The organism is Rhizobium mongolense subsp. loessense (genome assembly GCF_900099775.1).
Taxonomy (GTDB): domain Bacteria; phylum Pseudomonadota; class Alphaproteobacteria; order Rhizobiales; family Rhizobiaceae; genus Rhizobium; species Rhizobium loessense.
The window spans coordinates 1-57,671 of the sequence record NZ_FMTM01000011.1; the positions used below are offsets into that span (position 1 = coordinate 1).

Sequence of the window (57,671 nt, forward strand, 5' to 3'; positions counted from 1 at the left end):
GCGCTTTCCGCACGAGTTCTCCGGTGGTCAGCGTCAGCGCATCTGCATTGCCCGGGCGCTGGCGCTCGATCCGAAGGTGATCGTCGCCGATGAAAGCGTCTCGGCGCTCGACGTCTCGATCAAGGCGCAGGTCATCAATCTGATGCTGGACCTGCAGCAGAGCCTCAACCTCGCCTTCCTGTTCATCTCGCATGACATGGCCGTCGTCGAACGCGTCAGCCACCGTGTTGCGGTCATGTATCTCGGTGAGATCGTCGAGATCGGCCCGCGTGCTGCCATCTTCGCCAACCCGCAGCACCCTTATACGAAGACGCTGATGGCGGCCGTTCCCGTCCCCGATCCGGATCGCCGGCGCGTGAGACGCGGACTGTCGACGGAGGAGCTGAAAAGCCCGGTCCGACCGCTAGATTATGTTGGATCAAAGCCCAGTTACCGCGAGATCGGCGCTGGCCATCTCGTCCGGCTGGAACCTGCTGCATCACCGTGATGCGACGTTATTGAAATGTCGACCGTCACGACAATCAATCGTAGAGCTCGCCATGGCCGATCTGCTCTTTTGCAGCGCCACTTATCGAGGAATTGCCAGCCGCGTCAGGGTCCTTGCGATGGGCATCCTTGAGGAAATTTGCCGCCTCCGCAATAGCGACGGTGATTTCTTCAGTGCCCCATCCTGCTTCGTTGGCGCTTGCAATCAGCTGTTCCAGGGCCTGGCGGGCGGCATCGCTCGCTTCTTTGAAGCGTTGGGAAGGAACTTCGGTCATCGGTGATGGGAAGGTCATTGATACATCCTTCAGTCGATCATGGATCTCGTACATCAACGCGGCCGCATCGAAATGGATGCAGCAGTGAGTATCTTTTCTTAGCCATTGCCATTGTGCGGCTCGATGCAACATCGCGGACCTTTCGAAAAGGCCTTCTTCAGTATGATAACCACCGCCATCGAAGAATTGGCAGCATATCCGGCCCAACTGGGAACTACCGTCTTGTGAGGCAATCCGATTCGGCAGGCGCAGCGCATGGTCAACACCGGCGCTTAGCGAACCTAGTCCGGATATTGGAAGTCTTAAGGATGTTTATCAACAGCAGATTACAACCAATTAAAACATTTGATCTTTTTGACCGTCGAGTGACAGGCTTGTTTATCTCTTATGACGTCGGACTCGTCATGGTCAACCTCGACAAGCCGGTCGTGTTTAGCCCACTCACGCCCCTCAGGAATCTTTCAACACGGATTGACGAGCATCCCATCGCTGGCAGACCTGCATGACTTCCACCAACGACTTTATCGCCGAAATCATCCGCGCCGCCAACAGGGTCGAAAGGCTGGGCGATACCGAAAAGCGCCGACTCCTGCAGCGGGCAGTGGTGACAATCAGCAAGCTACGCGAGCGTAGCGGGATACCGAGCAGCAATACCAACCACGATGCGGTTTTCGCCTTGCAAGCGATCGAAGTGACCGTCGAGCGACGCGAGGCCGGTGAAATCAAGCAAGCCCTTCTTATGGCCGCCGACGTGATCCGGACGCTGCACATCGTGCTGGATTCGGGAACACAGATTACGACAAAGGTGCCACAGGTGCCACAGTAAGCCGCCGTGAATCGCATCGCCAGGCGCGGCTGTGGAGGCAGAACAGCACACCACACCGCATCAGATCGAGAGCGAAAATCAGATTGCTTTATCAAACGCGACGACGGTCGGCCCCAGGCCGCATTCCCCGCGCGACAGGTCCAGCGATCCCATCAGTGCGCGCGATCTCATCGCGTCAGGCCGCAGCAACAGTCAGGCTTAAAGGCGACCCGCAGAGGCCAACGACGCATGGATGGGTTGGCCGATAAAGGCTCGCGCCGTACATGGATTGGTACAGCAGCGCGAGGACTTTGCAGCAAGCCGCAAATAGTCCCTTCGAGGGTGGCGCCGCCGAGAGTGACCCACGAGATTTGCAGCATGGCGGATGGCTGAGCCGCCTGGGCGTTCGCAATTTGGCGGTCGTTGTTCGGTCCGACGAAACGGGGAATATCCTCAATTTCAGTCAGCATCACTGCCGCGTTGACGAAACGTTGGAAATTCTGACACTGCGCTCGAAGAAATCTTCCGCAAGCAGTCTCCCGGCACGCCCTCTGCAATGTCTCATAGGAAATGTGGCGCTTGTGTTGTGTTCCAATCATTCATCAACAATATCAAAAGCTTCATCGCTTTTCATAATCTCTTAGATGAAATGCTTGCGCTGAACGCAAAATAGCAAGATCAAACTGAAATGCCGTTTTTGCCTCCTTGTCTTCGGCGTGTTGACACCAAAATTCAGGAGGCGATTTTGACGCGTTCAAGACCGCCAGTAAGGCTGCGGCGAACAATATAAAACTCGAGGTGCCTGCCATACCTCAGTGGCTCCAGGTCTCCAGGTCATGCGCAGGCCATCGCGCCGGCAGGCGCAAAAGCTGCGAAGATCGTCGAACGAGGCCATATCGCCACCTTTGGTCAATCTGCAGAAGAGACGTTCGCAATTGTCGCAAGTCCGCGCTCGTATTTTAACGTGTCGCCTCCGGTTTGCCGCGCTTGATCAAGATTGTCCTCGAGATCCGCCTGCTTGACGGGCCGTGCCAGCCGGTTGGCGATCGCCCGCCGCACAAAGACCTCGTCTTCTTCGCCTTGTCTTTTCGTCAACGCATCGACCGCGGCAAGGACAGCTTGGGAAAAGCCCTCTTCCTTCAGCCGATCGAGCGTCCATCCCCAGGCCTTTTCAGGCACATCGTGAAGGTAGGCGACCACTTTCTCTTCGTCGCCAGATACTGCGTCCGCGACCCTTCGGCAGTGGTCAAAGTAGGGGTTTCCAAGCTTGTCCTGCTGACCGTCGTGGGCTTCGGTTGCGATTTGAATGGCATGTTGGAGATGCTGTTCAGATTGCATCTAATTTCTCCTATCGGCGCGATTTCGCCTCGAGGCGAGCGACGATTAAGGGGATCGCGACTGTCGCGATCGCACTCACAGGAATGTGTCTCAGCACCCGCGCGCCGACAGCGGTCGCGGCCATGGCGCCGACAAGCTTCGCCCATGGGTATGTGCCGAGCTGGTCATGAGCGCTGGCGTCGGCCCATTCGAGGTTGGATCTGGCAACGATCACCGCTTGCTGCTTGACGAGCGACAGCCTTGAGCGGAGGTTTTCGATCTCGTCCCGCACATGATCAAGGTCATCTCTAACTCGCTGGAAAGGACGTGTTTCCGGCGGTCCGCTGTCGGACGCTGAATAGGTTTCGGCTTCAAGCGCGGCGAGATGAGCCTGCAGCTGGACGTCGGTGTCAAGGCCTTCCGAGAGGGTTGTGTCGCGCTTAGGCATGATGTTCCTCCAATAGATTTGCGGTCACAGCACAGCGCGCCTTGGCGCTGCGAACACACGTCGGGCGTCCCTTGGGGTGCCTCGCCCCTTTGATCGGATTGCCCTGTGATCGCTCGTGCGCTCAACTCCTGCCGGAAAGGAATGTTCCTGAGCTGATTGTCGTTTTGGCATCGACGAGCCTCGACACTCTTGACCGCCGAAGCGGCCGGTGGATGCAGTGCGATCGTCGGCCCTTTAGAGTCCTCTCAAACTCGGCGGATCGAGTTCTGTTTTCCGCTCAGGCCCGATCTTTCGCGGCCGCGATCCCATTTGCCAAGGCCACCCTTCAGGTCCTCACTTTCGGCCGTTGGCGGCTGCTTGTGCAGACAGGCGTTAAGGAACGACATCAACGCGCGGACGTTCCCATGGACTTGCTGTTGTGGGAGGCTTTTTATGTCTGATGAAATCCCATCCAGTTTGGACGCCCTCGAACCCCGCAACGGTAGTCCCAGTCCTCGTCTCGATGAGAGGGAATTCAAGAAGCGGTTCCTGAACCAATTCAGGGACAAGGCCTACGCAAGTCTGGCATCTGAAATAGATAAAGTGGCATCTGCAGCCTGGGACGCCTATCTGCATTCCCGCAAGAGTCCAGTGACGAGGAAAGCTGGACCGAATTTCTTCGATCCGCACTATAAGCTTTCTGCGGACTGGCTCAAGGCTCGGCGCGCGGTCCAGGAGGCGCAATCGCGCCACGAGGATGCAAGTGGCCCGCCGCGCGTGCTTTTGATCAATGCATCGTCGCGTAGCGAACACACCTGTCCCGGCGAACTATCGAAGAGTTACAGGATGGTCCAGCTGGCGAAGCAGATTTTCCAGGAAAGATCCGATTTCAAAATCGAAGTTCTCGACCTCAGTCGTATTGCATCCGAATATGGCCGGCAGATCCATCCCTGCAAGTCGTGCTTCTCCACAGCGGCGCCCCTGTGCCACTGGCCCTGCTATCCGAACTACTCTCTCGGACAAATCCACGACTGGATGAACGACATCTATCCGCTGTGGGTCGAGGCGCACGGCATTATGATCGTGACCCCAGTCAACTGGTACGCGACCTCCTCTCCACTGAAACTCATGATGGACCGACTTGTTTGCGCAGACGGCGGCAATCCGGATCCAACCAGCACTCACGGCAAGCATGCCCGGGAAGCAAAGGCAATTGAGATGAAGGGCTGGAACTACCCCAGGCATCTCAAGGGTCGCCTCTTCTCGGTCGTCGTCCACGGGGACACGGAAGGCGCAGAGAATGTCAGGAGAAGCGTTTCGGACTGGTTGCGCTCAATGGATCTGATCTCCGCCGGAACGCTCGCTGAAATCGATCGCTACATCGGCTATTGGGAGGCATATGCCACCAGCCACGTCGCCTTCGAAAAGGATCTCGATATGCAAAACGAGGTCCGAAACGCTGCAAGGACACTGCGCGAGGCTGTCGTTGCAAAGCGTCGCGGGGATATGATCGAAACTGGAAGTGACCTGGAGCATCCTCGCCAAAAATAGGGTCGTCGCAGATGCTACGGCGCGCCATGCCACCGCCATCGGTTCGAAGGTTCACACCCAGGCCGATCAGATTTTGGGCGCGTGTGGCTTTCTGGTGATTGCTCATTGACCGGCGGCCGCTATCGTCATCCAAAAATGGGGTGATCATGGCAAAGACGGACTGGCCGAAGGAGCCGCTGACAAGCGAAACCATGAAGATGCTCGATCGCATTCTTCGCGAATGGTGCGCCGAGCAAGATTGCGAGCCATCGAGTGAGGCCGCCATCGTGCAGGCCAAAGCCCTCATTGACTGGTTTGAATTCGGCGTGCGGGATGAGGCGGAGCTTTCGAGACTGCTTCGCGACGAGCTCACGACAAAGCAATCGTAGGAACTCTGAGCGTCTTTGGAAGTTGTGTTGAGACACAGCCAAGGAGACATGAAACGCATTCCTGTCGCCTGCATCGCCACGGCACCCATTTGGCGCTACAAAACGGCAGGACAATCGTGACCCGAACGCTGGCCGCACGCCTGTCCAGCTTTCGAGCATCATCTCCAAATGGCCCAAGGACCTTAACACGCAAACCGTGGGAGATCGCCATGCCAAACTATCCAGTCCCGCCCTTCGACACCCCCAAGCAGCCAATGCCCGGATCGACGAACGCCATGTCGCCGTTGCCTGACCATGGCGAACATACTTATCGTGGCTCCGGTCGCCTCAAGGACAAGAAAGCCATCATCACCGGCGGCGACAGCGGTATCGGCCGTGCGGTTGCCATAGCTTACGCCCGAGAAGGTGCCGATGTTCTCATCGCCTATCTGGACGAGGATGAGGACGCCAATGAGACGAAAAAATGGGTCGAAAAAGCCGGTCGCAAGGCCATCCTCTTGCGCGGCGACATCCAAAACCCCGAGCATTGCCGCCACATCATCGACACGGCCAGGGCAGAACTCGGCGGCATCGATATTCTCGTCAACAATGCCGCTCATCAGGCAAGCTTTAGCGACATTGGAGACATAAGTGACCAGGAATGGGAGCTGACATTCAAGGTCAATATCCACGCGATGTTCTACCTTTCCAAGGCGGCGGTTGCGCATATGAAACCAGGCAGCGCGATTATCAACACTGCCTCGATCAACGCTGACAGTCCAAGCCCGCACCTGCTTGCCTATGCCACAACAAAAGGCGCCATCCAGAACTTCACCGCTGGTCTTGCCCAAATGCTTGCGGACAAAGGTATCCGGGCAAATGCGGTGGCGCCCGGGCCGATCTGGACGCCACTGATCCCATCAACCCTGCCGGAGGACGCAGTCAGGAACTTCGGAAAACAGGTTCCAATGCACCGTCCTGGGCAGCCGGCCGAACTGGCGACGACCTATGTAATGCTCGCCGATCCCCTGTCGAGCTATGTCTCAGGCGCAACAATTGCCGTTACAGGTGGCAAACCGATCATCTGATCGCAAGCGCCGCCAGCGAGCGTTTTGCCAGCCGCTTCTGGCGACGTTCAAGTCCCCATTGCTCCGACTTTGGAACCTTGGACTTGATCAAGGGTTAGACCGTCAGGAACGATCTACAGCGATGGCAGCCGGCAAGCCTGCCTCAACCCCCGCAATGACAAACGGAGAACTAAAATGGGCATGAATTCACCGAAGAATGGCCCACCGGGAACCACCGATCAGTCGCCACGTTGGGAAGGCCCCAAGGGCAATACTCCGAGAGGCTATCTTCCGCCGAAAGACGATCCGGACAACGATCGCGACGCGCTTGGTGAAAACAACCGTGATCCAAAGAGAAAGAATCTTTCCGATGCCTTGAAGACAAGAGGAGGAAGCTGACATGGGTGGAAGCCCCAAGAAAGATGCGGCCGGGCAATTCGCGAAGTCTCAAGCAGACAGAAAGGCTTCCGGCGTTCACAGCGCCAAGCCCACCGTCATAACGGGTTCGGAGGATGCCACGGTTCATAAAAACCCTCCAGGCAAGCAAAAGCCAGAAAAAGACTGGGATCTGAACTACGATCCGACTGAGATGAACGAGGGTCAATCTCACTGAGTGTTGTCATCGGCGGCGCAGAAGAGGCCATTGCCTCGTTATTGCGATATCCGCTGGCCCCAGTTCGGTTTCCAGATGCCTATATCGGCATTCTATCGCGGAGATGCTGCGAAGTTCGCTGGAAAATGGCGAAGGCATAGGCGATTTCGTCGGCCTGACGGAAAAGCTGCGCAACTTGTAACTGGTGCAGCCTTTCTACGCCATTAATCCGAAGCTCGGAATAGATTGCGCCGTATGGCTATCGTCGAGATCATGAAGGCGCTTTGGGCAAGACAGACGGTCAGTCGGCTGAAGCCGATCAAGGTTGACGAGGAAAGACTTTACACGCTCCCGACCGAACCACCGATGATCGTTTAGAGTGAATGTGCCAAATGACCCGTTTCATGGCACCTGCGGCAGCAAAAAGGTCTGCTTCACCCGCGCCTCCCGTCACCCTACGCTTCCTGCGGCACTGGTGGTAGAGCGTTTTCCCGCGTATGCATCTGCCTGGACGTCAGGGGTCAAAGTGAAGCTGTCGTACGATCGAGAGCTGCAGGACGTTTTCAACTGGGTTCTGTTCCGGCGAGTGCGGCGGCAGCGACGACAAGATGATCTTGTGCGACATCTTCAGTGTCAGCGTTTATCGGACGACATTATTCTTTCCAAACGATTAAGTCTTAAGAGTTGACATTACGCAATGGCGGAAGGTAGCATATAGCATGACGGAATAAATGATATCGTTTTGTCGATACTGATAAGTATCGAAATCGAGGTAGCCTACACCTTTAAGACACTGTTCCTGCCTGAATCCCTTGCATCGCGCAAAACTCGGTCGACATTCTTTTAACATAGCCCGCTTCAGCGACATTTATATTTGCACGAGGCGCGCGCTGTGTTGTTTTTTAACTTTGAAATTCATCGTTAATGTAACACTAAATTCTGGAGCAGCGTGAAGAGCATATGATTAAAATCGATCTTTGCGGGCCTTTGAAAGGTGCTCAGAGCGTCATTGCTCTACGGTCAGGGGCTGCATCGCAACTGAGCGCTAAACAGAGGGATACGAGGCTAGCAGCATGAAGTTTCACGGAACACCTTTGGATGGTGCATACGTAATCGAGCCGGAACCGCGCGGGGACGAACGTGGATGGTTTCAGCGCGTCTTCTGCGAGCGAGAAATGGTCGACGCCGGCTTGGAAGGCCGCTTCGTACAAGTCAATAACTCGTTCAACGCCGAAGCGGGCACCCTGCGTGGGTTGCACTACCAACTCCCGCCGTCGCCAGAAGTCAAGATCGTCCGGTGCCTCTCCGGAGCACTGTGGGACTGTATCGTCGACCTGCGACCCGATAGCGCGACGTACCTTGGTTGGCACGCCGTTGAGTTAACGGGTGAGAACCGGCTGGCATTTTATGTGCCCCGCGGCTTTGCGCACGGGTTTGTGACCCTAAGACCCAACACCGAGACGTTGTACCTTGCCAGCGAATTCTATGATCCAAACTCGGAGCGCGGTGTGCGTTGGAATGATCCAAAGTTCGGCATCGCCTGGCCGGTTGAAGGCCTGGTGATTTCCGAGAAAGACGCGAAATGGCCCGACTTCGATGAGGATTTTCATGGCGTGGAAAGCCTACGCGGCATCTAGCAGGAGGTTCTGATGGTGATTGACACGCTCCTGAAGAAACGGGAACAGGATGGCCGTCCCATTAGGGTCGGGATGTATGGCGCGGGCTTTATGGCGAAAGGCATCGTCAACCAGATCTCCAACTCCGTACCGGGAATGATCCTTTGCGTGATCTGCAACCGAAACGTGGAGAAGGCTGTATTAGCCTACCGCGCTGCTGGCCTCGAGGCATCCTACGCCTGCGATGGCGACAAGCTCTCCGGCTTGATTGCCGAAGGCACGCCGGCTGTGACTGATAATCCAGCATTGTTGTATGAGTCGGATGATCTGGATTGCTTGATTGATGCGACGGGAGCGATTGAATATGGCGCCAACGTCAGCTTGGGCGCAATCGCACACGGTCGCGATATGGTGACCATGAATGCCGAACTGGACGGTACGGTTGGGCCGCTTCTCAAGAAAAAAGCCGATGCGGCAGGGGTTATCTTCACGGCCTGCGATGGAGACCAGCCCGGAGTACAGATGAACTTGTGGCGCTTCGTCAATTCCATCGGCCTTACGCCGCTGGTGTGCGGCAATATCAAGGGCCTACAGGACCCCTATCGCACACCGACAACGCAGGCCGAATTCGCGGCAAAATGGGGGCAGGACCCGCATATGGTCACCAGCTTCGCCGATGGCACAAAGATCAGCTTTGAGCAGGCTATTGTCGCTAACGGCACTGGCATGTCCATTTTGAAGCGCGGCATGACAGGTGTCGAGCATCGTGGCCATGTCGATGAACTCGTCAACGCGTATGACATTGAAGCACTGAAAGCCGTGGGTGGAGCCGTCGACTATGTTGTGGGCGCAATACCAGGTCCGGGTGTCTTTGTTCTCGCCACCCACGACGACCCGAAGCAGCAGCATTACCTGAACCTTTACAAGCTCGGAACCGGCCCGCTTTATAGCTTTTACACACCCTACCATCTTTGCCATTTCGAGGTTCCCCTCTCAGTGGCTCGGGTTGTACTTTTACGCGATCCGGTGCTTCAACCGCTGGAGGGGCCGAGGGTGGAGGTCGTGGCGACTGCAAAGCGCGACCTCAATGCTGGCGAAACGATCGACGGTTTGGGCGGCTATATGAGCTATGGCCAATGCGAGCGCGTCGATGTCGCCGCCGCTCAGGATTTGCTGCCCATGGGGGTTGCAGAGGGATGCGTCTTGAAACAGTCCGTGGCGAAGGATCAAGTCCTTACCTATGCCGATGTGGTGCTGCCTCCGGGCCGCACCATCGATCTGCTGCGCCGCGAACAGGCGGCGATGTTTGCTGTGTAGTTCTTAGGCGACAACTGGCTCTCTCCAACCGTATCGCTTCCCCGCTTGAAAGCGGGGGATTTGCGAGGGCGCGAAGCTCCTGCGATAGTTATCGCTTCAACCGAGAGCCACTGCCCTTCCTCCACGATCATAGCCGCCGTGTTCCTCCGCAGGATGTTGATTGCACCATTGTGGTCGGCATGGGCGCGCAAGCCGCATTGGCGACAGCGGAAAGACGCTTGGCTTTCGCGGCTTTCCCTGTCCACGGCTCCGCAGGCCGAACAGGTCTGCGAGGTGTGGCGGGGATCGACCTTGCACAGGTATCCGCCCCGTTCTTCGAGCTTGTAGGCCAACACGGTTTCAAAGCCGTGCCAGCCTTGTTCGAGGATCGCCCGGTTCAGGCCCCGCCTTCTGGCAGACGCTGGTTGCGGGCGCGTCGACGGTTCCCCTGGCGCTGCGCGTCAGGTTGCGCGTGGCGAGGTCTTCCAGCACGCACCTCCGTTGCGAAGCGACGGGCGATATCAAGACTGGCCTTGTGCCGCCAATCCTGCCGGATGCGGGCAGCGCGAGCCTGCAAGGCTGCAACGCTGCTTTCGAGTGGAATTTTCGACTCCCCTTCCGCAGACAGCTTCTCTCTTCGGCGCTGCTTAAGCGGCCCGGCATGGATTTTGCATTGGCAATAGCTACCGGGCTAAACAGAGAGCAAGGTGTCATGAAAGAAAACAGTCTGGCCTTTCGGCCCGTCGGTCAACCGAGTTGCTAATTCTGTCAGGCGCGCCCCGAAACGCTTCGACAGCGATGGCAGATCGATGACGGCGAGGACCTTTCCGAGGCACTCATGGTGTGCCTGGAGGGCTTGCATAACCGCGTGCCTCTCGAAAATGTTCGCGCAGCATTCATCAAAGCCGCCCATGAAGCGATTGATGCGGCGCGGCAGAAAGAAGGGATCTTTGCCCGCGCCAGGATCCATCACCGGAGCCGCAAAATTAGCGGCATTCAGGTGGTCAAAAGCCGATATTCATCTTGAAACCAAACGTCTGAATAGCATTTACCTGTGATTTTTACTGCATTGACCCGTGGTCTTTACAATGAATACTCTGATTTGCATTCTGCGTTTTCTTGCATATGTGAGGCGTACCGTGCAGCAGATCTATACTATTCAATATCTGCGAGGGATCGCAGCAGTCGCAGTTCTCTTATTCCATGTCAGCGAACGACATGATCTCGGCTTTTCAGTCGGAGCTGCGGGTGTCGACCTGTTTTTCGTCATCAGCGGCGTTATCATGTGGATCACGACTGACGGAACAGCCATGACGCCGGCCCACTTTATTCAAAAACGCGTCAAAAGAGTTGTGCCACTTTATTGGGTTGTGACGTTTGCGACATTTGCTGCCTTGCTCGTCAAACCGGCCTTTTTCTTCAATCACGATGGATCGTTGCAAAATCTCATTGGCTCGTTGTTTTTTCTTCCGCACATGAAGGACAGCCTCCATCCGGTCGTCGTCCAAGGGTGGACACTCACCTACGAAATGGTTTTCTATCTCATCTTTTCCCTCACACTATTCTTCAGGGAGCACACTACCAGACTAACCTTGGCAATCGGCTCGCTGTGCATCATGTGCCTTGCGCCGCTCCTGTTGGATTGGCCTTACCTGCGGGCTTTGACAAGCCCCGTCATCTTGGAATTCGCCGCCGGTCTGTTGATTGGCCGTGCATTCGTCCGTGGACCGGATTGTCCGACTTGGCTGTGTATAGGACTTGCGGCCGTCGCTCTGATCTGCTTGGCAGCGGCCTCGGCCTTGGATGCAGACCTGCCGCGCGCCATAAAATGGGGTGTTCCTTCGGCGTTTCTCGTCCTTGCCGCGGTGATGTGGGAGCGGCGAAGGAATGTCGAGCCATCCAGCATACTGCTCTTCCTTGGTAACGCGTCGTACTCGATCTATCTTTGGCATGTGTTATTCGGCGTGGCGATCGTCGCGCTTCTCCTGCGAAGCGGGATCCCGCATTGGGCCTTCCCTCCGATCGAAATCGCGGCCGCCCTCGGCCTGTCGCTGATTGCCTATGTTTCCATCGAAAAACCGCTGGGCAGCTGGATCAATCGGCGATTTCAGTCCAAAGGTCGCGCCTTGGCGGCATCAATCACCTGACGAAAAGAGGCCCGGGCCTGGCCGGGAAGGCCGCAGCCGCGCATCTGGAAAGAGCGGAGCGGGCAAGGCCCGTGCGGGGCGCGGCCGCAAATCGACCGGCGCAGACTTCAATTGACGCGGGATACCAGCGGGAAATAGCGTTCAACAACGCGAGCGCTGCCGAAATTCGACAGGTGGCCGGAATCGAAATAAAGCATCCTGCCATCATCAATGTAAGGGCACTCGCCGGCTGCGCAATCCATCGCAATCGGATCAACGAAATCGGCGCCGCCCGCAGCAGTACGCAGCCGCTGGTTAAAATCGTGATCGATCACGGTTGACCAAGAGGCCGCTTTTTGGCCGGCGCCTGCCTTCTTGAAAGCAATGACGTCGACATTCGTTACAAACATTGGCGATTGCCCAATCACTATAACCCGCAAGCCCTCCGCCTGAAGCTGCCTGACAGTGTCTTCGAGCATATCCAGGCCGCGGCGTTGCAAATCAACCCATCGGCCCGAGAGCACGACCGTCTTAACGTCAAGCGACCGGATGATGTCTAGAGCCTTCTGATTGAATGCCTGGCAGTTCGGTCTGGCGTAGGAGTAGTAGGCAAGAACCGGAGGGCATCCGGCAAATGTATACTCATAGACGCGGCCATGAATGTGCGCAGCGTTCGCCACGATCCCGGGGGCGTAGTGGGCGGCATAGGAATCCCCCCACAAAAGCGCAACATCGCCGGTGTTTGTCGTTAAAGCGCAATCTTCGGGGCGCCATTTTTTAAAGCCGTCGTCGTCTTCGAAAAAGCAGGTGCCGTTCCGCCACGTCTGGCCGGCCTGCACTGTCGTATCGGCGCTCGCTACAACTGCAGAAACGTCGAGCATGCGCGCTTCTGCCTTGGTTGCATAGCCAGGAAACCGCTGAGGGAAGCCATGAGCGGCGATGCCCGCGTATCCGAACAGCGAGACGATCGACATGCTGGCAAGCGCCGAGCCGATGAGGGCGCGCCGAGGCCAACTCACGGTCTGCAGACGGAACGGCGTTTCGACAAAGCGCCAGGAGAAAATGGCAAGCAGAAGGCTGGCGGCGATAATACCCATGGCATGGAGCCCGTTGGGCTCCTCAAGGGTCACGTATCGGACGAAGACGGTAATTGGCCAGTGCGCCAGATAGAGCGAATAGGAAATCTTGCCGATGAACACGAACGGCGCGCTCGCAAGGATCTTGCCGACCACAGAACGGGTCGGGCCGCCTGTATAGATGATGAGAGCCGCGCCCGCGCATGGCAAAACGGCGGCGAGCCCCGGAAATGGGGTCGCATCAGTATAGGCAAATACCGAATAGAGGATCAAGATCGCAGCGCCGATCGCAACGGCGCTGTTTGTCCGGTAGGACAGCGTGCTTTGTCCTCCCCAAAGCGCCAGCAAGCTTCCAATCAAGAGCTCCCAGCTTCGTGTCGGCAAGAGGAAGAAGTTTGCCGTCGGAGCGACGTCGATCGCATAGATGCTCAGTGCCAGGGACAGTGCTAGGGCGAGTGCGAATGCACACAACCGCACGCGGAAGTTCACTTTGTAGAGCACCCACATGGCGATCGGCATGAAGATGTAGAACTGCTCTTCGACCGCCAGCGACCAGGTATGCAGCAGCGGGCGTAAAAGCGCGCTGTTCTCGAAATAACCTGAGAACTTCCAAAAATAGATATTTGAGGTGAATGTCCCGACGGCCACCAGGCTTCGGGCGAAGTCTTCGAAGAATGATGGCAGGAAAAGCATGTAGGCGGCGATCGCCGTCAGTAAAACATAGAAAACCAGTGCCGGAATGATCCTACGAAAACGCCGTTCGTAGAATGTCAGTATGGAAAATCGACCATTCTTGAGATCATCATCCAGAATTCTCGTTATGAGGAAGCCGGAAATAACGAAAAAAATGTCGACGCCGACGAAGCCGCCAGAAAATCCGGCGACGCCGGCGTGGAAAAACAGCACCGGCAATACTGCTATCGTCCGTAATCCGTCAATCTCCGGCCGATACTTCATGAATATCCTAGTTTGTGAAAGGATTTTCAGGTTTATTAATCATGGGTAATCAGCTTAGAAGCCGAAGTCAATAGAACAGTTAAACTGGAGAAACTTCCTCATCTGTCCTGTGTAACATGGTTTCTTTTTTGTTCATCGGTTTCCTGGATAGCTGTTTGTGATTTACGTCGATGGCTTACTTCACCAGTCGAAGCGGCCGGCGCCCACCTAGAGAGTTGAGTTTGATTTACTCAGAGCCATACTTGCAGCCTCGAGTTGGTTTCGGCATTCGCTTGAACAGCAGGCGCAAGGGTAGTCGGCGATGACTGGCCAGAATTTTTAGCGATCCGCGCGGCAGCTTTTCTGAACGGGATGAAGAGTGAAGAATGATTGTCGGCCATCCGTCGTGAACCGCAGACGATGGGTGTGTTGCATGCACTGGTCAAGGTGGCGTCGCTATGCCATTGACTCTGCGGGAAATACGCCGACGGCGCCTAACGTCGACTGCGCAAATCGGGACGGCACGGCGGCGGCCAGCGCCACCCAAAGAGCCGGGCCTTGTCAGATGAAATTAAAGCTTGCCTCGGCGATCTTCAGCACCGTCAGGTGGCCAGTGGCCGTTGCCGCCGTGTCGATGGCAACCCGCTGCGGTCCGAATGTCGGCTGCAGGACAGGTGTATGTCCGTGGATGACGAAGAGCGGCCGACGCGGGCCTTCGCTTAAGAATGGCTCTCGGATCCACATGAGGTCCATATCCGTTTGTTTTGACATATCGACGCCAGGCTTTATGCCGGCGTGCACGAAGAGTAATTTGCCCATCTGCAGCGAGACCGGCATCATTTCGATCATGGCGATGTGCTCTTCTGGGACGAGTTCGGCGACGAGAACTTGAAGACCGCGAACCCCTTTCGTCTTGATGACATGCGCAACGTCGATACCGTAGGACGCAAGCGTCTCCGTCCCGGCGAAGTCGAGCCAATCAGCAATGATGGAAGGTTTGCGAAACATGCGGGCGAATTCGTCGTCGTGATTGCCTGAAAGCGCGACCTGCATGAAGCCAACAGGCGGCTTTGCTGCAAGCATGTCGAGAACCTTGCTGCTGGCGGGACCGCGATCGACATAGTCGCCGAGAAAAACGAGCAGCTTTGGGCCAAGATGGGCCCGAGCGTCATCGACTATGCGTCGTTGTGCGTCTGCCAGTTCATCAGCGCAACCGTGTACATCGCTGACAGCATAGATCGCATCGAAGGCGTTATCGGGCCACAAGAGCCTCTGCCTGCCGATCGACTGCGGGTTCAAATTGCGGCGCCAACGCATCGGGAAGTGAAACATTGATCCACCGAAAATGACAACGACTCAAATCTCCCTACAGGAAATGTCTTAACTGAAGCTCAAAGAGGAAGGCTCCTGAATCCCGTTATGGTTCATCTCGATGGGATATGATTACAATTTCACCCTCGTCCAACGCACAGCACCCTTCTTTTCAAGTAGCAACTGCACAAACTTACATCACATTGAATCTGGTTTTAACACATCATTAATTACCATTTACATGTTGTTTCTTTACTGATAACTTTTTCCCAGTAGCAGTGGAGTATAGTGTACTTGCGTGTATCTAATGCGTATCTGACAAACTTGAAATCCAGCAGTCGCTGCACGATTTCGATTTGGCGCCCGTTGCAATATATGCGGCTGGCTCAACAGTTTTTCAGAAAGGACTTCGGCCACTTTGTCCTCTCAAGGTATGGCCCTTTCGCGCTTGGGATATCCCACGGTCACCCCTCCCCGCTCAGCCACTTCAAAATGCCGTTAAACACGTCCGTCGACGGCCCTTGCAACGGCTTACGACGTGTTTTCGGAGGGAGAGACAACGGTGAACAGCCTCATTAGCAACTTTGAGAACTCGAATGAGTTGCGCCAGCGAGCCCGAAGGTTGATTCCGGGAGGAGCGCATACTTATGCAAAGGGCGACGATCAATATCCGGTCTTATCACCGGGCTTCATCGCGCGGGGGCGCGGCGCCTATGTCTTTGATGTCGACGGCAACAAATATATCGAGTTTGGCATGGGAAACCGCGCAGTCTCCCTTGGCCATGCCTATCCGAAGGTCTTGCGTGCTGTCGAGCGGGAGTTGAAAAATGGTGCGAACTTCACGCGGCCGGCAGTCATCGAGTTAGATTGCGCATCGATCTTTCTTGAGACAATCCAAGCCGCCGAAATGGTCAAATTCTGCAAGGATGGCTCACATGCAACCTCTGGCGCCATCCGGTTGGCAAGAGCCGCCACCGGCCGTGACCTTGTTGCTCGATGCGCCGATCATCCGTTCTTTTCGACCGACGATTGGTTCATCGGTACAACGCCCATGAATGCCGGCATCCCGAAAGCCGTACGGGATATGACGCTATCGTTTCACTATAATGAGATTGACAGTGCCAAAGCACTGTTTGAGCAACATCCCGGTAAGATCGCAGCTGTCATCCTTGAGCCATCGAAAGGCGAAGCGCCGAAGGATAATTTCCTGCATCGTCTTCGTGATCTTTGCCATGCCAATGGAGCACTTTTCATCCTTGACGAGATGATAACCGGTTTCCGCTGGCACCTGAACGGAGCGCAGGCTCTTTATGATATCCAGCCAGATCTATCTTGCTTCGGCAAAGCGATGGGCAACGGCTTTGCGATCTCCGCACTTGCGGGAAAGCGCGAATTCATGGAGCTTGGCGGTATCGATCAGCGCGAGAAGCCACGTGTTTTCCTGCTCTCGACCACCCATGGCGCTGAAACGCACGCTATGGCGGCGGCAATTGCAACGATGACGATTTATCGTGAAGAGCCAGTGATCCAGCATCTTTATGAAAAAGGCGAGGCGCTTCGAAAAGGTATTTCGCAGATCGCGGCCAGCCATGGGATTAGCAATCATTTCAGCGTCTTCGGGCTGGCAAGTAACCTCGTTTACGCAACGCTTGATGAGGACGGTCGTCCCTCCCAAGCGTTCCGCACGCTGTTCCTGCAGGAATTGATCAAACGCGGCGTACTCGCTCCCTCCTTCGTTGTCAGCTACACGCACGGCGACCGCGAGATTGCAAAGACGCTCGATGCTGTTGACGGGGCGCTTTGCGTCTATCGCAAGGCCCTTGAGCACGGTGTGTCCAATTATCTGGTCGGCCGATCATCTGACGTGGTGTTCCGCGCCACGAATCGCATGACAACCCAGCCTGACGCGGTTCCCGCTCTGGTGCCCGAATTAAGTCCTCGCGCCAAACGGCGCGAGCCGAGCCTTGCCACTGCCGGCCGATAGAAAGGTCTAACGATGCTTCACCACGTATCATATTCGAGGAGCCTAAAGCTCACAGTCATGTTTTGCCGCTAGTTGCTCCGCCGCGAACAGATCAGCAAAGATAAACGTCCAGTAAAAGCTGCCATATGTTTCAGACCACGTACTCTTCACCGTATCGTTTCGTCTAGGGGGACGAAGATCATGGCTACATTCAACTGCCGGTTCTGCAACACCACACTCACTCAGACGGTCGTCGATCTTGGCGCGTCACCGCTTGCAAACTCCTATATCGCCGTCGACAAAACGCAGGATGCCGAACCGTTCTTTTCACTACACGCTTTCGTCTGCGACGAGTGCTTCTTGGTCCAGGTTCCTCCCATGGCGCCGCGGGAAGACATTTTCGACAGCGAATATGCCTATTTCTCCTCCTATTCGGCCTCGGTACTGAAGCATGCCCGCGAATATGTTGACCATATGGTCGAGCGGTTCCAATTCGACACTCGCCATCAGGTGATCGAAATTGCCAGCAACGACGGCTACCTTTTAAAAAACTTCAAGGAACGCGGTGTTCCAGTGCTCGGCATAGAGCCATGTCCCAATGTCGCCGCTGTTGCGGTAGAGGCCGGCATCCCGAGCAGGGTGCAGTTTTTCGGTGTCGAAACCGCGCGGGAGTTGGTTGGCGATGGCCTCACGGCTGACCTGCTGATTGGCAACAACGTGCTGGCGCATGTCCCCAACATCAACGATTTCGTCGCCGGCATCAAAATCGTGTTGTCGGCAACCGGCATCGTAACGATCGAATTTCCGCATCTCATGAAGATGCTGGAGCTCAATTACTACGACACGATCTATCATGAGCATTATTCGTACCTGTCGCTCTATAGTGTCGAGAAAATCTTTGCCCATCACGGCTTGACGATCTTCGATGTCGATGAGATCCCTCCACAAGGGGGATCGTTGCGCATTTATGCTCGCCACGCCGAAGATCAAAGCCAGCCAGTCTCGGTGCGTGTCGGCGAACTGCGTGCCCGCGAAATTGAAGGCGGCGTCAATTCTGTCCAACGCTACAGCAAATTTTCCGAGCAGGTTCACCGCACCAAGCGCGATCTGCTGCGCTTTCTGATCGATGCAAAAGAGAGCAAGAAGACCGTTGTCGCCTACGGCGCTCCGGCAAAGGGCAACACGCTTTTGAATTTCTGCGGCGTTGGTACGGATCTCATCGAATATACCGTCGATGTCAGCCCTCATAAGCAGAACCACTTGCTTCCGGGGACCCGCATCCCGATCCACGCACCACAAAAGATTGCAGAGACCAAGCCCGATTATGTCCTGATCCTTCCCTGGAACATCAAGGATGAGATCATCAGCCAAATGTCGGAGATCAAAGGCTTGGGCAGCCAGTTTGTTGTACCGCTTCCCAATGTCGAGGTCGTTGCTTGAGCGCCGTCAGCGCGCCCGACAAGGAGCCTGCCGGCGCACGGATGTATGCCCTCATCGAGCGACTTTATCCGATCTGTCGCAGCATCACCGGTCCGGGCGTCGTGGAGACACTGGAGATCATCGGGCAGGAAATTCCTGTTAAGATTCATCGCATAGCAAGCGGCACAGAGATCTTTGACTGGACGGTCCCGCAGGAATGGAGCATCCGCGATGCCTATGTGAAGGACGAGAAGGGTAATCGCGTCGTCGACTTTAAGGCAAGCAATCTGCACGTCGTCAACTATTCGCGACCGATCCGCGCGACATTGCCGCTTGAGGCGCTGAAGCCTCGTCTGCACACCGACCCCGCCCATCCCGCTTGGATACCCTACCGGACGAGTTACTACAAGGAGGACTGGGGATTCTGCCTCTCCCACAACGCCCTTGAGGCGATGAGCGAAGGATCCTACGAGGTCCTGATAGACTCAACACTTTCAGACGGCGAACTCCTGTGGGGCGAGTGTTTCATCCCCGGCACCACACCCGACGAAATCATTATCTCGACGCATATCTGCCACCCGTCGCTTGCCAATGACAACCTGTCCGGCATCGCCGTCTGTGTCGAGCTTGCTAAGCTTTTGATGGCATCACAGCGGCGCTATTCCGTGCGGATGCTCTTCATTCCGGGCACCATCGGTTCGATCGCCTGGCTTTCGATGAACCGCGAGCGGCTGTCGCGTATCAGACATGGTCTCGTCGCCGTCAACCTCGGTGACCCTGGCATGCTGCATTATAAGCAAAGTCGTCACGAAACGGCCGAGATCGATCGGGTGGTGGAGCATGTGCTGAAGGCAGCGGGGCAAGCTCATTCGATTATGCCGTTTTCTCCCTATGGCTATGACGAAAGGCAGTTCAGCTCGCCCGGCATCAACCTTCCCTTCGGCTGTCTGTCACGCACACCCTATGGGCGGTTTGCCGAGTACCATACTTCGGCCGACAATCTTGATTTCGTAAAGCCGGGAGCGCTTGCCCACTCACTCGAAACCTACGCCTGCGTGCTTGAAACACTGGACCGCAATCGAGCTTTCGAGAACCTTTCGCCGATGTGCGAGCCGCAACTTGGAAAGCGGGGCCTCTACGATGCCGTCGGCGGCAAATCCGACACGAAGACGCGTCAGTTGGCCCTGCTGTGGGTTCTAAACTACTCGGACGGCAAACATGATCTCCTCGATATCGCCGAAAAATCGGGTCTTGCATTTGGCTTGATTGCCGATGCCGCCGATCTTCTGCTTGGCCATGATCTACTTGCACCGGCGCAAAGGGACTAAGGATCATGGAAAAATCTCTCAAGGGGCGCGTGGCAGTGGTGACCGGGGCAGCGGGCGGTATCGGTCAGGCGATCGTTTCAGCCCTTGGCGTAGCCGGCGTGACAGTTCATGCTCTTACCCGCGGCGGCGTCCCGCCGTCGTCGCTTAGCAACGGAGCGTCGATCAGCTGGCATCACGTCGATCTTGCCGATGACCGGGCGATCGCCGAATTCGTCGCCCGTTTGCGGGTGATCGATTGCGGCATCGATTACCTCGTGCACAGTGCTGGCGTCTTTCGTTCAGGTGCGGTTGCGCAAAGCCCGGTGGAAGAACTCGATAACGTCTGGCGCGTCAATCTGCGCGCGCCCTATGTTCTGACACAGCTTCTCCTCCCGGCACTGGCCAGACAAAAGGGTTCTATCGCGTTCATCAACTCAAGCGTGTGGTTGAATCCGAGAATGGAGCTCGCGGGCTACACGATGAGTAAATATGCCCTGAAGGCCTTTGCGGACGTGCTGAGAGCCGAGATCAACAATCAGGACGTGCGTGTCCTCAGCATCTTTCCCGGGAAGACCGCAACACCGATGCAGGAAACCATCCATGATGCAAAAGCGCTTTCCTATCAGGCAGACGAGCTACTGCAGCCGGAATCGGTGGCAGCGAACCTGATCACAGCCTTGTCGATGCCGTCCACCTGTGAAGTCACGGAGATTTTCATGCGGCCAGCACGACCGACGCCGCCGACCTTCAACGACTAGGCATTCTTGGTGCCGCCATCCGCACCGCCAGCGTGATTGAGCACACAGACGTCCCTGCCCTCTCCAGCATTCGGAATACCCACCTGTACCATTATGAAACGCCAGAAGCTGAACTTTGTTCAAAAACAAATCTAGGGCGTAAAATCAAGCTTTTAGCTGCAGGATTTGTTAATTTTTTGTTGCTTCTTTCAATTTTCTGAAATAACGTTGTCGCAAATACTGCTACGCCGTTCTAGGGATGCCGGTATAGACGATCGCAACTATTTGAAAGCGGTCGAATATTGGCAAAATCGGCGCTGCATTTCAGGCCGGATAACTATGCGATGATTCTAACGCGCGTTTATTCTGCCTGTAATTAAAGGATCATAAAGTATAGCCTGGAATTTTTAGTGCCGACGTCCCCGCGCCATTTGTTTCTCGTACTCGCCTCGGGTTGCTACTATGAATTTCGATCAACCTTCACATGCTGACCGTGCGGTTATAGGTCAGGAATTCAGTTGCATTTTCCCGCAGATCTTTTCACTGATCTTGCTAACCTGTGGGCTTGCCCCTAACGTCCAAGCCGCGGACGGGCGCCCTGCAGCGTCCTTCTTCGAGAGCTTTGACCGGCTCGATCCCAACTTCTGGTATATTTCAGACGGCTGGACGAACGGCGATCATCAGAACTGCATCTGGTCGGCAAAAATGATCAAGATTGCCGACGGCTTTGCGTCGCTGATGCTCGCAAAGGACACTGTCGATCAGAAGGCCATGCTGTGCGCAGAAATCCAGACGAAGCAACGCTACGGCTTTGGCACCTATGAGGCACGGATAAAGGCGGCAGCCGGGTCGGGCCTTAACTCGGCGTTTTTCTCCTATATTGGCCCCGCCGACCAGGAGGAGCACGACGAGATCGATTTCGAGGTTCTGGGGAAGAACAGTGCGGCTGTCCAGGTCAACCAATATGTGAAAGCCAAGGGCGGCAACGAAAAGCTCGTTTCGCTCGCTGGTCCGGCAGACGAGGGTTTCAACCATTTCGCCTTTACCTGGGAGCCCTCCAGACTGCGGTTCTTCGTCAACGGCTTCCTCGTCAACGAGGTTACCGATACGCTTCGCATTCCGACGGCAAGGCAGAAAATCTTCTTTAGCCTGTGGGGAACCGATACGCTGACAGGGTGGATGGGGCCCTTTGCCTACAAAGGACCGGCGATCATGCAGGTCGACTGGGTGAGCTTTACCGCTACAGGCGAAAGATGTCTGTTTGCAGGCTCTCTGACTTGCGACGGGGCAATCCCCGTCAGCGCCCCTGCAAAGCCGCAGGAGAACCCTTGATGGCGCACGTGCTTTACCTAGTCCATGATCTGTCCGATCCGGCAGTTCGCCGGCGTCTGATCATGCTGACACGCGGCGGCGCGACGGTTGACCTTGCAGGCTTTTCGCGAGCAAAGACCCCAGGCGATATCGAAGGCATCAAACCGGTCAACCTCGGCAAGACGGCCGATGGTCGCTTTTTTCAGCGCACCTGGGCCGTTCTCAAGGCAATGGCAAGGCTGCGTTCTGTCCTTGCAGGCCTCACCAAGCCGGACGTGATCGTCGCCCGCAATCTCGAAACGCTGGCATTGGCAAACAGCGCCAACGGTTATTTCGGCGGGTCGGTGCCAATCGTCTACGAGTGTCTCGATATCCACAGGCTGCTTATCGGCATGGGTCCCGTCGCGCGCTCGATGCGATTTGCCGAACGTTGGTTTGGCCGAAACGTCAGTGCGATCGTCACCAGTTCGCCAGCCTTCAAGACCAACTATTTCGATGTGCTGTCTTTTCTGAAGGTCCCGGTCATGCTCGTCGAGAACAAAGTTTTCGCGGCCATGGATGACGGCCTTCTTCCCGCTTCGCAAAAACGCGAAGACCGACCATGGCGCATCGGCTGGTTTGGCGCGCTGCGCTGCAGGAAATCATTGAAGCTGCTTGCGCAATTCTCAAGGATGGCAAATGGCAGGTTCGAGATCATTCTGCGCGGCCGGCCGGCTTATTCGGAATTTGACGATTTCGACGCCTTCGTGGCGAACGAACCCTTCATGCATTTTTGTGGTCCCTACCGAAACCCGGAAGATCTAGGTCCAATTTACGGCGAGGTCGACTTTGCCTGGACGGCCGATTGTTTCGAAGAGGGCTACAATTCCAAGTGGCTGTTACCGAACCGGCTTTACGAAGGTTGCCTGCACGGGGCGGTACCGATTGCCGTTCAAGGCACCGAGACGGCTGAGGCACTTCGGCGACACAATATCGGCCTGATCTTGGCGGATGCCACGTCCCATGCGCTAAGCATGGCGATGGAGGGGCTGGACGTTCGGCGCTTTAAGTCCCTGAAGTCCGCCGTTGCCGCGTGCGATCGGCGCAACTGGGCGATCGATGAGGCTGACTGCAAGAGCTTGGTCGCCTGGCTCGCCGGCTTGGCGCCTGCCAAGCCTCGCAAAACTCCAGATCACTTTCCGATCAGTTCATCATTTGCCATATAGGATTGAACGCGATGAATAAGCACGTAAGTCCAGAAGATTGCTGCTTGATCGTCATTCCATGCCTTAACGAGCGAAACTACATTGGTGCGCTTCTGAACGGTCTGAGCATGGAACTTCAAGCTCCGGGCTGGCGCATTGTGGTGGCCGATGGCGGCAGCAAGGACGGCTCGCAGGATATCATCAAGGCCGCCTGCGCCATCGATCCACGCATCATCTTCCTTGACAATCCGAAGCGCCTGCAAAGTGCGGCAATCAATCTTGCAGTGGCCCGATACGGCCGTGATTTTGAATATTTCGTGCGCATGGACGCGCATGGGCAATATCCGAAGAATTATTGCCAACGGCTCATTGCTGATGCCGAAATGACCGCTGCTGCCTCCGTCGTCGTCGCCTTGGAGACGACCGGTTTCAATACGATCCAAAAAGCAGCCGCGATTGCCCAGAACTCCAAGATCGGCAATGGCGGTTCTGCGCATCGAAACCTGTCGACGGGCGGCTACGTCGACCACGGACACCACGCCTTGATGCGCGTCAGCGCCTTTCTCGCCGTCGGCGGCTACGATGAGACCTTTTCCCATAATGAGGATGCCGAGCTCGACTTCCGCCTGAGGAAGGCTGGCTACAAGATCTGGATCAGCGGCACGACAAGCATGGTCTATCATCCCCGCGCAAGCGTTGGCGCACTGTTTTATCAATACCTCAATTACGGCCGCGGACGGGCGCGCAATATCCGCAAACACAAGACAATGCCAGCTCTGCGCCAAATGCTGCCGCTTACAGTCGCGCCCGCCGTTGCCGGCACCGTGCTCGCGCTGTTTTACTGGGCGGCGATCGTTCCAGCTTTCGCCTGGGCGTTCACCTGTATCGGCTATGGCTTTTATCTTCGCGTGCGCCAGCAGATGCCCCACGGACCATTGGCCGGACTGCTTGCCATGGTCATGCATGTAGCCTGGTCAACCGGTTTCTGGCTGGAGATGCTGTCGTTTGGTCCAAGAAGGAGCGTCTCATGAGCCGGCCACTTCTCATCGAAATTGCCGTCTGCACATACCGGAGGAGCTCGCTCAGCGACACGCTGGCGTCGATTGCGGCGGTTGCTGTACCTGAGCAGGCCGTTCTTCGCATCATAGTCGCCGACAACGACATCGAAGAAAGCGCCAGGGGTGCCATCGAGGCAATCAGAGCCAAAATTGCACATGAGGTGATTTACCTTCATTGCCCTGCTGGCAACATATCGATTGCCCGCAATGCCTGCCTCGATCAGGCGACAGGCGACTATCTGGCCTTTGTCGACGACGACGAGCTGGTCACGTCGGGCTGGCTCACCGCCCTGCTGGCTACCGCCGAGCAGACGAAGGCAGCAGCCGTGCTCGGTCCCGTGTCGGCGCGCTACGGCAAGAATGCCCCCGCTTTCATGATTGACGGCGACTTCCACTCGACGAAACCGGTCTTCGTCAATGGCGAGATCAAGACGGGCTACACCTGCAATCTCCTGCTCGACAGGAACGCCGAAGCCTTCCGCGGCCGGCGCTTTGACCTGGCCCTTGGTCGCTGCGGCGGCGAGGACACGGCATTCCTTGCCGACCTCCATACAGCCGGCGGCAAGATCGCCTTTGCGAACACGGCACTGGTCATCGAACCGGTTGCCGCGGAACGGGCCTCAATCGGATGGCTCGCCGGGCGCCGGTTCAGGTCCGGACAAACCCATGCACGCATCCTGCGCGGGACTGCAGCCGCCCCTGGGTTGGCGCTGGAGATCGTGCGCGCCGCGCTGAAGGCACTGGTCTGTTTTGGCGCATGCCTTGTGATGTGGTTCCTGCCCGTTGATCGTTGGCGCCATGCCCTGAGGGGAATTCTGCACCTCGGCGTCATTGCCGGTCTGCTTGGCGTCGATGAAGCGATGCACTACGGAGGACTGAGTCCAGCCGCAAGGAGCAATCCCGATGCTGCCTGATACCCCGCATATCCCCTACATTATTGCCGCCTACAATGCCGCAGGCACGGTGGCACGCGCCGCTCAAAGTGTGCATGCCCAGGAAGGTGTCGATGTCGAGGTGATTGTCGCCGAGGCGGCTGCCTTTCTGACCCTCGTTGACCACATCAAACGACGTTTCGTTGCGGATGCTGTGAAGGACGCCCTGCGCAATCCGGCAGCAGCCCGTCATCTCAAGATGCCGATCGCGGCACGCATCAAGTCAGCGATGACGGCGCTGCAGACGCCTGTTTCGGCCGTTGAGCGGGTGTCGCAATGAACGAGTTCATAAGCAAGGCAAAGATGATGCAGGAAGCAATACGCCCCTATCTCGGTCAGCCGGGCACGGCTAAGCAGCCCGAGGCTGGCGATGAGCGGTTCATAGACGTCGACCGCCTGATGCAGATCGCCAGGCGTCAAGCAAAGCTCGTGGTCCTTTTTGCCGCCATTGGCCTGCTGCTCGGCGTTACCCGGCTGGTGTTTGCAACCTATTATTACACGGCAGGCACCAGTGTCCTCATCGATGACAATCTGAGCCGGTTTGCCGGGGACGTTTCACCGGCGCCTGCAAACATGGAATCTGACAAGAAGATCATGAGCCAGGTGGCGATCTTGAGGTCAAGCTCGCTTGCGGCAAAGGTGGTCGACAGGCAGCAGCTTTACGAAAAGCGCGAATTCGTCAATCCTCCACTCTCGGTCACCCAGCAGATCAAGGGCCTTGCCAAGATGGCGATGGACGTGTTTGCCGGTATAGGCACGGAGATGGCAGATGCCGACAGCCTCGACGCACGCAAGGGCACTGCCGTGGCAGTTCTCATGGAAAATCTGAGGGTCGAGCAGCAACCCCAGAGCTTCGTGATCGACCTCTATTACACGTCGACAGACCCCACTTTGTCGGCGCAGATCGCTAACGCCTATGCCGAGGCCTATCTGTCAGACAAGCTCGATGCCAATTTCGACGCGTCGCAAAGGGCGACGGTCTGGTTGCGCGCTCGGCTGACCGATTTGAAGGATCAGTCGCAGGAAGCGGCCCTGAAGGTCGAACGCTACCGCACCGAAAACGGCCTCACCGCGGCAAAAGGTGCCCTCTTGTCGGAAGAACAGCTCTCCGACATCAGCGGCCAGTACATCTTGGCACAGGCGGACAGCGCCAAGGCGCTTGCGCTTTACAACCAGTACAAAACGATCGTCGCCGCCGGCCAGCAGACTGCGGTCGACAATGCCGCAACCGTCTCCGAGCAGGAGGGCTCGACGGTCATTTCTACGCTCCGAGCGCGCTATCTCACGGTCACCAAGCGGGCCCAGGAGATCGAAGGCCGTTTCGGTACCGAACATCCGCAGGCCATCACGCTGCGTAGGGAGCAGGACGACATTGGGCGACAGATTTTTCTAGAGCTCAAGCAGATGACGGAAAGCTACCGCAATCAGTACGAGGTTGCAGTCTCGCGCGAGGCATCGCTGAAGGAGGGACTGTCGAGGATCACCGGCCAAACCTCGGCGGCGAATGAATCGCTCGTGCAATTGAAGGACTTGGAACGCAACGCTGAAGCCATTAGCGACCTCTACAAGACCTATCTGACGAAATATCAGGAAACGGCCCAGAACCAGTCGTTCCCGATATCAGAAGCGCGCGTCATCTCGCCTGCCTCGCCGCCGACCGAGGCATCCAGCCCCAAGCGCACCCTGACGCTTGGTGGCTCGCTGATACTCGGCGCGATCTTCGGTGTCGGACTTGGCCTGTGGCGCGAGATTAGGGAAGGCACGTTCCGCCTTGGTGAGGAATTTACGACGCTCGGCCTGAAGTTCTTGGGTTACCTGCCGCCAATCCCGGGGGCCACGCGTCCCTCTCCCGATGACGAAAGGAAGCTGATCGCCAATCCCGATGTCGAAACCATGCGGTTTGCGGTCAAATCGGGCGGCACCAAGTTTACCGAGACCTTGCGGCATGCAAAGATCGTGACCGACACGATGCTTGGCAGCCAGAACTGCAAGGTCATCGGCATCGTCTCAGTATTGCCAGGCGAAGGCAAGACGACGATCGCGGCAAATTTCGCGACGCTCGTGGCATCCAGCCCAGCCAAGGTGCTGATGATCGATGCTGATCTCAGACGCGGATCGCTGACGCAGGGTCTTGGCATCCGTTTTGAAACCGGCTGGACAGAGGCGCTGGCTGGACCAACGAGATGGCAAGACACTCTGGTTGTCGATCCGCAGACGGGTGCGAGCCTTCTCGCAACACCGCGCCAGGTAAAGGTCTTCAACACGAGCGAGTTGATCTCAGGGCCTTCCATGGCAACTCTGTTGGAAGAAGCCCGCTCCATGTTCGACTATATAATCGTGGATCTTCCGCCAATCGGGCCGGTCTTTGATGCCAAAGCTTTTGAGCCGTTGGCCGATGGTTTCCTGCTCGTTTCGGAATGGGGGGCCACACCGCGGGCCCTTTTGAAGTCAACGCTTGAACAAGAACCGGCGATCGCAGCGAAATTGCTGGGCGTTGTGCTCAACAAGGCCGATCAGGAGAAACTTTCTACCTATGGTGGGCTTGGCAGTTCCGAAAAGCTCTATTCCCGGTATGCGAGCTACTACCTCGAGCACGGCGAGCCGATCATGAAGGCGCGGGGCCGCCGACGGCGAAAGGCGCGCATCCACCCATCGAAGGAGCTCTAACGAGACGCGCAAGAAGCAACTGATCCAATCCAACGTTGGTGTGAAGCAACCCCTGGTTTGCGCCATGCCCATTTTAAAGACAGTCACCAGTTCCGGAGCGTTTGAAATGAAGATCTTGATCACAGGAAATATGGGCTATGTCGGGCCTGCTGTCGTCTCTCACCTACGCCGTGAGATACCTGATTGCTTACTTGTTGGCGTCGATACTGGCCTTTTCGCGCATTGCCTCACCCAAGCAAACTTGCCCGAGCGTTTGCTTAATAGTCAGGTCTTTGCCGATGTTCGCGACCTGCCCGCCGAGTTATTTGAGGGCGTCGATACTGTCGTGCATCTGGCAGCCGTTTCCAACGACCCGATGGGCGGCCGCTTTGAGGCGGTGACCGACGAGATTAACCACCGCGCTACACTGAGAACAGCCGAACTCGCCGCCAGGATGGGCGTCAGAAGCTTTGTTTTTGCCTCCAGCTGCTCCATGTATGGATTTGCCGAGGGTGGCGCGCGCACCGAAGCAGACGAGCTTAATCCTCTGACCGCCTATTCACGTTCGAAGGTTGCGGCCGAGACCGGGCTTGGCGCGATCGCCCGCAACAGCCAGATGACGGTCACCGCGCTGCGCTTCGCGACTGCCTGCGGCTTTTCCGGGCGCACGCGACTGGATCTCGTCCTAAACGATTTTGTTGCCTCGGCGCTGAGGACCGGACGGGTTTCGGTCCTCTCTGATGGCACGCCCTGGCGGCCGCTCATTCATGTCAACGACATGGCAAGGGCAATCGAATGGGCGCTGCTCAGGCAGGATGGCGGGAATTTTCTCGCCGTCAATGTCGGTTCCGAGGACTGGAACTATCAGGTCCGCGAGCTCGCGGAGGCCGTCGCCGCCTCGGTTCCGGGGACGGCCGTCGAAATCAACAAGGACGCTCCACCAGACCGACGTTCTTATCGGGTTAATTTCGATCTCTACCGGACCCTGGCCCCGGCCCATCAGCCAGAAGTGACGCTTGCAGGCGCCATTGACGATCTGAAAACCGGCCTTGATGCGGCGGGTTTGAAGCATCCCGATTACCGCTCTGCGCAACTCGTGCGATTGAACGTGCTTACCCAAGCGATCGACGGCGGCAGCCTTGGTACCGATCTGCGCTACACGGCCGATCCGTCCGACCGTACTTTTATCCCTAGTTTCAAGAACCCGGATCATCGGACGCGCCAAGCCATGCCTGGCTGAACCGATCAGGTGACACAGTGACTTTAAAGCCGCGTAAGGCGGGCAACGCTTCAAAGGACGAGAGGACGCAATGAAAGTTGTCATTTTTGCAGGAGGCTACGGGAGCCGTCTTTCGGAGGAGACTACGCTTCGGCCAAAGCCTATGGTCGAGATCGGCGGGCGACCGATCATCTGGCATATTATGAAGATCTATTCGCACTACGGCTTCAACGACTTCGTTGTGCTTGCCGGTTATAAAGCGGATTACATCAAGGACTACTTCATCAACTATGCGATGATTAACAGTGACTTCACAGTCGACCTAGCGACAGGCGAGTTCAAGTGGCTCCGCCGCGCGCTGGAGCCGTGGAAGATCACCGTGCTCGATACCGGGCTGAACACGATGACTGGCGGACGATTGAGGCGCGCCCGCGACGTCATTGGCGATAGGCGGTTCCTTCTGACCTATGGCGACGGCGTCTCCGATACCGATATCGCCGCGACCATTGAGCTTCATGAGCGGGACGGAAACTGGATCACGCTGACCGCCGTCAGCCAGCCGGGCCGCTATGGCGCGCTTGGCCTGTCGGACGACGGAACTCGTGTCCATGCCTTCCGCGAAAAACGCATTGGCGATGGTGGTCTGATCAACGGTGGCTTCTTTGTCTGCGAGCCTGAGGTCTTCGACCTCATCGAAGGTGATGACACCGTCTGGGAAGAGGGGCCGATGGAAAGTGCGCTTCACATGGGCAAGGTTGGCTCGCACTGGCACCAGGGCTTCTGGCAAAGCATGGATTCGCTGCGAGACAAGATGGTGCTCGAAAAGGCCTGGGAGAGCGGCAATGCGCCATGGAAGCTCTGGGACCCGACACCGGGGTGAACCGAACCGCTGACAAGCGAAACGTCGCCTCTGCGATTTGGCCACCCGAACAAAATTGAATAATACCGTCTGCGCAATGGAATATTGCCTGCGAACTGCGCGAACTACAGTTCCAATCTGTATCACTATGTTACATTAAGTATATTTCGATTATAGTTGATCTTTTTCTATTGCCTTTTTGAAGGCTTTAGTTACTAATTTCTTAACATACTGCTTTCGGGGAGCTTCATGATGAAGCATGATGTCGAATTGGCCGATGCCTCTATTTTCTCGCACTACACCCAGTGGCGGCCAATGAGGCCCTTAGGCGGGTTGCGCAAGAGGGTGTTCGACGTTGTCGGCGCCCTCGTTCTGCTCGTCCTGTTTTCCCCGCTCTTCTTGCTGATCGCAATCGCCGTAAAGCTTGATGATCGCGGCCCCGTTCTTTTCGGTCATCAGCGTGTTGGCCACAACGGAAGGCCATTCCGTTGCCTGAAATTCCGAACCATGGTTACCGAGAGCGATGCACGGCTTGCTGCCTATCTCGCCGAAAATCCCGCCGCCCTTGCTGAATGGGCAACGACCCGCAAGCTGCGTCACGACATCAGGGTAACTACCACCGGAAAGGTGCTGCGAAAACTCAGTCTCGACGAGTTGCCACAACTGCTCAATGTCTTGCGCGGCGATATGAGCCTTGTTGGCCCGCGTCCAATCATGGGCGAAGAAATGGCCCGTTACGGTGATTGCGGAAGCCACTATCTCCGCTCGCGCCCAGGTCTCACCGGCAAGTGGCAGGTGAGCGGGCGAAGCGACACGACCTACGAAGAGCGCGTTCAGCTCGACAGCCAGTATGTTGAGCACTGGTCCTTCGTCGGCGACGTCTGGATCATTCTGAAGACCGTGCCGGTTGTCCTGTTTGCGCGGGGTGCCCACTAGCACGCCGACGCCTTTGCCAGGCAAAGATAAGGAAGAACCATGAGGTTAGTTCGTCAGCATTCTCCTGTCGCGCGTAACGCCATTTACGCGCTGGCGCGGCTGTGTCTTGCAACGCTTGCCGCAGTCGTCTGTCTTGTTCAAGCGGCGTTGCTCTCGGCTGCGCACGCTGATCCCTACAAGCTAGGAATCATGGACAAGCTGTCTGTCCGCGTGGTCGAATGGCAGACTGCCGAAGGCCAGTTTCGCGAGTGGCCGGGTATTACAGGCGAATACATCGTCGGTCCGAACGGCGAGCTGGCTTTGCCGTTTGCCGGTGAACTGAAAGCTGCCGGCCAGTCGACCTCGGAGGTGGCGCGCGAGATCGCACGCAGCCTCCAGCAGCGCTTCGGGCTTCCCGATCCGCCGGAAGCTTCGGTTGAGATTCTTGAATTCCGGCCGATTTTCGTAGCTGGCGAAGTTCATACGCCCGGCAAATATCCCTACGATCCGGAGATGACGGTCCTGAAGGCGATTAGTCTTGCCGGCGGCATGCGTCGCGGACTGGACGAAGGCCAGCGCTTCGAACGCGACTTCATCAACGCCAGGGGCAGTCACGAGGTACTCGTTGCCGAGCGCGCCCGTCTGATGGCGAAGAAGGCGCGACTTGCCTCCGAGGAGGCCGGCGAGGAGAAGATTGTGATCCCCGAAGACCTTGCCACCATCCCGCAATCGCGAACGCTGATCGAGGATGAAATGGCAATCATGGAAACGAACCGCAATGCGTTCGACCTTCGCCTCAAAGGGCTTGATGAGCTGCAAACCCTCTACAGCAACGAAATCACCTCACTCAGCAAGAAGGTCGACAACCAGACCCGGCAAGTGGACCTTTACAAGAGGGAACTTGAAAAGACCGCCAAGCTCGTCGATCAGGGTCTGGCAGTCAGCTCCCGGGCGCTGGGCCTTGAGACGACGCTTGCCGAGACCCAGAGCAACCTGCTTGACCTCGACGCTGCCACGCTGCGCGCCAAGCAGGAGATGAACAAGGCTGCACTCGACACGATCGACCTGAAGAACGAGCGCAAATCGAAGATTGCGCTCGATATGCAGCAAACCAAGTCGCAGCTGGACGAAAATGCGCTGCAGCTTCAGATGTACCGGCAACTGATGGCTGAGGCGCTGGTGAATGCGCCAATGGCCTCGCAATTGGCCGGAAGCGACGCTGCAAGGCTCATCAGCTATTCGATCGTGCGAACGGTCGCAAGCAAGATCCAGGAGATTCCAGCGACCGAAACGACGCCCGTGCAGCCGGGAGATTTGGTCAAGGTCAGTGTCACCGACGAAAAATCATAGGACTTGGGGTCGGCAGATCAGCATGCGTATCAGTATCAACGCCTTCTTATCGCCTGGATTAAACGCCCCCTTTGCGATCTTCGCTATGGTCGCGACGATGTTTTTGATCGCCTATGCGCAGCTGTTTGGCTCTGTCTTCATTTTGTTGTTCTATCTCGTGTGGCTGCCTCTTCTTGCCATGGACCCGCGCGCAGTCATCGGCGATCCACGGCCTCTCTATTGGATTTTTGCCTTTTCCATCTTTGCATGTCTGTCCTTTTTCTGGTCTGCGGTTCCCGGGCTCAGCCTGCGCGGCGGGCTGCAATACCTTTCAACGATTGTCTGCGCCTTGATTGCCGCACGGGTCGTGCCTGTAAAGGCGATGATTTTGGGCATGAGCCTCGGCGCATCGCTGGTACTGCTCTACTCACTGATATTTGGACACTTCAGCTACGACCCTCTTGATGGCGTCTACAGCTTCATCGGCGCCTTCGGGTCGAAGAACCAACTCGGCATGTTTGCCGCGCTCGGCGTCTTTGCCTCCTTCTCGCTGGTTTTCATTCTGCGCGTGCAGATGATGTGGCGCATCCTGGCCCTGATCTCAGGCGTCTTCGGCGCCTTTTCGCTGCACGCCGCCCAGTCGGCGACCTCCACGATCACGATCGCCGCAACGATTGCCGTAACGGTCGCTTCGGTTTTTCTGAAGCGGTTCTCACCGCGGCACCGGACGGTCCTCTTCCTGTCGATCGTTCCGGCAGCAGCCGTCGGAATGCTGATTGCATTGAGTACCGGGCTGTTCGGCGCGATCCTCGGCGTCTTTGGCAAGGATGCGACGTTGACAGGGCGGACATATCTTTGGCAGCGCGGTCTCGAAATCGCCCACGAACAACCTGTCTTCGGCCTCGGTTTTCAGGGTTTCTGGGTCCAGGGTTTTTCTCAACCGGAGGTCTTGTGGCAGCAGTTCTATATTGCGTCGCGTGCAGGATTTCACTTTCATAATACCTACATCGAGGCCGCGGTCGAACTTGGCTATATCGGACTGATCTTGCTCAGCGCCGTTATTCTTGGCCTCTTCGCTGGATACCTCAGACGCCTCCTGTCGTCAGGCGCGCGAAACGAGGATGTGGTCCTCTTCGGTCTCGTCATGCTGTTCATCGGTCGCTCCTTTTTCGAGGTCGATTTTCTCAATCAATACACGATCGGATCCTTCCTCATCTATTACTGCGCCGGCGCGCTCGCGAAACCGGTCGCGGGAACCGCAGGCAATGCCTCAGTGCGGTTCTATCCTCAGTACGCTGGCAGTGAAGGTTTTCATGTGCCGCGCCGTGGCGGTTACGGGTGACTGTTGATTATGTCCGCTGTCAAGAAGGATGAGGAGACAGATGCAAGGCGTTGATCCTAGTAAATTTTCTTTGCTCTTCCGCTGCGCGGCATAGCTACGGTTCTCGTCAGGCTCCCGCATCTCCACGCATCTGAGCGATGAACCCAATTTGTCCCGAGTGCTCAGCCTGATGTACGACCGTCCGCTAAGGGAAACGTTGACGCCGCATTTTTTAGGTTCCGGCCGCCTGCCCAAGGTCGGCAAAGGGCTGATGCCGAACCCTCGTCAGAAAAGCCTCAAGTAGCTTCTGCACAGGAATGTAGCCAAGATCTTTGATAGTCAGCTATACAGAGGATCAACAGTATCTCAATAATAAATTTGATTCTACGCCAAGCCATTCTTGACTCGCATCACCTGAACTATAACATAGCTTTAGTTCTTCTTTGGATTTCTTTCGCGTGGTGGAATGTACAATGTCTTTGCCACTTGTCGCTGTTGTGACCCCGACGTATAATGGCGGACGGTTCTTGGCTGAAACGATGGAATCCGTCCAGCAGCAAGATTGGCCAAATCTTGTTCACATCGTGCTCGACAACAATAGCAGCGACAATACCGAAGAGATCGTCTCCGCCTATTTGAACAAGCGCATCCCTGTCCTTCGCTTTCGCAATGAAAAGACGCTGGATCAGCGTGAAAACTGGACAAAAGCTTATCGCCTGATACCCCGGGACGCAGTCTATGTGCGCTATCTCTGCGACGACGACACGATCAGCCCGACGTCGATCTCCAAGATGGCGACACTCGGCGAGACCTTTCCCAATGTCGGGGTCATAGGCAGCCTGCATGACTGTGCGGGTGCTGTTCAAGATTTCTTCTGGCCACCCGGCAAGCCGGTTTTTCCCGGCAAGGAAGCCATGCGTATGGCGCTGCTGCGCCAGGGCATTTTAATGCCGGTCCAGATGATGTGGCGCCGGCGCACGACTGACGCGCTCGAACCGCTTTTTGCCAACGCCATGGACGGCAGCTGGGACCTCGATACGGTCTTCCGGATGCTGGCGATCAGCGATTTCGGTTTCGTGCATGAGGCGCTTGGCTTTACCCGTGTACACGACAACACGGTCACTGCCTTACATTATGCCGGCAAAACTCGCGCCTGGACGCGCGATGGCCTTGATCTCATCATGCGCCACGGCCCCGTCGCCTTCGGGACCGACTACCGCCGCCAGCTTCTCGCGTTTCGCCGCTATTATGTGCGCCGCATTCTGACCTGGTGGCGCGAAGATCGCGGTCGCGAGCATCTGCAACCCCATTTTGATGCCCTGGCAAGGGCCGGCTTTGGTGTCAACGGCATGCTTGTCGTCGATGCCGTGCTGGATTGGATTTACGTCAAGCTTGGCATGCGCCGCGCCTGGACCGGATATCCGGGCTGGCAATAGGCGGCAAACGTTTCGATGAAATGAGACAGGAGCATGAGGCTCCTGCTTGGAGGGGTAATGAGTGATCCCGCATTTGAAGGAAATCTGGCATCTTCTGCCATGGGCGCCTTGCCGATGAAGACTGCCAGTTTCCGGTCAATCGCCGAAGGCCTGAACGGTCGCCCCCTTGCCGAACCTCTACTTGAGGCAGCAATGCAGCGATACAGCCGCCCGCGCCCGACAGGATCGGAGGTGACCATCGCCTTTGGACTCGATACGGCTTACCTGCCGCATGCAGCTGTTGTGCTGGCGTCGCTTATCGCTAACGCGCCGGGCGCCAAATTTCGTTTTCTGATCGTCCATGACGGCATTTCCCCCCAAGCCCGTTCGACCTTCGAACGCTGTGGTGAAGGACATCGGTTTGATTGGCTCGAGATTAGAGGCTCAAGTGTTCTTGCAATGCCCGGCAAACGTCATATCAGCCGCGCCGGCTACTATCGCTTGATGCTTGCCGAGCTTGCCCCGCCAGATATCGATCGAGTCCTCTATCTCGACGCTGACCTCGTCGTCATGGGTGATATTCGGGAACTCTATGCCTCCGATCTGGGCGAGCATGCAATCGGCGCGGTCTGCGACGTCGGCATGGATGGCGAGGTGTTCGCCGAGCGTTTTCAGCTGCAGCCCAAGCGTCTTGGCTACTTCAATTCCGGTGTGCTGTTGATGGATCTCACCAAACTGCGTGCCAGTGACGATCTTTCCAAAGTCATCACCGTATTGGAAACGCGCATCGACGATATGGAGTATGGCGATCAGTGTGCGCTCAACGTTGTCTTCTGGAGCCGATGGAAACACCTTGACATATTGTGGAACGTCCAACGTCGAATGCTGATGCCGCAGGAAGGTAAGCCCTGCTATGCAACCGTAGCCGAAATGAAAAAAGGGCGCCGGCCAAAGATCATCCATTTCACAGAGCACAACAAACCGTGGTCGACGGACGGATGGCATCCGTTGATCTGGACCTATTACCGCTATCTGAAAAAGACCCCGTATCGAGCGCAGGTTCTCAAGCTTGGCGAAGTCCATTTCGTCAAGGATCTGCGTCGGAAAATCAAGACCATCGTCAACTGGTACCGGTTGCAGGCGTGAGGCAGGCCTGGTTTTTCAGGCGTACATGCTTGATTATGACGCGCGGCAGCGCAATGACGCCGGTTTCACCTTGCACAGATGGGATGGTCCATGTCTGAAACGTCGCTAGCAACGGCACTTCGAAATGGCATTGCCTGGAATACCATCAACGCGATCTTTTCGCAGAGCGCCGGTTTTGTCATCTTCCTCGTTCTTGCGCGCATGCTGGAACCGGCCATCTTCGGGGCAGTCGCGCTCTCTGCTGTTGTTGCCGACTTCATCGCCAATGACGGCCGCTATGCCGGCATGGATGCGATCCTGCAGCGTGGTGATTTCGACAAGAAAAGCTTAAACGCGGCCTTCATTTCCCTGTCTTTGGTCGCCTCACCCTTCGCGCTCTTTCTGGTCATGGCTGGGCCTTTTATCGCTGGCTTTGAGAACGCGCCACTGGTTGGTTACTATATGCCGATCTTTGGCGTTCTTTTGCTCTTTACGCCGTGGCTGTCGGTGATGGATGCCCTCATAATGCGCGAACTGGGCTTCAAGACGTTTGCCAAGCGCAATATGATTTCGACCCTTGCGGGCGGTGTCGCCGGCATCACGTTGGCGTTCTCACCGCTGGCGATTTGGGCGCTGCCTGCCCAGCGCATTATCTCGACAATGGCGGTTGTTGTCTTTGAGTTCCGTTATACCGGTTGGCTTCCCGGGCGTCATACCGAGAAAGGCGCGTGTCGCGAAATTCTTCGCCGCTTCCTGCCTCTGTGGATGGTCGCCGCCATTAACATATCCATGCAGCGCGCTGCCGTGCTGGTCTTCGGCATCCGCTTCGATGGCGCGACCGTTGGTCTTTTCCGGGCTGCCGACAGGATCAGCGAGTCGCTGCAAAATCCCCTCGTCAGCCCGCTCTTTGCGCTTTGGTTTCCGTTGATGAGCAAGGTGCGCGGCAACCTTGCGGCGGAACGTGAAGTATTTACCGCTATCATCCGCACCGCTGCCTTCGTGACACTGCCAGCCTTTACTGGACTGATCGTCGTCGCCGATGATGCGGTGGCGTTGCTGTTGCCCTCGTCCTATGCCGGGGTCGCGCCCATTCTTCGCGCCGTGGCGATCACCTCGCTGATGATTCCGATCGTCTGGTTCAACCCCATTGCAATGAACGCGCTCGGCTTGAACCGCATGTCGCTGCAATATTCCACCATCGTTGCCTTGACTTGTATCGGTGCGCTCATCGTCGTACCGACAAGCACGCCGGGCGCAGCGATTTTGGTAATGTCCTCGCCGGCGCTCGTCTATGGTGTGATCGGCAATGTCCTGTTACTGCGCCGGCTGAACCTGCAGGCGAAGGTGCATTACATGGGGCTCGCGCCGGCCGCGGCGGCGGCGCTCGCCATGGGCGTCGTCGTGTACTATGTGCAAGCAACAGCAATGGTTGGCATGCAGCCTTCCTTCCGCCTCGCTGTCTCGGCGAGCCTTGGCATGGTCATCTATTTCGGCTGGCTCGCCTGCTTCAGCCGAAGCTGGATGATCGAACGTATCCAGCTCCTGCGCGGGCAAGGCAGATGACGCACAGCGTCGCAGACAGGCGATAGCCCCCACGCAAGCTTCACCGCCTATCCTTCTCTCATGCGAAAGCGGGAGAGCGACATGAAAAAAGCGACGTTGCTGAATGCCACCGGGGTTTCCGTGCTCCTCTGGCTTCTTATCCTGCTCGCCGTCGTCTGTCTGCTGCGCTAGCGCAAACAGAAACGATCGGCGTGCCAAGAGCTGCTCCCGGCACGCCTTTTTTATCACTGGATAGAAACTTGCAGATCATCTGAGAGAATATCCTGAGGCATTTATGTCTCATTATCCAGATAGTGTAACATACATTGCCAGAAATCGAAGTTTTTCTCTAGCCTTTAGTAGGCTATTTCTCATATTGTTAGCGCCTCTACAGGTGGTATAGTTATGTTACTCAATGATACCGTATTTCCTGCCGCTCAGGCAGCATCAGTCTGCGTTCTGGACAGGCTTTTGGTCTGCGAGGGCGCCGAGCTGTCGTTTTTGTACTTTCACTATGAGACTCGCTTCGTCCTTATCATGCGCACAGCGGGGGCGCCGGCAAGGTGCGAAATCATTGAAGATTTCGAGGAAAAAACCGGGGCGGCCGCCGACAATTACTTCCGCGACTTTGCAGCGGCTGTGCTCGAAGTCAGATCCAGCGAGCTCGGACTTTATCTGACATCTGCAATTTCGCCGGCAGAGGGCTTGGCAAATGGTGCGGTCGGGATCGCACGGCGTGCCGGGCGACAGACCGACGCGCTTGCCCTGGAAAAGCTGACCGCCGCGAGCTTTCTGATTGGCCAGTTACTCAAAACGTTTACCGAGATCGCAAGCGAAGTACCGCAACACGACGCCCTGCCCGGTCTGGTCCTACATCGAGCCCTTGACGCGCTGACCATCCTTTTTGATCTACGGGTATCTTCGCTGCGCAGTTTCGACGGCATTGAAGCTTATCGGGAACGACTGCTGATTTTGATCATCGCGCTGTCGACCATGGCAGCGAGCGCACAAGAAGCAGAGGCCGTCACTGTCGAGATCGCAGGCGGGGCAGCAGAAAGGTCGGTGACCTTCGTCCAGAAAAACGCCACACTGATGTTTCCATTCATGAGCGGCCGGGACGCCGCGATCCTAAGGCGCGCCGTCAATGGCCTTGGCGCGCGGCTATCGGTCCAGCGTGATAACCAGACCAATATTACCCGCGTCCAACTCGTAATTCGTTAGTGAGGGCGGCAACCGCTGCCAATTTGTATACGCGCGCAAGCACGGTCCTGAGCCGCGCCGCCATCAGCGGTCTTCTCAATGATCGAGCTGAAACCTTTCAGCCTGGAACAGACCACCTATCGCGCGGACCAGAATTTTCAAATCACCCAAAAAACTCCACTGCGCGGCGTAGGAAGCGGCCGCCATTTCCCCATTCCTCACGGCGTCAGCCGTGGCGCGGCAATCGCTGATCATGCCTGGCCTGCAGAATTGTGCAGACACCTTGCCCCTTTTTACATAGCCGCGATCAACAGGCAGCGATGGCGGACCAACGAAACTCATGTCACCGAGGAGCACGTTGAGAAGTTGCGGCAGATCATCAAGACCTGTTCGATGAAGAACGCGTCCAACCGGGGTTAGCAAAATATCGTCCTTCAACGTTTCCGTCATGATCCAGCTTGCAAGCTCGTCTGGATGGCGCGACAGATGCTGGCCAAGCCGGAGGCGCCAGTCGACCGGCAATTTCCTGAAGCTGTAGCAGTCAAACGCCTCGCCCCCCGCTGATCGCCGTTTTTCCAAATGAAGGACCGGACCGCGATCGGCCAAACGAACAAGTAGCGCGATCGCAATCATCAGCGGCAAAAGGCAGATGATAGCCACACTCGCCAGAACGAGGTCAAAAATCCGCTTCTGTGCACCGCCCGCAGGCTGCGGGATGTGTCGATCGCCGTGATCACGCGAGGGATTTGCAAATTCGGCATCGTATTTCATTCTGAGGCCTCCACAGCGCTGGCCATTTAAATCGTAATGATCAGTATTTTCAAGCAAAATCTGATGTATACCTCGAAAGCATGAACTACGTCCTGGAATACCACACGTTACCGTAGGTAGCGTTACGTCAGGATCGATTTGTACAACCACATTGATCTGGCGTGTAGACTTCTGAATTTCGGCGATGGTTCATTATCTTATATTTTATTAGCTTCTATCTTTCCTGTTACTGACAGGTTTTTCGCCATTTACCGCAAAAAATCGCGTTTAACGACTTTTTAACGATGACATCTTTTTGACATCTTGTCTGTTGAAGGTTTCCAACGACGCATTAAGCATGGTAACACTGCATCAAAGAACTCAGTTATCTCTGATTATGCGAAGTCTTGCGGGACGATAGACGAAGGTCCCAGATCAGAGTGTGCGTCGTGAGGCCGGGAGGGGAGTTCATGTACGCACCCAGGTTTTTTGTTTCGATGTCCGCCGTGCTCATCGCTTTCTTTTGCGCGATATTATGGATGCAAGGGTCCGTCCTCAGTGCGCTTGCCGACAGTCTTTTATGCGCTGTCCTGATCCAGAGCGGGTATTTTCTCGGTGTCCTGTTTTTAGTCTGGCACGAGGATGTGTCCAGGCCTTCTCGCGCCCTTGATATTTCGAGCCAGGCAGTCGGTCCCCGATCCTGATGACGTCACGATCCTTCCGAGCAGCCCCAAGTATGACTGTTCAGATCAGCCGAGAGGCGAGTTGGTTATCCGCTCTCGCATGATGAGAATCTGCCTGGCTTTGCACGCTGCAGAATTGACTTCTCTGCTCAGAGGTCAGATGAAGGAACGCGGTTCATGCGTGGCCGCGGTTGGTGAGATGAAGCCCAATGAGCAGATTGTTTGTCGACGCCATTGTCGTTGGCGCAGGCGTCATCGGCCTGGCGGTCGCCCGCAAGCTCGCGCTTTGCGGCCTTGAAACCATCATTCTCGAGCGCGCCAACGCAATCGGCACCGAAACCTCATCCCGCAACTCGGAAGTTATCCACGCCGGTCTTTATTACCCGCAGGGTTCGCTGAAGGCGAAGGTCTGCGTCGAGGGCCGGGCAGCGCTTTACAACTACTGTACCCGCCGCGGCGTGGAAGCGCGACGGGTAGGCAAGATCCTGCTTGCCGCAAGCCCCGAGGAATTACCCAAGCTTGACGCGATCGCTGCCGCAGCCAAACGCAACGCCGTTTTCGATCTCGTTCCGCTCACACCGAACGACGTCGCCACGCTCGAACCGGAGTTGCACTGCGCCGGCGCGCTGCTCTCGCCATCGACCGGCATCATCGACAGTCACGGCTACATGCAGGCGTTGCGCGAGGATTTCGAGGCCGAAGGCGGCATGCTCGCCTTCCACACGCCGGCTGTGGCAATCACGTGCGGTGGTGCGCGAATCGGCCTGACCACGGGCGGAACGGAGCCCACCGAAATTGAGGCCAGCTTCGTGGTCAATGCCGCCGGTCACGGCGCCCCCGGCCTTGCGGCAAGAACAACTGGACTTTCCCCCGAGATGGTGCCGCCACAGTTTTACGCCAAGGGCAACTACTTCGCGCTTTCCGGACGCCAACCCTTTTCGCACCTCATCTATCCGATGCCCGACCACGCCGGCCTTGGTGTCCACGCAACACTTGACCTCAACGGCCGCTGCCGTTTCGGGCCTGATGTCGAATGGGTCGATGAGAATCATTCACTCGACGTTGCTGCCTCTCGCGCGGAACAGTTTTATGATGCGATCCGCCGCTATTGGCCAGGTTTGCGTGACGGCGCCTTGCAACCGGATTATGCCGGGATACGGCCAAAGCTTCACGACGCAACCATGCCAATGCCGGACTTCCGCATCGACGGGCCGCACCTGCACGGCGTCAAAGGATTGGTCAATCTGTTCGGGATCGAGAGTCCCGGCCTGACAGGATCGCTTGCGATCGCGGATATGGTTGCGATCGCGCTTGGAGTTGCAAGCGACAAAGAAGCACCCCACTTCGACCGATAAGCGGTTCTCGTGCTCTATCTGCCTGCAGGGAGTTTACACGCGGCCGTGTTTAACGTGCGGAGGGAGCGGGAGCGCTTCCACCCGAAGACCAATATAAGCGCCTTTGCGATAAATGCCGGAAATGATCAATATCGCAATTCCGATCCTTCCGAGGCGTCATGTCGATAATTTTTGAGCACCGGCGCAGGTATTATTAAATTTGTACTAGCAATGCAACGACCTTTACACGCAGTGATCGCAGCCAATATCAAACAGATTCCCATTTCGAATATGTCACGAATGATTGCATTTTTACCTATACATAACGTGATTGAACACTATTTCAAACTTATGATAGTAAATAAATACTGCAAGAAATTCAAAACAAAGCTGCCGCATCTTTCGTGAGAGTCATTGGGATTTTTTAATCCGAAATCTTCGTGAATCGACGCCCGCATGCTCTTTTGCATTGATTGCATTGCAACATATCGCATCATAGCTAACATTGTGACGGGGCCGCAATGATTTCAGGGCGTATTGATGACATGCCAGGTGACATCGATGTCCTCATCGTCGGATCCGGACCCGTCGGCCTCACCCTTACCAAAGAGCTTCGGCAGGCCGACAAGCGCGTGCTCGTTGTTGAGTCGGGCGGGTTAGACCCATCTGCGGCTTCGAATGAACTCGCCGGCGCCTTGATCCTGGAGCCCGCCAGCCACGACGATGTCCGCATCTGCGTCTCGCGCCAATTCGGCGGAACAAGCAACCTTTGGACCGGGCGATGCCTTCCCTTTGATCCGATCGACTTTGAAGATCGATTTCCCGATGGGCGGTGGCCCATTTCCTATGACGACATCCGACCGTTCTACGACCGTGCCGTTGAATACGCCAACTGCGGCCAGGGGTTCGTCGACAAGGCGCCGCTTGCCTCGGTAGACGCCCGCTTCGAACTAACGCACCTTGAACGTTACAGTCGTGATCCGAAACTGTTTCGCGCGAGCCTCCAGCAATTCAGCGAGGACAGGGGACTGACAATCCTACTGAACACCACCGTCGTGGATCTGGTCCTGACGGAAAATAGCAGCGTCAGCCATGTCGTGGCCCGTCACAAAAACGGTCTTGCCTATCGCATTTCATGCAAACTCGTGGTTCTTGCCTCAGGTGGGCTGGAAGCGGCGAGACTTCTGCTCAACATCCAGCGGCGTCACCCGCTGATGTTTGGGGGGCCTCATGGAGCGCTTGGCCGTTATTACATGGGCCATCTTTTCGGGCACGTTGCCGCGCTCAGATTTTCGAACCGACCGGCCGAGGCACTTTTCGACTTCCACCGGGACGAAACAGCCGCATATGTGCGCAGACGCATCGTGCCGAGCGATACGCTCATCAACCAGCATCATTTGCCGAATGTGGCGTTCTGGCCCGACGTGCCGGCCCTTTCAGATCCGCAGCATGGAAGTGCCTTTTTGTCCGCCGCTTACCTTGCCTTGAGCTTTCGTCCACTCGGACGGTTCCTCACGCCTGAAGTCATCCGCCGGCATCATGCAAGCCGTCTTGATGCAATCACAGGCCATCTCAAGAACCTCGCCGCTAACCCGGCCGAGATTGTCAGGCAGCTACCAGGCTATCTGCGTAATCGCTACGGGCGAAGCACCAGGAAGCCTGGCTTCTTCATCAGTAACAGCCGTCGGACATACAGGCTCGCCTTCCATGCCGAACATTTCCCAGACAGGCAAAGCCACGTACGTTTGTCTGACAGTGTCGATGCTTTCTTCGTGCCGCGGCTGACGATCGACATGCGCGTGCCTGACGAAAATATCCGTGCACTTGTTCGCACCCATCGTCTTCTGAATGATTGGCTCGAAAAAAATGACCTGGGTCAACTCGATCTGAGCCGCAATGACGATACGCTTGCAAGTGCCATCGCTACGCGCATCCGCCACGGCACGCATCAGATTGGACTGACGCGCATGGGAACGAACCGCAACGACGCCGTCGTCGACGGGAACTTGAAAATCTTCGATCTCGCTAACGCATATATTGCGAGTTCTTCTGTCTTTCCGACGTCGAGCCAGGCCAACCCAACATTGACAGCAATGGCCCTTGCAATTCGTCTCGCGCAGCACATCATCCAGCCGGCGCTCTAGCGCTTCTCTTCTGGTGCATACCTCCGAAACCTTTGCGAACGTCGACGATGTCGATTGCCCGAGATGACTTTCAAACTCGACTCGATGGGGCAGCTTAAGGTTCCGATTGATCTCCATAAATCTTATGGATTAATTTACTGCGACGGCGCCAAGTCTCGGCTAGGCCGAGCCTCAAAGATGCGTCAAGCTCCTCCCAGATCTCGAACCCAGTTGGATCAGCAGCAGTGACGAAAAACGAAACGGATAGCGTCAAAAGACCGACCATTGCCATTGTTGGGGGCGGCATTTCCGGTGCGGGTGTCGCCTTTCATCTCGCAAGAACAATGCACGAGCTGCCGCGCGTCATCATCTTTGAGCCGCGCGACGAATTGGGCCGAGGACTTGCCTATGATACGAACGACCCTTCCCACCGCATCAATGTTCCAGCAGCCCGCATGAGCCTGTTTCCCGATGAACCGGAGGATTTTCTTGATTGGATTGCCGACAGCGATGGCGTCGCGGACGATCCGGAAGCGTTATGGCCGAATGGCAATCTCTTCCCGCAACGCCGGCTCTTCGGCGCCTATGTCGCTGCGCGACTGCGCCCATACCTTGAAAACGGTGAGGTCGAGCACAGGAGGACGCTCGTAAGGAGGGTGTTGCCCGGCCCAAAGGAATGGTTGATCACCGACAGCAATGGCGATGAAACACGCGCCGATTTCCTCGTGATCGCCACCAGCCATCCAGCGCCCTCAGCACCGCGCAGCCTCTCCGTCGCATTGGCCGGCCACCCACGCTTTGTCGCCGATCCGACGCGCCCCGGCTCACTCGATGCCATTCGTCCGGACGATCGGGTCCTCATTGTCGGCAACGGATTGACATCGGCCGACATTGTCGCGTCGCTGACACGCAGCGGGCATCATGGACCGATCACCTCGATTTCCCGCCGTGGGCTTCGTTCGCGCGGCCACCCACCCTGCCCGCAGGAGCCCTTCGGCGACTTCCTTTCCGAGCCGGCTACAAGCGCTGCAGCACTCCTCCGGAGCGTTCGAAAGACGATCGCGGGGGCAGCCGACATCGGCGAAAGCTGGCATGCAGTCATCGATCAGGTCCGCAGCAACGGCCATGAAATCTGGCGCAATCTTCCTATTGCCGAGCGGCAGCGCATCGTCCGCCATTTGCGGCCTTATTGGGACGTCCATCGCTTCCGGGTCGCACCGCAGGTCGAAGAGGTGCTGGAGCGGGCGATCTCTGAAGGACGACTCGAGGTCCTAGCCGCCTCCGTTGCTGGCGTCAAAACCGACGGAGCGGCGATCGATGTGTTTCTGCGCAGGCGAAGCGGCGAGCGCGAGGAGAGACGCTTCGATGCCGTGGTCGTGACCACCGGTCCTGCCCATGACAGCATTCTCAAAAGCCAGATATGGCTGCATGAGCTCAACCAGAACGGTCATCTAAAGCTCGATCCGACGGGCCTCGGCATCGCCTGCAACGAGAGCTCGGAAGCGGTCGGAACGGATGGTCTGGCAGATTCGTCACTGCTGATCTCGGGTCCGCTTGCGCGCGGCACCTTCGGTGAGCTGATGGGACTGCCGCAGGTAACCGAACATGCTGTCTTCATCGCAGCCGAACTTGCAAGAAAGTTGAATGCGATCCGATAACGTCATGTGATTGCCCCCGAAGACAAGACAGTTGGCACCCGTCCGAACCGGGTGTACGAAGATTAACCATCTGTAATTCTTACATTTTTGCAATGAAACCGTAATGAACATTTAATTTGTAAATGCGGTTTGACCAGAGCATATCTCTGCAAGACGCCATTTCTTGAAACCGGCAGCATTCGCTACAGTTTCGATGATTGTCCTGGAGGCAAGGGATTGGCGCCACGTTCACCCGACGCCCGCGTTCCCCCGCATGGAACCAAGACGCCGCCATGCAGTATTTTCGCAAGGGACCTGTCACCATGTTACCGATCCTCTCCAAGCATCGCACCGCAGCGTTGATCGGCGCAGCGATTATCGCCGGCACTGCCGTCGTGCCGTTTGCCATCAACGCATCCAATGCCGCCGCCGCTCCGGCCGAAATCAACGGCGCGCTTTCCTCCAGCGGCTCTTTCGCCTCCGTCGTCGATGCGGACAAGCCCGCCGTCGTCACTATCACCACAACGATGAAGGCCGACGCCAGCGCCGACGACGACCAATCGCCGATGGACGAGCAATTCCGGCAGTTCTTCGAACAGCAAGGCATACCATTTCCCAAGCAGGTGCCGCAGCATCAGCACGGTGAGCGCGCCATGGCCCTCGGCTCCGGCTTCATCATCAGCTCCGATGGCGTCATCGTCACCAACAACCATGTGATCGACAATGCTTTGGGCATCAAGGTGACCCTTGATGACGGAACGGAGCTCCCGGCCAAGCTGATCGGTGCCGATCCGAAGTCTGATATCGCCGTCTTGAAGATTGAAGTTCCGAAGCCACTTGCAACGATCGCCTGGGGCGATTCCGACACGCTGAAACTTGGTGATCAGATCCTGGCCATCGGCAATCCCTTCGGCATCGGTACGACAGTCACGGCCGGTATCGTGTCGGCCCGCGGCCGCGATCTGCACAGTGGCCCCTACGACGACTTCATCCAGATCGACGCGCCGATCAATCACGGCAATTCCGGCGGCCCACTCGTCGACCACGCCGGCAATGTCGTCGGTATCAACACGGCGATCTATTCACCAAACGGCGGCAGTGTCGGCGTCGGTTTTGCCATTCCGTCCGATGAGGCCAAGGCGATCGTTGCCAGGCTTCAAAAAGACGGTTCGATCGAGCATGGCTATCTCGGCGTGCAGATCCAGGCAGTTACCAAGGATGTTGCAGATGCCGTTGGGCTCAATGCCTCGCAGGGTGCGCTCGTTGCAGCCGTAACCGGGGGAACCCCTGCCGCACGCGCCGGTGTCAAGACGGGCGATATCATCACCGCCTTAGGCAGCGAGACCGTAAAGACGCCTAAAGACCTCTCGCGTCTCGTCGCCGACATGTCGCCGGGCGCCCGAGAGACGCTCACTGTCTGGCGCAGCGGCCAAAGCACCGATCTCACCGTCACCATCGGCGGCAACGGCAACGGCGAGAAGCAGGCAGCAGCCGAAGAAAGCAGCGGCAGGACACAGGTCGGTCCGGGCATCGGAATTGCTCTTGCCGATCTGACGCCGGATACCCGGGAGGAACTTAACCTGCCCAGAAGCGTCACGGGCGCGGTCGTCGCCAGTGTCAATCCGGACAAGCCGGCCGCCGAAGCAGGCATTCAGACGGGCGATGTTATCGTCTCGGTCAACGACAAGACCGTGCATAATGCAGGCGATGTGAAGAACGCCGTCGCCAATGCTGCAAGATCCGGTCGCAAGTCGGTGCTCCTGCTTGTCGAACGTGGCGGCGATAAGATCTTCGTAGCGGTCCCTTTCGCAGCGGCTTAACGCAGAATATCATGCGCCCTGCATTCAACCGGATGCGGAGCGCTATTGCTCCAGGGCCCGCGCCGCCTCAACCTCGCCGAGCGCAGAAAACGAACGCCGGTGGACGCCAGCCAGCATTGGCGGCGTCCAGATCAGTGATGGCAGCTCGGAGTTCCGCATCCTCCCCCGCTTCCAGGTTTCGCCGGTCAGACATCTGCGACCTCGAACGAAAGAGACGCCGACCCTTCCAAGTAAGCGTTCATTGCTCTGGTCGTAAGGTCGCTCATAAACGCCGGAATGCTATAATCAGACAACCCATCGCGATGTTCCCGACGCGCCTGTAATCTACAACCAGGAGGCCGGTGATTTGGGCAGTCGGCCCTCTGGATCGATTGCGCGAAGCTCCGGTGCACCCGGCATATTCCATTTCCACAGCGCGACGCATGTGCCGCCGGGCGACATGAAGGATGGATAGATCACGCCATGATATCGCGACGCAATCAGACGCTCGCGCAAGTGATGGGTTGCGGGCACCTTGCTTTCATCCATCAGCATCCGCCATTCGCAACGATGGATGTCCGCAGTAACGTCAAACTTTCGAAGAAGCACCTGGTCTGTCGTGTCGGCGAGGCGCGCCCCTTTGAGTTCCAGGTGCACGATCATCGCCGGATGCTGGACAAAGCCCTGGTTATATTCGGCCCAGGCCGTGGACAGTTCGCAGGCCGCATAAATGGTCGGGGCACCCACCGGATTCCATCGACCACCAAAACGGCTGGCGCCCTCGCCAGAAAGCGGCGCATAGGCCCATCGTGGAACGAAGGCGCGCCACAGATGCACGACGGTCTCAGGCATAGACGCCGGAGCGGACGGCCTCGAGATAGGCGAGAACCCGGTCGGACTTGCCTTCACCGACAAGATCAAACGCCGTCTTGCCGCCCCAGCCGGGGATCGGCTGATGCTTGAACCATATGACCGCGCGGTTGTCGTCGCCGGCCATTTCGCTTGCCATCGCAAGGATGCGGACGACGTTGCTCAGCGCACTATCCACTTTACGAGCGCTCGATTTCGCCGCCAGAGTATTGCGCGCAACCCCGATCAGCCGGGCCAGCTCGGAGAGCGTCACGCCGAGTTGCTCGGCGACGCGCCGGGCCGATAGAAACGACGAATGTTCATCGCCGAAGCGGGCAGCGACATTGCTGAGGCCTGCGGCTGCCATGATGGCTATCCTCGCATAATTTGATCAATCCTCAATCAAATTATGCTCAAAGTGCGCTCAATTCAAGCATCACTTCGCCAGGATGGCACCCGTCGTTCGAAAAAGGCGACAATGCCTTCGCGCGCCTCTTCCGTTTCCCAAGTGTCGGCTAATTGCTCGACGACACTTTCGATGACCGCGTCCGTGATCGGCATACCGAGCGAGCGCGCAAGTGTCTTGGCTCTTGCCACTGCATCAGGCGACGCCTTCAGGAAATGCCCGACTTCGGCCTCGACTGCCGCATCTAGATCCACAGTGGGGACAACCTGCGCGACCAGCCCGCCGGCCTCTGCCTCCGATGCGCTGATCAGTTTACCGGACATCATGAGCGGCCGGGCAGCTCCTTCGCCGATCCGCGCGACGACGAAAGGACTGATCGTTGCCGGGATGATGCCGAGGCGAACTTCGGTCAGGCCGAAACGGGTGCTTTCGGCGGCGATCACAAGATCGCAAACACTGAGAAGACCGACACCGCCCCCAAAGGCATTGCCCTGAACACGGGCGATCACCGGCTTCGGAAGATCATTCAATGCACGGAACATGGTGGCAAGCCGCCTTGCCTCGGAAATCCGCTCAGCCCGCCCCGCCTCAAACTGCGCGCGCATCCAACCGAGATCGCCGCCCGCGCAGAAGCTTGTCCCCTGTGCGGCAAGCACGATAACCCGAACGCTGCGATCTTCCCCGAGAGCCTTTGATGCGGCGGTCAGTTCATCCATCATCTGAGTCGAGATCGCGTTGTGCTTTTCGGGCCGCGCAAGCGTCAGCCGCGCAAGGCCGCGGGCGTCGATATCGATGTGAAGCGTTTCAGGCATTACGACCTACTCCTCAGCTCACGGGCAAAGGCGGCTGTCTGCCGCAGCTTGTCTTCCGCAAGTCCTGTCGAAAAACCTCTTGCCGCGAGATGTTGCGCGACGGCCATGGTGTCGACGTTGCCCTTTGCACCCGGTGCGTAAGGACAGCCTCCGAGCCCGCCGATCGAGGCGTCGAAGACGCGAAGTCCTTGGTCGAGCGCAACGTCGATATTTTCGAGTGCACGGCCTGAGGTGTCGTGGAAATGGCCGGCAAGCATTGTGGCAGGCGCCTCGTCAAGCACGGCGGCGAGCATCCTTGCCACGGCTTCCGGTGTCCCGCGGCCGATCGTATCGCCAAGGCTGACCTCATAGCATCCAAGTTCCCTCAGCAATGCGACGACCTTCGCGGCATTGGCCGGCGGTACGGCACCTTCATAGGGGCATTCGACGACACAGCTGACATAGCCGCGCAGTGGAATGCCATGCGCTCTGCTTGCCTGCGCGACGGGGCCGAAACGGTCGATGCTCTCGGCAATCGAGCAATTGATATTATGCTGGGAGAAGCTTTCGGAAGCTGCGGCAAAGATCGCGATCTCGTCCGCCCGTGCCGAAAGTGCCGCCTCAAAGCCCTTCATGTTGGGGGTGAGGACGGCATACCGCACGCCAGGTACGCGGCGAATTCGGGCCATCACTTCGGCTGCGTCGACAAGCTGCGGCACCCATTTCGGGCTCACGAAACTTGTCACCTCGATGCGCTCGTAGCCGCAATCAGACAGCATATCGACAAGAGCAATCTTGTCTGCCGTCCCGATGAAGTGTTGCTCATTTTGCAGACCGTCACGCGGTGCCATCTCGACGATTGAAACATGTTGCTGGTGTGAAGCCGTCATCATGCCTCTCCAGCCTTCAGGGTGACGAGGACGGCGCCCTCGGAAACCTGCTGCCCCTCACTTGCGTGAACGCTTTCCACAATGGCGTCTCGCGTAGCGGTCAGCGTCAGCTCCATTTTCATGGCCTCCATGACGATCAGCGGCGCGCCCTTCGAGACGGCCGCACCTTCGCTTGTCCACACGATCTTGACGAAGCCTGGCATCGGCGCGATCAGGCGATCGCCGACCTCCGCTTCTGAGGCAGTGCCGTCCAGCGGATCGGGCAGCGCAAAGAGGTGCGAAATGCCGTCAAGCCGCAGGCACAACCGATGCGTCCCGCGCTCCACCTCGACAGAAACCTGTCTGCCATCGGTCTCCACCTGCAAACGGTCGGCATGGCGGCTGACGATCTTAATGGGAATCACCCGGCGGCCGTCATGAACGGCGAACATACCGAAGCCTCGTGCGACGACGCACAGACTTGCAAGACTGCCTGCATGTTCCAACGTCACTTTACGCTGCATTTCGCCCCAGAGCTGCCAATGGCCGAGCGTGTCCCACGGATCGCTGCCGTGGCTCTTGCCCTCCAGCGACAGCACCGCCGCAAGCGCAATCACCGTGTCTTCGGCAGCTGGAATTGCGGTCAGGGTCTCAAGATTGCGCTCGATCAGACCAGTGTCCGGGTGGCCAGAGACAAACTCCTCCTGACGGCTCAGGTTGGTCAGAAAACCGATATTGCTCACCGTCCCGGTAATGTGGGATGCCTGCAGTGCCCGCGTCAACACCCCAAGCGCTTCGGAGCGATTTGCGCCATGTGCGATCATCTTGGCGATCAGCGGATCGTAATGGGCAGAAATCCGATCGCCTGCCCTGACGCCTGCATCGATCCGCACGCCGTCCTTTGGGAACCGCATGTCGTCGATCACGCCCGTGGCGGGTAAAAAGCCCCTTGCAGCGTCCTCCGCGTAAATGCGCGCCTCGAAGGCCCAGCCGTCGATCTTCAGCTCGGATTGTTTTTTCGGAAGTGGCTCACCGGCTGCCACCCGCAATTGCCATTCGACGAGATCAACGCCCGTAATCGCCTCCGTTACCGGATGCTCGACCTGCAGACGCGTGTTCATTTCCATGAAGAAGAAGCGGTCCGGCCGCAATCCCTTCGAGACATCGGCGATGAACTCCACGGTCCCCGCGCCGCGATAATCGATCGCCCGCGCAGCGCGCACGGCCGCTTCGCCCATGGCGCGACGCATCTCGGAGGTCATGCCCGGAGCCGGCGCTTCCTCGATGACCTTCTGGTGGCGCCGCTGGAGTGAACAATCGCGCTCGAAAAGATGGACGACATTGCCGTGCCGGTCTCCGAAAACCTGTACCTCGATATGACGCGATCGAAGCAGGTATTTTTCGATAAGCACGGCATCATCGCCGAATGCCGCCTTCGCCTCGCGCCTTGCCGCCTCCAGGGCAGATAAAAGCTCTTCGGCCCGGTCGACTCGACGCATGCCCTTGCCGCCGCCGCCCGCGCGCGCCTTAATGAGAACGGGGAAGCCGATCTCGGATGCCTTGCCCGCCAAAAGGTCCGCATCCTGGTCGTCGCCGTGATAGCCGGGCACGATCGGAACGCCGGCGCTTTCCATCAGCGCCTTGGCGGCATCCTTGCGGCCCATTGCCCGGATCGCCATCGGCTGCGGACCTATGAAGACGATCCCCGCTGCCTCGACAGCCTCGGCAAACTCGGCGTTTTCCGAAAGAAAGCCATAGCCCGGATGGATTGCATCGGCGCCAGCCCGCTTGGCCGATTCTATGACACGCTCGATCGAGAGATAACTTTCATGGGCCGCCGCACCGCCAATGCGGATCGCTTCGTCAGCAAGCTCGGCGTGCAGCGCGCCGCTGTCGGCATCGGAATAGACCGTGGCTGTGCGCACGCCCAGGCGGCGGGCGGTACGAATGATACGGCAGGCGATTTCACCACGGTTCGCAATCAGGATCTTTCCAAACATCGCAGCCTCACATCCTAAACAGACCGAAGCGCGTGTCCTCGATCGGCGCATTCAGCGCCGCTGACAGCGACAGGCCGAGCACATCGCGGCTCTTTGCAGGGCCGATGATGCCGTCGTCCCAAAGGCGGGCGGAGGCATAGAGGGGATGGCTCTGGCTTTCGAAGAGATCGAGAACCGGCTTTTTGAAAGCCGCCTCGTCTTCTGCATTCCAGGGCGTTCCGGCGCGGATCAGCGCTTCGCTGCGAACGGTCGCAAGCACGCCTGCCGCCTGCTCGCCGCCCATTACGGAAATCCTGCTGTTCGGCCAGGTCCAGAGGAAGCGCGGCAAAAAGGCCCGGCCCGCCATGCCGTAATTGCCGGCGCCGAAGGAGCCGCCGATCAACATGGTGATCTTCGGTACCTTGGTGGTTGCCACCGCCGTGACCAGTTTGGCGCCATGCTTGGCGATACCTTCCGTCTCGTATTTGCGCCCGACCATGAAGCCGGTGATGTTCTGCAAAAAGACCAGCGGGATTTTCCGTTGCGAGCAGAGCTCGACAAAATGTGCGCCCTTGACCGCAGATTCAGAAAACAGGACGCCGTTGTTGGCAAGGATCCCGACAGGGATGCCATGGATATGCGCAAAGCCGCAGACGAGCGTGGCGCCGTAGCGCGCCTTGAACTCGTCAAAACGCGAACCGTCGACGATGCGGGCGATAACCTCGCGGACCTCGTAGGGCGTGCGAAGGTCGGCGGGCACGATACCGGCGATTTCCTCCGGATCGTAGTGCGGCGGCTCTGCTTGGCGAAGCTCGACCGTATGCGCTTTTTGCCGGTTCAGCGATGCAACGGCGCGGCGTGTCAGCGCCAGGGCGTGGGTATCGTCGCGCGCCAGATAGTCGGCAACGCCAGAAAGGCGCGTGTGCACGTCGCCGCCGCCGAGCTCTTCGGCAGAGACCACCTCGCCCGTCGCCGCTTTGACAAGCGGCGGCCCCGCGAGGAAGATGGTTCCCTGCCCTTCCACGATGATGGCTTCGTCAGACATGGCAGGGACATAGGCGCCACCTGCCGTGCAAGAGCCCATCACCACGGCAATCTGCGGGATTCCGGCCGCCGACATATTGGCCTGGTTGAAGAAGATCCGGCCGAAGTGATCACGATCGGGAAAGACCTCGTCCTGGTTGGGCAGATTGGCGCCGCCGGAATCAACCAAATAGATGCAGGGCAGGTTGTTCGCCGCTGCGATCTCCTGCGCCCTTAGGTGCTTCTTCACCGTCATCGGATAGTAAGTGCCGCCTTTGACCGTCGCATCGTTGCAGACGATCATGCATTCGCGACCTGCGATGCGACCGATTCCCGTGATCAGCCCGGCTGCCGGCGCCTCATCGCCGTACATGCCGTAAGCAGCTGTCGCAGCAATCTCCAGAAACGGTGTTGCCGGGTCGATCAATCCCATGACCCTGTCGCGCGGCAGCATCTTGCCGCGACCCACATGCCGCTCGCGTGCCGCCGTTCCGCCGCCGTCCTGGGCCGATCGCGCGACGTCCTCAACAAGCCTGATAGCCTCCTGCATGGCCGCCTGATTGGCCCTGAAGGTTTCAGAATTGATCGCAATCTGAGATTTGAGTACGGTCATGCCGTCTCCGCAAAGAGCTCGCGTCCGATCAGCATTCGCCGGATTTCGGAGGTTCCGGCGCCGATCTCGTAGAGCTTGGCGTCCCTCAAGAGCCGCCCTGCGGCATAATCATTGGTGTAGCCATTGCCGCCAAGCGCCTGGATCGCTTCGAGCGCCATGCCAGTTGCCTTTTCCGCTGCATAAAGAATGCAACCTGCAGCATCCTTGCGGGTCGTCTCGCCGCGGTCGCAGGCCGCCGCCACCGCATAGGCATAGGCGCGCGCCGTATTCAGCGTCACATACATGTCGGCGAGCTTGGCCTGCATCAACTGGAATTCGCCGATCGCCCGGCCGAACTGCTTGCGTTCATGCAGATAGGGCAGAACAAGATCGACGCAAGCCGCCATGATACCGACGGGACCGGCCGAAAGCACCACGCGTTCGTAATCCAGGCCTGACATCAGTATCTTCACGCCGTCGCCGATTGCGCCCAGCACGTTCTCCTCTGGCACTTCGCAGTCTCGAAAGATCAGCTCGCAGGTGTTCGAACCCCGCATTCCGAGCTTGTCGAGTTTCTGGCCTGTCGCAAACCCCTGGAAGGTCTTCTCGACAAGGAACGCCGTGATTCCGCGCGGTCCGGCCTCAGGGTCGGTCTTGGCGTAGACCACGAGAAGATCGGCATCCGGGCCATTGGTGATCCACATCTTGTTGCCGTTCAGGAAGTATCGGTCGCCGCGCTTTTCGGCCTTGAGCTTCATCGAAACGACATCAGAACCGGCATCCGGCTCCGACATGGCGAGTGCGCCGACATGTTCGCCCGAGATAAGCTTGGGCAGATAGCGGCTCTTTTGCGCGTCATTGCCGTTGCGGTTGATCTGATTGACGCACAGGTTGGAATGCGCCCCATAGCTCAAGCCGACAGAGGCCGAGGCGCGACTGATCTCCTCCATGGCGACGCAATGGGCGAGATAACCAAGACCTGCGCCGCCATAAGCGTCGTCCGCCGTGATGCCGAGCAGGCCCATATCTCCCATCTCCCGCCAGAGCGGTGCTGGAAAATTGTTACTGCGATCGGTCTCTGCCGCCAGCGGCGCAATGCGTCCACTCGCAAACCGCCTGACACTTTCGCGCAAGGCTTCGATCTCGTCACCGAGTGCGAAATTCAACCCACCTGAATACATCCGGCCTCTCCCCTTAGCCGTCGATCGCGCCGCATCGTCACCGGCATCTGCTCTCCTTCGAGGTCGCAGTGTTGATCCATGATACTGGAAGCATTGCTCCTCCGCTTCCTCAGTCCATGTCAGAACGATAGCACCCGATCCGCAGAATTTCCCCACCAAAAATGCTACCGTTGCGCATCAATCGAAAAGCGAACGGCCATGCTGGCGATATTTTCATAAAGGTGCTTGATCGGCGGTTATTGAACCATCTGCCGCCGCCATTTTGATGCGGCAAGCAGCCGGCCCGCAGCCGGCGCTGTTGGCACGCGCCACCGCACACCTGATCAATTGATCTTCACGCCCTTCGAGCGCATGCGCGAAACGGTCTCACGCTCGGCGCGCTTGCACCGCATGGGCGGCAAACCGCGGTCCATCAGGTCCATGTCCTCCAACACCATGTCGCCCATCTTCTTGAAGGCACTGTCGAGTGCGCCGGCACGATGGGCTGAGCGGATGAACCCCTTTAAACTGCGCACCGGATGGTGAAGCGGCAGCGGCTCTTCCGGATACACGTCGCTTGCCGCAACGATATGGCCAGATGCGACGGCGGCCATCAGTGCATCGAAATCGACGACATCGGCCCGACTGAGCAGGATGAACGCCGAGCCGGGCCGCATGCTGGCAAACGCCTCAGCATTGAGGAATTGCTTGTTCTCACTGGTCACCGCCGCAACGACAAAAACGAAATCGCTCTCGGTTAGGACCTCTCTTAGGCTCGCCGCTTCGACGCCGTTCTCCTCCAGGATGGAGCGCGGCAGCCAGGGATCGAAGACCCGGATCTTCGCCCGGAAACCGCAAAGCACGCGCCGGAGTGCCTTGCCGAGGTCGCCAAAGCCGATGATGCCGATCTCGGAGCCTGCAATCAGACGGGAACTTGCATTGCCCTCTCCGCCCCAAAGCTCTCTGCCATTACGAAATGCCAAGTCCTGGTCAACGATGCCGCGCGCGAGCGAAAGTGCAAAACCCAGACCGATCTCCGCCACGGGTTCGGCAAAGACCTGTCCCGTTGTGACGACGTGAATGCCGCGCTCAAAGAGGATTTCATAAGGCATATTGTTGATGAGATTGCTTTCGACGTTCAGCACGCAGCGCAGTTCGGGCATACGCGCCAAGGTCCCGGCCGACAACGGCGGCTGGCCGATGATGTAACGCGCCTTGCCGAGAATGCCATCGCCGAGCCCGGCGATATTTTCCGGATCGGCCTCGATGATCTGATATCTGGCGTGCAACTGTTTTCGCGCCGCCTCGGTAAAGATCAGATCGAGCGTGCGCGGCTCCGGCGCGCTGATCGCCAGTGGCCGCTCGTCATGTGCCATCTCTTCTCCTCCCGCAGCACTTCAGGGCCGCCTGCTTAACGCACCCAAGAGCAACCCGCATTCGTTCAGACGCCAGCCCGAGGTTTCGCGGCCATTTCAAGGGCGTGTTGTGATCGCCGCCCCTCGGACAAGAGCGCGATTTTCGATGAAGGTCTATAGCAAATCAGGCGCAGGCAACACCCTCTGCCTAGGCAGACGCCTCAGTGACCGAGGTCAAGCTTGAGCTGCTCGCCGCCGCGCGTCTTGACGAGATATCGGTTCGGCGGTCTCATCAACTGGATCCGCTCGAGGAGCTTTTCACGGCGTTCCAGATCGCGCTCGCGCGCCGAGCGGGATGCAGCAACAAAAGCCAAGGCATTCTGTATAACGAGTTCTGCGTGCGTCATGAGCATCTCCGTTACATTTGTTCCCTTTATGTTCTCATTTCTGAGGAAAGTCAACCTGGCGAGGGAGCACGGCGATTTCCAGCGTCTTTTCACGGACCACGGCTGAAGTGAGCCTGATGCTTCACTCGCGAGCGATTGCCGATGGACGATATCATCCGGGCGCTCGCTCAAGGCCCGGTTCCCGAAAAGCATCGGCCATTATCGTCGAGAGGCCGAGGCGAAGAGGGCGGGATCGCTTCCAGCGATCCCGCCCTCTTTCCCGGCCCACGGATGCGGTTTGGCAACGGTGTTCGGCGGCGCCTAGCTGTTGATCGTAATGCGCTTGGCGGTCGATTGCGCCGTTTCGGAGCGTGGCAGGGTGATCGTCAAGACGCCGTTTTTGAACGAAGCGTCGACCTTGTCTTCCTGCACCTCGTTATTGAGCGATAGGCGGCGTTCGAAGCGGCCATAGAACCGCTCGGAGAATTGCCGGTCCTTATCCTCGCTGTCGGCCCGCTTTTCACCGCGGATCGTCAGGATGCCATTGTCGATCAGAAGTTCGATATCCTTCTCGTCCATTCCTGGGATTTCGGCGACGATACGGATGTCCTTGTCGGTCTCCGAGACTTCGATCTTCGGCCAGGCCGTTTCGAACATGAAACCGGACCCGACAGTCGGAAAATGGCCTTCGACGCCGCGGAAGACATCATCGAACAACCTGTTCATCTCGCGATGAAGCGCAAGGAACGGATGCTGGTCTCTGCCTCCATAGCCTGTCGGGACCGGACTGTTGCTGCGGCCCCAGGGAATGAGATCACGAACGCTCATCTAAGCCTCCATGTTTTCAACGCGCCAGATCATCCGGCGCTCTCGCCTTTGCCCAAATGGGCATCAGGCGACTGCATGAGTCACTCTTCCAAACACTTGACACTGCGCAGAACTGCCTGCGTCGCATCACAGGTTAAACGCTGATGGCGAAGCTTCCGTTCCGGCGCGTTAGCACTCTCCTGACAAGAGTGCTAATTTTTTGCAGTCGCCCTCTTGAAATTCGAAAAAATCGGTAGCAGATTTTTTCCGCCGAGCGGTCAGGAAGGCTCGGCAGACGCCCGGATTGGTCAACTGGTCCGGGAGCGTGATAAGTGATCATCATCGTTTGTCCATGGAGGAAGACATGACGTTCCGACCGCTTCATGATCGCATTCTCGTCCGCCGTGTTGAGTCCGAA

The 57,671-nt window shown here is 57.4% G+C and carries 55 protein-coding genes (1 of these 55 running past the window's edge); 37 read left to right on the top strand and 18 right to left on the bottom strand.

The window, feature by feature from the left end:
- A partial coding sequence (locus BLP23_RS26565) for an ABC transporter ATP-binding protein (RefSeq protein ID WP_139187116.1) occupies window positions 1-487 on the top strand: 487 nt, incomplete at its 5' end.
- A 34-nt stretch (window positions 488-521) separates the two neighbouring features.
- On the opposite strand, the gene BLP23_RS26570 is transcribed toward BLP23_RS26565, so the two are convergent.
- On the bottom strand, window positions 522-779 hold the full coding sequence (locus BLP23_RS26570; protein WP_092587851.1) for a hypothetical protein: 258 nt from the start codon (window positions 777-779) through the stop codon (window positions 522-524).
- Window positions 780-1,263: 484 nt separating this feature from the next.
- On the opposite strand from BLP23_RS26570, the gene BLP23_RS26580 reads away from it, so the two are divergent.
- A complete protein-coding gene (locus BLP23_RS26580) occupies window positions 1,264-1,587 on the top strand; it encodes a hypothetical protein (RefSeq protein WP_092587738.1) in 324 nt (107 codons plus the stop codon).
- Window positions 1,588-2,186: 599 nt separating this feature from the next.
- Here BLP23_RS26580 and BLP23_RS33360 read toward each other — a convergent pair.
- The 3 genes from BLP23_RS33360 to BLP23_RS26590 form a co-directional block, all read right to left on the bottom strand.
- Complete coding sequence (locus BLP23_RS33360; protein ID WP_139187117.1) at window positions 2,187-2,375, bottom strand: hypothetical protein; 189 nt, start codon at window positions 2,373-2,375, stop codon at window positions 2,187-2,189.
- A gap of 100 nt (window positions 2,376-2,475) precedes the next feature.
- Complete coding sequence (locus tag BLP23_RS26585; protein WP_092587739.1) at window positions 2,476-2,904, bottom strand: HD domain-containing protein; 429 nt, start codon at window positions 2,902-2,904, stop codon at window positions 2,476-2,478.
- A gap of 10 nt (window positions 2,905-2,914) precedes the next feature.
- Window positions 2,915-3,331 (bottom strand): hypothetical protein, encoded by a 417-nt coding sequence (locus tag BLP23_RS26590; protein WP_092587740.1) that lies wholly within the window; start codon window positions 3,329-3,331, stop codon window positions 2,915-2,917.
- 432 nt (window positions 3,332-3,763) lie between these two features.
- Between BLP23_RS26590 and BLP23_RS26600 the strand changes: the two genes are divergently transcribed.
- From BLP23_RS26600 to BLP23_RS26630, 8 genes are all read left to right on the top strand, one after another.
- Window positions 3,764-4,861, top strand: coding sequence for a flavodoxin family protein (locus BLP23_RS26600; RefSeq protein WP_092587742.1), 1,098 nt, complete (start codon window positions 3,764-3,766; stop codon window positions 4,859-4,861).
- Between the two features lie 146 nt (window positions 4,862-5,007).
- Window positions 5,008-5,229, top strand: a complete 222-nt coding sequence (locus tag BLP23_RS26605) for a hypothetical protein (protein ID WP_092587852.1) — start codon at window positions 5,008-5,010, stop codon at window positions 5,227-5,229.
- Window positions 5,230-5,438: 209 nt separating this feature from the next.
- Complete coding sequence (locus tag BLP23_RS26610; RefSeq protein ID WP_092587743.1) at window positions 5,439-6,296, top strand: SDR family oxidoreductase; 858 nt, start codon at window positions 5,439-5,441, stop codon at window positions 6,294-6,296.
- A gap of 174 nt (window positions 6,297-6,470) precedes the next feature.
- Window positions 6,471-6,674, top strand: coding sequence for a hypothetical protein (locus BLP23_RS34745; RefSeq protein ID WP_092587744.1), 204 nt, complete (start codon window positions 6,471-6,473; stop codon window positions 6,672-6,674).
- Between the two features lies 1 nt (window position 6,675).
- Window positions 6,676-6,888, top strand: a complete 213-nt coding sequence (locus BLP23_RS26620) for a hypothetical protein (RefSeq protein WP_092587745.1) — start codon at window positions 6,676-6,678, stop codon at window positions 6,886-6,888.
- Window positions 6,889-7,122: 234 nt separating this feature from the next.
- A complete protein-coding gene (locus BLP23_RS34985) occupies window positions 7,123-7,245 on the top strand; it encodes a hypothetical protein (protein ID WP_267890108.1) in 123 nt (40 codons plus the stop codon).
- 695 nt (window positions 7,246-7,940) lie between these two features.
- Entirely contained in the window at window positions 7,941-8,504 is a 564-nt protein-coding gene (rfbC, locus tag BLP23_RS26625; RefSeq protein WP_092587746.1) for a dTDP-4-dehydrorhamnose 3,5-epimerase, read from the top strand.
- A 12-nt stretch (window positions 8,505-8,516) separates the two neighbouring features.
- The gene (locus BLP23_RS26630) at window positions 8,517-9,800 is read left to right on the top strand and encodes an NAD(P)H-dependent oxidoreductase (RefSeq protein WP_092587747.1); all 1,284 of its coding nucleotides are present in this window, start codon (window positions 8,517-8,519) and stop codon (window positions 9,798-9,800) included.
- On the opposite strand, the gene BLP23_RS35375 is transcribed toward BLP23_RS26630, so the two are convergent.
- Window positions 9,722-10,180, bottom strand: coding sequence for a zinc ribbon domain-containing protein (locus tag BLP23_RS35375; protein ID WP_092587748.1), 459 nt, complete (start codon window positions 10,178-10,180; stop codon window positions 9,722-9,724). The two genes, BLP23_RS26630 and BLP23_RS35375, sit on opposite strands and share 79 nt — an antisense overlap.
- Before the next feature lie 437 nt (window positions 10,181-10,617).
- Between BLP23_RS35375 and BLP23_RS35380 the strand changes: the two genes are divergently transcribed.
- Both BLP23_RS35380 and BLP23_RS26645 read left to right on the top strand, forming a co-directional pair.
- The gene (locus BLP23_RS35380) at window positions 10,618-10,806 is read left to right on the top strand and encodes a hypothetical protein (protein WP_407691809.1); all 189 of its coding nucleotides are present in this window, start codon (window positions 10,618-10,620) and stop codon (window positions 10,804-10,806) included.
- Window positions 10,807-10,918: 112 nt separating this feature from the next.
- The gene (locus BLP23_RS26645; RefSeq protein ID WP_167363981.1) at window positions 10,919-11,926 is read left to right on the top strand and encodes an acyltransferase family protein; all 1,008 of its coding nucleotides are present in this window, start codon (window positions 10,919-10,921) and stop codon (window positions 11,924-11,926) included.
- 107 nt (window positions 11,927-12,033) lie between these two features.
- Here BLP23_RS26645 and BLP23_RS26650 read toward each other — a convergent pair whose 3' ends face one another.
- Together BLP23_RS26650 and BLP23_RS26655 are read right to left on the bottom strand one after the other, a co-directional pair.
- Window positions 12,034-13,938, bottom strand: coding sequence for an acyltransferase family protein (locus tag BLP23_RS26650; RefSeq protein WP_092587751.1), 1,905 nt, complete (start codon window positions 13,936-13,938; stop codon window positions 12,034-12,036).
- Window positions 13,939-14,478: 540 nt separating this feature from the next.
- Window positions 14,479-15,249, bottom strand: a complete 771-nt coding sequence (locus BLP23_RS26655) for a metallophosphoesterase (RefSeq protein ID WP_092587752.1) — start codon at window positions 15,247-15,249, stop codon at window positions 14,479-14,481.
- Window positions 15,250-15,790: 541 nt separating this feature from the next.
- Here BLP23_RS26655 and BLP23_RS26660 point away from each other — a divergent pair.
- The 19 genes from BLP23_RS26660 (at window position 15,791) to BLP23_RS26745 (ending at window position 38,731) form a co-directional block, all read left to right on the top strand.
- Window positions 15,791-17,212, top strand: a complete 1,422-nt coding sequence (locus tag BLP23_RS26660) for a glutamate-1-semialdehyde 2,1-aminomutase (RefSeq protein ID WP_092587753.1) — start codon at window positions 15,791-15,793, stop codon at window positions 17,210-17,212.
- 180 nt (window positions 17,213-17,392) lie between these two features.
- Complete coding sequence (locus BLP23_RS26665; RefSeq protein ID WP_092587754.1) at window positions 17,393-18,631, top strand: class I SAM-dependent methyltransferase; 1,239 nt, start codon at window positions 17,393-17,395, stop codon at window positions 18,629-18,631.
- A gap of 41 nt (window positions 18,632-18,672) precedes the next feature.
- Complete coding sequence (locus tag BLP23_RS26670; RefSeq protein ID WP_092587853.1) at window positions 18,673-19,938, top strand: DUF4910 domain-containing protein; 1,266 nt, start codon at window positions 18,673-18,675, stop codon at window positions 19,936-19,938.
- Window positions 19,939-19,943: 5 nt separating this feature from the next.
- Window positions 19,944-20,675: an SDR family NAD(P)-dependent oxidoreductase gene (locus BLP23_RS26675; RefSeq protein ID WP_092587755.1), complete on the top strand. Its 732-nt coding sequence runs from the start codon at window positions 19,944-19,946 to the stop codon at window positions 20,673-20,675.
- A gap of 441 nt (window positions 20,676-21,116) precedes the next feature.
- Complete coding sequence (exoK, locus tag BLP23_RS26680; RefSeq protein WP_092587756.1) at window positions 21,117-21,986, top strand: endo-1,3-1,4-beta-glycanase ExoK; 870 nt, start codon at window positions 21,117-21,119, stop codon at window positions 21,984-21,986.
- The gene (locus BLP23_RS33860; protein WP_167363982.1) at window positions 21,986-23,170 is read left to right on the top strand and encodes a glycosyltransferase family 4 protein; all 1,185 of its coding nucleotides are present in this window, start codon (window positions 21,986-21,988) and stop codon (window positions 23,168-23,170) included. Before exoK ends, BLP23_RS33860 begins: the two co-directional genes overlap by 1 nt.
- Window positions 23,171-23,181: 11 nt before the next feature.
- Window positions 23,182-24,180: a glycosyltransferase family 2 protein gene (locus BLP23_RS33865; protein ID WP_167363983.1), complete on the top strand. Its 999-nt coding sequence runs from the start codon at window positions 23,182-23,184 to the stop codon at window positions 24,178-24,180.
- Complete coding sequence (locus tag BLP23_RS26690) at window positions 24,177-25,121, top strand: glycosyltransferase family 2 protein (RefSeq protein WP_092587757.1); 945 nt, start codon at window positions 24,177-24,179, stop codon at window positions 25,119-25,121. The genes BLP23_RS33865 and BLP23_RS26690 overlap by 4 nt, the downstream gene beginning before the upstream one ends.
- A complete protein-coding gene (locus BLP23_RS26695; RefSeq protein ID WP_092587758.1) occupies window positions 25,111-25,419 on the top strand; it encodes a hypothetical protein in 309 nt (102 codons plus the stop codon). Before BLP23_RS26690 ends, BLP23_RS26695 begins: the two co-directional genes overlap by 11 nt.
- On the top strand, window positions 25,416-27,806 hold the full coding sequence (locus BLP23_RS26700; RefSeq protein ID WP_233426825.1) for a GNVR domain-containing protein: 2,391 nt from the start codon (window positions 25,416-25,418) through the stop codon (window positions 27,804-27,806). Before BLP23_RS26695 ends, BLP23_RS26700 begins: the two co-directional genes overlap by 4 nt.
- Before the next feature lie 106 nt (window positions 27,807-27,912).
- Window positions 27,913-29,025 (top strand): NAD-dependent epimerase/dehydratase family protein, encoded by a 1,113-nt coding sequence (locus BLP23_RS26705; protein WP_092587759.1) that lies wholly within the window; start codon window positions 27,913-27,915, stop codon window positions 29,023-29,025.
- Between the two features lie 70 nt (window positions 29,026-29,095).
- Entirely contained in the window at window positions 29,096-29,884 is a 789-nt protein-coding gene (gene rfbF / locus BLP23_RS26710) for a glucose-1-phosphate cytidylyltransferase (protein ID WP_092587760.1), read from the top strand.
- 294 nt (window positions 29,885-30,178) lie between these two features.
- A complete protein-coding gene (locus BLP23_RS26715) occupies window positions 30,179-30,799 on the top strand; it encodes a sugar transferase (protein ID WP_167363993.1) in 621 nt (206 codons plus the stop codon).
- Between the two features lie 39 nt (window positions 30,800-30,838).
- Window positions 30,839-32,128 carry a polysaccharide biosynthesis/export family protein gene (locus BLP23_RS26720; RefSeq protein ID WP_092587762.1) on the top strand — a complete coding sequence of 430 codons (1,290 nt, stop codon included), beginning with the start codon at window positions 30,839-30,841 and terminating at the stop codon, window positions 32,126-32,128.
- A gap of 22 nt (window positions 32,129-32,150) precedes the next feature.
- Window positions 32,151-33,449, top strand: coding sequence for an O-antigen ligase family protein (locus BLP23_RS26725; protein WP_167363984.1), 1,299 nt, complete (start codon window positions 32,151-32,153; stop codon window positions 33,447-33,449).
- Between the two features lie 452 nt (window positions 33,450-33,901).
- Window positions 33,902-34,864: a glycosyltransferase family A protein gene (locus BLP23_RS26730; protein WP_092587764.1), complete on the top strand. Its 963-nt coding sequence runs from the start codon at window positions 33,902-33,904 to the stop codon at window positions 34,862-34,864.
- Window positions 34,865-34,921: 57 nt separating this feature from the next.
- Window positions 34,922-35,989, top strand: coding sequence for a glycosyltransferase family 8 protein (locus BLP23_RS26735; RefSeq protein ID WP_167363985.1), 1,068 nt, complete (start codon window positions 34,922-34,924; stop codon window positions 35,987-35,989).
- A 90-nt stretch (window positions 35,990-36,079) separates the two neighbouring features.
- On the top strand, window positions 36,080-37,531 hold the full coding sequence (locus BLP23_RS26740) for an oligosaccharide flippase family protein (protein ID WP_167363986.1): 1,452 nt from the start codon (window positions 36,080-36,082) through the stop codon (window positions 37,529-37,531).
- 450 nt (window positions 37,532-37,981) lie between these two features.
- Window positions 37,982-38,731 (top strand): hypothetical protein, encoded by a 750-nt coding sequence (locus BLP23_RS26745; protein ID WP_092587767.1) that lies wholly within the window; start codon window positions 37,982-37,984, stop codon window positions 38,729-38,731.
- 75 nt (window positions 38,732-38,806) lie between these two features.
- Here BLP23_RS26745 and BLP23_RS26750 read toward each other — a convergent pair whose 3' ends face one another.
- A complete protein-coding gene (locus tag BLP23_RS26750; RefSeq protein WP_092587768.1) occupies window positions 38,807-39,481 on the bottom strand; it encodes a sugar transferase in 675 nt (224 codons plus the stop codon).
- A gap of 518 nt (window positions 39,482-39,999) precedes the next feature.
- On the opposite strand from BLP23_RS26750, the gene BLP23_RS35385 reads away from it, so the two are divergent.
- The 5 genes from BLP23_RS35385 (at window position 40,000) to BLP23_RS26775 (ending at window position 47,057) form a co-directional block, all read left to right on the top strand.
- The gene (locus tag BLP23_RS35385) at window positions 40,000-40,164 is read left to right on the top strand and encodes an exopolysaccharide production repressor protein (protein WP_167363987.1); all 165 of its coding nucleotides are present in this window, start codon (window positions 40,000-40,002) and stop codon (window positions 40,162-40,164) included.
- A gap of 188 nt (window positions 40,165-40,352) precedes the next feature.
- Complete coding sequence (locus BLP23_RS26760; RefSeq protein ID WP_092587770.1) at window positions 40,353-41,498, top strand: NAD(P)/FAD-dependent oxidoreductase; 1,146 nt, start codon at window positions 40,353-40,355, stop codon at window positions 41,496-41,498.
- 524 nt (window positions 41,499-42,022) lie between these two features.
- Complete coding sequence (locus BLP23_RS26765) at window positions 42,023-43,621, top strand: FAD-dependent oxidoreductase (protein ID WP_167363988.1); 1,599 nt, start codon at window positions 42,023-42,025, stop codon at window positions 43,619-43,621.
- Window positions 43,622-43,845: 224 nt separating this feature from the next.
- Window positions 43,846-45,258: an FAD/NAD(P)-binding protein gene (locus BLP23_RS26770; protein ID WP_233426826.1), complete on the top strand. Its 1,413-nt coding sequence runs from the start codon at window positions 43,846-43,848 to the stop codon at window positions 45,256-45,258.
- A 302-nt stretch (window positions 45,259-45,560) separates the two neighbouring features.
- On the top strand, window positions 45,561-47,057 hold the full coding sequence (locus BLP23_RS26775) for a DegQ family serine endoprotease (protein ID WP_092587855.1): 1,497 nt from the start codon (window positions 45,561-45,563) through the stop codon (window positions 47,055-47,057).
- A 324-nt stretch (window positions 47,058-47,381) separates the two neighbouring features.
- Here BLP23_RS26775 and BLP23_RS26780 read toward each other — a convergent pair whose 3' ends face one another.
- From BLP23_RS26780 to BLP23_RS26825, 10 genes are all read right to left on the bottom strand, one after another.
- Complete coding sequence (locus BLP23_RS26780; RefSeq protein WP_092587773.1) at window positions 47,382-47,888, bottom strand: RES family NAD+ phosphorylase; 507 nt, start codon at window positions 47,886-47,888, stop codon at window positions 47,382-47,384.
- Window positions 47,881-48,252: an MbcA/ParS/Xre antitoxin family protein gene (locus tag BLP23_RS26785; protein ID WP_092587774.1), complete on the bottom strand. Its 372-nt coding sequence runs from the start codon at window positions 48,250-48,252 to the stop codon at window positions 47,881-47,883. The genes BLP23_RS26780 and BLP23_RS26785 overlap by 8 nt, the downstream gene beginning before the upstream one ends.
- Window positions 48,253-48,314: 62 nt before the next feature.
- A complete protein-coding gene (locus BLP23_RS26790) occupies window positions 48,315-49,103 on the bottom strand; it encodes a crotonase/enoyl-CoA hydratase family protein (RefSeq protein ID WP_092587775.1) in 789 nt (262 codons plus the stop codon).
- Window positions 49,103-49,972: a hydroxymethylglutaryl-CoA lyase gene (locus BLP23_RS26795; RefSeq protein ID WP_092587776.1), complete on the bottom strand. Its 870-nt coding sequence runs from the start codon at window positions 49,970-49,972 to the stop codon at window positions 49,103-49,105. The genes BLP23_RS26790 and BLP23_RS26795 overlap by 1 nt, the downstream gene beginning before the upstream one ends.
- Window positions 49,972-51,951 (bottom strand): acetyl/propionyl/methylcrotonyl-CoA carboxylase subunit alpha, encoded by a 1,980-nt coding sequence (locus BLP23_RS26800; protein WP_092587777.1) that lies wholly within the window; start codon window positions 51,949-51,951, stop codon window positions 49,972-49,974. The genes BLP23_RS26795 and BLP23_RS26800 overlap by 1 nt, the downstream gene beginning before the upstream one ends.
- Window positions 51,952-51,958: 7 nt before the next feature.
- Window positions 51,959-53,566 carry a carboxyl transferase domain-containing protein gene (locus BLP23_RS26805; RefSeq protein ID WP_092587778.1) on the bottom strand — a complete coding sequence of 536 codons (1,608 nt, stop codon included), beginning with the start codon at window positions 53,564-53,566 and terminating at the stop codon, window positions 51,959-51,961.
- Window positions 53,563-54,726: an isovaleryl-CoA dehydrogenase gene (locus BLP23_RS26810; RefSeq protein ID WP_092587779.1), complete on the bottom strand. Its 1,164-nt coding sequence runs from the start codon at window positions 54,724-54,726 to the stop codon at window positions 53,563-53,565. Before BLP23_RS26810 ends, BLP23_RS26805 begins: the two co-directional genes overlap by 4 nt.
- Before the next feature lie 323 nt (window positions 54,727-55,049).
- Window positions 55,050-56,081, bottom strand: a complete 1,032-nt coding sequence (locus BLP23_RS26815; protein WP_092587780.1) for a hydroxyacid dehydrogenase — start codon at window positions 56,079-56,081, stop codon at window positions 55,050-55,052.
- A gap of 200 nt (window positions 56,082-56,281) precedes the next feature.
- A complete protein-coding gene (locus BLP23_RS26820; RefSeq protein WP_092587856.1) occupies window positions 56,282-56,467 on the bottom strand; it encodes a hypothetical protein in 186 nt (61 codons plus the stop codon).
- 300 nt (window positions 56,468-56,767) lie between these two features.
- Window positions 56,768-57,274, bottom strand: coding sequence for an Hsp20/alpha crystallin family protein (locus tag BLP23_RS26825; protein WP_092587781.1), 507 nt, complete (start codon window positions 57,272-57,274; stop codon window positions 56,768-56,770).
- Window positions 57,275-57,617: 343 nt separating this feature from the next.
- Between BLP23_RS26825 and groES the strand changes: the two genes are divergently transcribed.
- Window positions 57,618-57,671: the 5' end (the start) of a co-chaperone GroES gene (gene groES / locus BLP23_RS26830; RefSeq protein ID WP_092587782.1), read on the top strand. 261 nt of this gene lie beyond the right edge of the window; 54 of the gene's 315 nt are visible here — the first part of the coding sequence; the start codon lies at window positions 57,618-57,620; its stop codon lies off the right edge, out of view.

Coding starts and splice junctions, on each gene's coding strand:
- BLP23_RS26580 (WP_092587738.1), top strand. CDS start 1,264: ATGACTTCCACCAACGACTTTATCGCCGAAATCATCCGCGCCGCCAAC.
- BLP23_RS34745 (WP_092587744.1), top strand. CDS start 6,471: ATGGGCATGAATTCACCGAAGAATGGCCCACCGGGAACCACCGATCAG.
- BLP23_RS26630 (WP_092587747.1), top strand. CDS start 8,517: ATGGTGATTGACACGCTCCTGAAGAAACGGGAACAGGATGGCCGTCCC.
- BLP23_RS26775 (WP_092587855.1), top strand. CDS start 45,561: ATGTTACCGATCCTCTCCAAGCATCGCACCGCAGCGTTGATCGGCGCA.
- BLP23_RS26815 (WP_092587780.1), bottom strand. CDS start 56,081: ATGGCACATGACGAGCGGCCACTGGCGATCAGCGCGCCGGAGCCGCGC.
- BLP23_RS26760 (WP_092587770.1), top strand. CDS start 40,353: ATGAGCAGATTGTTTGTCGACGCCATTGTCGTTGGCGCAGGCGTCATC.
- BLP23_RS26655 (WP_092587752.1), bottom strand. CDS start 15,249: ATGTTTCACTTCCCGATGCGTTGGCGCCGCAATTTGAACCCGCAGTCG.
- BLP23_RS26590 (WP_092587740.1), bottom strand. CDS start 3,331: ATGCCTAAGCGCGACACAACCCTCTCGGAAGGCCTTGACACCGACGTC.
- BLP23_RS26650 (WP_092587751.1), bottom strand. CDS start 13,938: ATGAAGTATCGGCCGGAGATTGACGGATTACGGACGATAGCAGTATTG.
- BLP23_RS26600 (WP_092587742.1), top strand. CDS start 3,764: ATGTCTGATGAAATCCCATCCAGTTTGGACGCCCTCGAACCCCGCAAC.
- rfbC (WP_092587746.1), top strand. CDS start 7,941: ATGAAGTTTCACGGAACACCTTTGGATGGTGCATACGTAATCGAGCCG.
- BLP23_RS26730 (WP_092587764.1), top strand. CDS start 33,902: ATGTCTTTGCCACTTGTCGCTGTTGTGACCCCGACGTATAATGGCGGA.
- BLP23_RS26695 (WP_092587758.1), top strand. CDS start 25,111: ATGCTGCCTGATACCCCGCATATCCCCTACATTATTGCCGCCTACAAT.
- BLP23_RS26720 (WP_092587762.1), top strand. CDS start 30,839: ATGAGGTTAGTTCGTCAGCATTCTCCTGTCGCGCGTAACGCCATTTAC.
- BLP23_RS26675 (WP_092587755.1), top strand. CDS start 19,944: ATGGAAAAATCTCTCAAGGGGCGCGTGGCAGTGGTGACCGGGGCAGCG.
- BLP23_RS26690 (WP_092587757.1), top strand. CDS start 24,177: ATGAGCCGGCCACTTCTCATCGAAATTGCCGTCTGCACATACCGGAGG.
- BLP23_RS26790 (WP_092587775.1), bottom strand. CDS start 49,103: ATGCCTGAAACGCTTCACATCGATATCGACGCCCGCGGCCTTGCGCGG.
- BLP23_RS26820 (WP_092587856.1), bottom strand. CDS start 56,467: ATGACGCACGCAGAACTCGTTATACAGAATGCCTTGGCTTTTGTTGCT.
- BLP23_RS26610 (WP_092587743.1), top strand. CDS start 5,439: ATGCCAAACTATCCAGTCCCGCCCTTCGACACCCCCAAGCAGCCAATG.
- BLP23_RS26725 (WP_167363984.1), top strand. CDS start 32,151: ATGCGTATCAGTATCAACGCCTTCTTATCGCCTGGATTAAACGCCCCC.
- BLP23_RS26700 (WP_233426825.1), top strand. CDS start 25,416: ATGAACGAGTTCATAAGCAAGGCAAAGATGATGCAGGAAGCAATACGC.
- exoK (WP_092587756.1), top strand. CDS start 21,117: ATGAATTTCGATCAACCTTCACATGCTGACCGTGCGGTTATAGGTCAG.
- BLP23_RS33860 (WP_167363982.1), top strand. CDS start 21,986: ATGGCGCACGTGCTTTACCTAGTCCATGATCTGTCCGATCCGGCAGTT.
- BLP23_RS26665 (WP_092587754.1), top strand. CDS start 17,393: ATGGCTACATTCAACTGCCGGTTCTGCAACACCACACTCACTCAGACG.
- BLP23_RS26735 (WP_167363985.1), top strand. CDS start 34,922: ATGAGTGATCCCGCATTTGAAGGAAATCTGGCATCTTCTGCCATGGGC.
- BLP23_RS26705 (WP_092587759.1), top strand. CDS start 27,913: ATGAAGATCTTGATCACAGGAAATATGGGCTATGTCGGGCCTGCTGTC.
- BLP23_RS26795 (WP_092587776.1), bottom strand. CDS start 49,972: ATGACGGCTTCACACCAGCAACATGTTTCAATCGTCGAGATGGCACCG.
- BLP23_RS26805 (WP_092587778.1), bottom strand. CDS start 53,566: ATGACCGTACTCAAATCTCAGATTGCGATCAATTCTGAAACCTTCAGG.
- BLP23_RS26750 (WP_092587768.1), bottom strand. CDS start 39,481: ATGAAATACGATGCCGAATTTGCAAATCCCTCGCGTGATCACGGCGAT.
- BLP23_RS26605 (WP_092587852.1), top strand. CDS start 5,008: ATGGCAAAGACGGACTGGCCGAAGGAGCCGCTGACAAGCGAAACCATG.
- BLP23_RS26715 (WP_167363993.1), top strand. CDS start 30,179: ATGAGGCCCTTAGGCGGGTTGCGCAAGAGGGTGTTCGACGTTGTCGGC.
- BLP23_RS33865 (WP_167363983.1), top strand. CDS start 23,182: ATGAATAAGCACGTAAGTCCAGAAGATTGCTGCTTGATCGTCATTCCA.
- BLP23_RS26810 (WP_092587779.1), bottom strand. CDS start 54,726: ATGTATTCAGGTGGGTTGAATTTCGCACTCGGTGACGAGATCGAAGCC.
- BLP23_RS35380 (WP_407691809.1), top strand. CDS start 10,618: ATGGTGTGCCTGGAGGGCTTGCATAACCGCGTGCCTCTCGAAAATGTT.
- BLP23_RS26800 (WP_092587777.1), bottom strand. CDS start 51,951: ATGTTTGGAAAGATCCTGATTGCGAACCGTGGTGAAATCGCCTGCCGT.
- BLP23_RS26670 (WP_092587853.1), top strand. CDS start 18,673: ATGTATGCCCTCATCGAGCGACTTTATCCGATCTGTCGCAGCATCACC.
- BLP23_RS26825 (WP_092587781.1), bottom strand. CDS start 57,274: ATGAGCGTTCGTGATCTCATTCCCTGGGGCCGCAGCAACAGTCCGGTC.
- BLP23_RS33360 (WP_139187117.1), bottom strand. CDS start 2,375: ATGGCAGGCACCTCGAGTTTTATATTGTTCGCCGCAGCCTTACTGGCG.
- rfbF (WP_092587760.1), top strand. CDS start 29,096: ATGAAAGTTGTCATTTTTGCAGGAGGCTACGGGAGCCGTCTTTCGGAG.
- BLP23_RS34985 (WP_267890108.1), top strand. CDS start 7,123: ATGGCTATCGTCGAGATCATGAAGGCGCTTTGGGCAAGACAGACGGTC.
- BLP23_RS26780 (WP_092587773.1), bottom strand. CDS start 47,888: ATGCCTGAGACCGTCGTGCATCTGTGGCGCGCCTTCGTTCCACGATGG.
- BLP23_RS35385 (WP_167363987.1), top strand. CDS start 40,000: ATGCAAGGGTCCGTCCTCAGTGCGCTTGCCGACAGTCTTTTATGCGCT.
- BLP23_RS26785 (WP_092587774.1), bottom strand. CDS start 48,252: ATGGCAGCCGCAGGCCTCAGCAATGTCGCTGCCCGCTTCGGCGATGAA.
- BLP23_RS26620 (WP_092587745.1), top strand. CDS start 6,676: ATGGGTGGAAGCCCCAAGAAAGATGCGGCCGGGCAATTCGCGAAGTCT.
- BLP23_RS26585 (WP_092587739.1), bottom strand. CDS start 2,904: ATGCAATCTGAACAGCATCTCCAACATGCCATTCAAATCGCAACCGAA.
- BLP23_RS26765 (WP_167363988.1), top strand. CDS start 42,023: ATGCCAGGTGACATCGATGTCCTCATCGTCGGATCCGGACCCGTCGGC.
- BLP23_RS26740 (WP_167363986.1), top strand. CDS start 36,080: ATGTCTGAAACGTCGCTAGCAACGGCACTTCGAAATGGCATTGCCTGG.
- BLP23_RS26570 (WP_092587851.1), bottom strand. CDS start 779: ATGACCTTCCCATCACCGATGACCGAAGTTCCTTCCCAACGCTTCAAA.